This window comes from Flavimobilis marinus (assembly GCF_900113055.1).
In the GTDB taxonomy this organism is placed as follows: Bacteria; Actinomycetota; Actinomycetes; order Actinomycetales; family Cellulomonadaceae; genus Flavimobilis; species Flavimobilis marinus.
On sequence record NZ_FONZ01000006.1, the window covers coordinates 1402 to 57011 of the forward strand.

Sequence of the window (55610 nt, forward strand, 5' to 3'; positions counted from 1 at the left end):
GTCCACCGAAGCTGTCGTCCACCGAAGCTGTCGTCCACCGAAGCTGTCGTCCACCGACGCTGTTCAGCCCACCACTCAGGGAGGGATCCATGCAGACGCCTGCCGCCACCTCGGGCGCGGCCTATCCGGCCCCGCCGTGGTTCCTCACCGGCACCATGACGTTCTCGCTCTTCTCCGTGCCCGCGCGAGCGGTTCCCGAGCTCACCGCACACCCGCCGCGCGGCCACCGCCCGGTCAGCCTCGGCCGCCACGCCCTCGTCGGCCTCGCCGTCGCACGCTACGAGCTCGGCTGCGACCTCTCCTACGACGAGCTGCTGGTCGCCGTGCTCACGCGGAGGGGCCTCGCGCTGCGGGTCACGGTCACGCAGATCTGGGTCGACAGCCCTGCGTCCCAGGCGGGCGGCCGCGCACTGTGGGCGATCCCGAAGGCCCTCGCCACGACCACCCGATCCGCTAGGGCCCACTCGGGCGAGCGAACCGAGTTCCGCACGCTCGACGGCGCCCCCATAGCCCGCCTCGACCGTCGCCCCGGTCGCCGCCTCCCCCCGAGCCGCGTCTCCGTCCCCCTCACCACCGCACAGCGCGAGGATCCGGTCGCCCCCCGGCAGCACTACGCGACCGCCGTCACCGCCCACAACACGGTCACCGCCACGGTCCGCACGGCCAGCGCCCACTGGGAGGTCGCCGTCGACGGCCCGCTCGGCTGGCTCACGGGCCGCCGCCCCCTCGCGACCTTCACGCTCACCGACGCGAACCTCACATTCGGCACCCGCGTCGACCGCTCGACGTGACCGAACCCACCCACGCCACCGGCAACCCGTCGCGGATACTGGAACTCATGCAGTGCTCCTACTTCGACTCAGCGCGGTGCTCCTCCTGCACCCTGCTGCTGCAGCCGTACGAGGAGCAGATCGCCGGCAAGGACCAGCGCTCGCGCGACCTCCTCGCCGCCTACCCCGACCTCGAGTGGCTCCCCCCGGTCACGAGCGCCGAGGCGGGCTTCCGCAACAAGGCCAAGATGGTCGTCTCCGGCACGGCCGCCGAGCCGATCGTCGGCATCCTCGACGAACGTGGCCTCGGCGTCGACCTGCGCAACTGCCCGCTCTACACCCCGGGCCTGCGCGCCGCGTTCCCCGCGCTCGCCGCGTTCATCACGCACGCGAACCTCACCCCCTACGACGTGCCGGGCCGGCGCGGCGAGCTCAAGCACCTCCTGATCACCGAGTCGCCCGACGGCGAGCTCATGGTGCGGTTCGTCCTGCGCAGCCAGGAGCCGGTCTCGCGGATCCGCAAGCACCTGCCCGCCCTGCTCGAGGCGCTCCCCCAGATCCGCGTCGCCTCCGCGAACCTCCTGCCCGAGCACAAGGCCGTCCTCGAGGGCTCCCGAGAGCTGCCGCTGACGGAGCAGACCGCGCTGCCCGTGCGCATGAACGACGTCACCCTGTACCTGCGCGCCCAGAGCTTCTTCCAGACGAACACCCCGGTCGCCGCCACCCTCTACCGCCAGGCGCGCGCCTGGGTCGACGAGGCCGCGCCGCGCTCGATCTGGGACCTGTACTGCGGCGTCGGCGGTTTCGCGCTGCACTGTGCGGACGACGCACGCGACGTCGTCGGCGTCGAGACCAGCGTCGAGGCGACCGCGAGCGCGAACCTGAGCCGCGACGAGCTGGCCCTCACCGAGCCGGGTGCCGCCCGGGTCACCTTCCATGCCGACGACGCGACCGCCTTCGCGCTCGCCGCACCTCACGCCCCCGACCTCGTGATCGTGAACCCGCCCCGCCGGGGCATCGGGCCCACGCTGGCCGGCTGGCTCGAGTCGGCGTCGGCGGTCCGCACGGTGATCTACTCGAGCTGCAACGCCGAGTCGCTCGCGCGCGACCTCGCCGCGATGCCGTCGTTCGCGCCCCGGCGCGCGCAGGTCCTGGACATGTTCCCGCAGACCGGACACTTCGAGGTGCTCGTGCTCCTCGAGCGCGCCTGATCCGACCCCGGCGCGCGCCGACCCTTGCCGGATATATCTGTCAGATACACCATGGGGGGATGGCACGCTCATCCACCACTCGCTACGCCGTCCTCGGCATGCTCACGCTCGGCCCCATGACCGGCTACGCGCTGCGCGAGACCATCGCGGGCACCATCGGTCACTTCTGGCACGAGTCCTTCGGACAGCTCTACCCGACGCTGGCGGCCCTCGAACGGGACGGTCTCGTCGCGAGCCGAGCCGCGCGGACCGGACGGGGACGTGAACACACGTTGACGCCGGCCGGGTACGACGCGTTGCGCACCTGGCTCGCGCAAGCCCCGGCCACGTCCTCCTCGCACCGCAGCGAGCTCCTCCTCAAGGTCTTCTTCGGGCGCCACGCCGAGCCTGGCACTGTCGAGCGCCATCTCGAGATGCACCGGGGCGCACTCACGGAGTCTCGGGCCTACCTCGCGGACCTCGAGGCTCAGGTCGCCGACGATCCTGCGCCCGACCAGGCGTACTGGCTGGCCACGGTGCGACACGGGATCCACCTGACCGACGCCAGCCTCGCGTGGACCTCGGAGACCCTCGCCTCGCTCACCCCGGAGACAGCACCATGACCCGCCGCCAACCCGCCGCGCCGCTGCCCGCCGCCGCCCGCCACGAACCCACGGCACGTCAGCGGTGGCTCGGCTGGAGCGGCGCGGTCATCGCCACAGGGATGACCACGGTCTGGTCCCTCGTCATCCCCGAACGAGCCGCAACGGCGACCGGCCTGCAGGAAGCAGCGATCCGCTACGGCCATCCCGTCTGCTGGGCCCTGCTCGCCATCGTCGGTGTCCTCACTGCGATCGGTGCCCCTCGCCGAGCCCGCGATGCGTTCGCCTTCGCGGCCGGCGCCTCCTACGTTGCGTTCCTCGCGGGGCTCACCCTCTGACGCGGCCGCGGCGCGGGCACGTGCAGGTCGATGGGTCGCCGCCCTACGGATCGCCCACCTCACGCAGCGGCACGAACCGGTACGCCCCGAGCGTGCGCATCTCGAAGGTGTCACCGTCGCGTCGCACCACCCCCATCGTTCCGCGCACCGGGATGACCATGCGGCCCTCCGGAGTCAGCTGCGCGACGAGCGACGCGGGCACCTCCTGCGCCTCGGCCGAGACGAGGATCCGATCGAAGGGGGCGCCTTCGGGCCACCCCACCCGACCTGGGACCGCCTGCTCGATCCGCGCGTCCACGCCAGCGCGCGCCAGGTTCTCCCGGCCCATCTCGACGAGAGCGGGCTCCAGCTCGACGCCGACCACGACCCCGCTGGGCCCGACGACCCGGGCGAGCAGCGCAGTCGTCCACCCGGAACCCGAGCCGACGTCGAGCACCCGGTCTCCCGGCTGAGGGTCGAGGAGCGTCAGCATCTCGGCGACCGTGGACGGCTGAGAGCAGGTCGCGCCGTACCCGATGGCGAGCGGGACGTCGTCGTCGCCTCGCGCGGACACCTCGGGCGGCAGATATGCGGCGCGCGGGCGGGCCACCATGGCCTCCCGGACCTCAGCGACTCCCATCACGCACCTCCCCCCTCAGGGTTCGGAGCCCTGGTCCCATCCTTGCGCGCCGGAACTCCTGATGCACGTGGTGCTGCTGAACTGCGATCAACGCACCCCGTCGAGGAACGCGTCCACGGCGGCGTGGAACGCCTCCGGCTGGTCCCGGCGCACGCAGTGACCGGTCCCGGGGATCACGACGGTGCGCAGCTGCGGGTTGTCGACCTGAGTCAGGTCTGGGGCCATCGGCGCCTCGGGCGGGAGCACGAGCAGGCCCGGCACGGCCAGCGAACGAAACTGCTCCTCCCAGTCGTGATCCCCCAGGAACAGCCCGTCGTGGATGTAGGCGCGGTCGACGTCTCCCTTGCACGCAGCCCAGGCCTCGATCTCCTCCATGCTCCACGGCGTCTCGCGTCGCATCCGCGCGATCTCCGCGTCGGTATCCGCCATCGCGTCCAGGAATCCCTCGTTCATCGCCACGAACGCGGGATCAGGCACGCTGCCGGCCGGCTTCGCCGGGTCCTCGAGCACGACGGCGCGCACGAGTTCCGGCCGGGCGAGCGCCGCGCGCAGCGTGAGGAACCCGCCCAGCGAGTGCCCGACGACGATGACCGGCTCCGGCTGCGCCTCGAGCACCGCGAGGACGTCCGCGACAAGCACCTCGGGGGACCGCGAGATCTCGTCCGGGGTGAACCGCGGCGACGAACCGTGCCCCCGCAGGTCCAGGGCGAGCAGATGCCAGCGGTCCTGCCACCGCGCCACGAGATCGGGCCACGACGTGCCCGCCTCGGTCACGCCGTGCACCAACAGGATGGTCGGCGCGGAGGGGTCGCCGTACTCGTGGATCGTCAGGTCTGTGGTCACGTCTCGCACTCTAGAGACACCCGCCGACACGGAGACGTCTGCCTCGCGGGCCCCACTCGACATGCCGACGTGGCGCGCCTTCGGCATGCTGGCACGGTGACGACGCCCGCGACCGACGCCCACGGGCCCGACGCGGCCGCCGTCGACGTGCCTGCGCTCCTGTGCGCGGCGGGAGTCTCGGCGTCGGCCGTCCTGCTGTTCGGCGTGCACGCCCGCCCGGCGGGCTACGTCGTCCTGCTCGTCAGCCTCGTCGCCGCCGCCGTCGTCCGCCGCGCCCTCGGCAAGGATCTCCTGCTGATCGCCCTCGGGATCCTGATCATCAGCACCACCTCCATGGAGGCGGACGTCTCCTGGCCCCGCTTCTTCGCCATCGGCACCGCCCTCACCCTCGCCGTCGCCGTCCCGTTCGCCGTCGACCGGCTCGTGTACCGGCGTAGGGCCATCCGGTTCCCGTGGCGGACGGGGCAGCCCTGGCCGCGGTCGGAGAAGGCCTACCTCGTGGCCGTCCCCCTGCTCGGTTGGGCGATCCTGCCGTTCTACTTCGTCACCTCGGGCGCCTACGAGAACTGGCCGTCCCTCGAGGACGACGGCGCCCTGGCCAGGTTCTTCGTCGGCGTCAACGGCGTCGGGACCTGGGACGAGCTGTTCTTCATCTGCACGTGCTTCACGCTGCTGCTGCGACACTTCCCGGCGTGGCAGGCCAACCTGCTGCAGGCCGCGATCTTCGTGTCGTTCCTGTGGGAGCTGGGCTACCGCGAGTGGGGCCCGTTCCTGACCATCCCCTTCGCGCTGCTGCAGGGACTCATCTTCACGCGCACCCGGTCGCTGACCCTCGTGCTGATGGTGCACCTGCTGTTCGACGCGATCGTGTTCATGGCGATCGTGCACGCCCACGACCCGTCCCGGTTCGCCATCTTCGTGTACTGACCAGGGCCGATGCCCGCGTGGCCACGAGCGCCGACGTACGCGGTGTCGGTGACTCGTGCTGAGATGTCCTGGTGACTGAGAACCCCGGCGACACCTCCGCATCCCCCGAGACCCCGTTCCACGACCTCGACGCCTACGTCGCCCTGCCGCGACTGGGCTCCCTGACGATCTCCCCCGACGGACGTCGCCTCGTCACCGGTGTGGGCACGCTGAACGACGACGGCACCGGCTACGTCACCGCCCTGTGGGAGGTCGACGCCACGGGCGAGCGCCCCGCGCGCCGACTCACGCGCGGCGCCAAGGGCGAGTCTCAGGCACGCTTCACCCCCGCGGGTGACCTCCTGTTCGTCGCCAAGCGCCCGGGCGGGGACGACGACGAGGTGCCCGCCCTGTGGACCATCCCGGCCGACGGCGGAGAAGCCCGCATCCTCGCGACGCACCCCGGCGGCATCGAGGCCGCCCGCGCGGCCGAGTCCGGCGAGGTCCTCCTCGTGCAGGCCTCCGCGCTGCCGAGCTCCGCTGACCTCGCCTCCGAGAAGGAGCTGCGCGCCGCCCGCAAGGACGCCAAGGTCGCCGCGATCCTGCACACCGGCTACCCCGTGCGCTACTGGGACCACGACCTCGGACCCGCCGCACCCCGTCTCTATGCTGCGGCCCTCGCTCCGGGCGGTACGATCCCCACGGGCGACGCCGCCGCGGCCGACGACGAGCCACTCGAGCTCCGGGACCTCACGCCTGACGCCGGCACGAGCCTGATCAACGCCGCCTACGACCTCGCAGCGGACGGGTCCTTCCTGGTGACCACCTGGCGCACGCCCGAGGGGCACGGTCGGCTCCGCAGCGACCTCGTCCGCGTCGACGTCGCCACCGGCGAGCGCACACCGCTGCTCACGGGCGACGCCGAGGTCGAGTTCGCCGCGCCGCGCCTGAGCCCGGACGGCGCCAGCCTGGCGTACGTCCGCGAGGACCGCGGCACCGCCGAGTCGGCCGTCGTCGTCTCGCTCTGGGTGCTCGACCTCGCCTCCGGCGAGCAGCGGCGCCTCGCCCAGGAGCGGGACTCCTGGCCCGGCCAGTTCCACTGGCTGCCCGACGGCTCCGGCCTCCTGATGACCTCGGACGAGGACGGACGCGCCCCGGTCTTCCACGTCGACGCCGAGTCCGGAGCGATCGCCCGCCTCACCGGTGACGGCGCGTTCAGCGACCTCGTGGTCGCCCCCGACGGCACCGCTGCTTACGCCCTGCGCGCCTCGTACGAGCACCCGGCAGAGGTCGTCCGCGTCGACCTCCCGAGCGCCGCGACCGGGGCCTCGGTCACTGCCCTGCGCGGCCCCGTCCCGCGCCCCGAGCTGCCGGGCCGCCTCACCGAGGTGGAGACGACGGCCGACGACGGCACGCGCGTGCGCTCCTGGCTCGCCCTGCCGCACGGCGCGAGCGCCGAGACCCCCGCCCCGCTGCTGCTGTGGATCCATGGCGGTCCGCTGAGCTCCTGGAACTCGTGGAGCTGGCGTTGGAACCCGTGGCTGATGGTGGCCCAGGGCTACGCCGTCCTGCTGCCGGACCCCGCGCTGTCCACCGGCTACGGGCAGCACATGATCCAGCGCGGCTGGGGCCGCTGGGGCGCGGAGCCCTACACGGACCTCATGTCTGCGACCGACGCGGCCGAGGCCCTGCCGGAGATCGACGAGACCCGCACCGCAGCGATGGGCGGCTCGTTCGGCGGTTACATGGCGAACTGGGTCGCCGGCCACACCGACCGGTTCCGCGCGATCGTCACCCACGCGAGCCTGTGGGCCCTCGACGGGTTCGGGCCGACGACGGACGCGGCGTACGCCTGGGAGCGCCAGTTCATGGCGCTCGAGAAGGGCCACTCGCCGCACGAGCACGTCGGCAACATCCGCTCCCCGATGCTCGTCGTCCACGGCGACAAGGACTACCGCGTGCCGATCGGCGAGGGCCTGCGCCTCTGGTACGAGCTGCTCGCGAAGTCCGCGCTGCCGCAGGCCGAGGACGGCTCGACGGTGCACCGGTTCCTGTACTTCCCGGACGAGAACCACTGGATCCTCAAGCCGCAGCACGCGAAGGTCTGGTACCAGGTGGTGCTGGGCTTCCTGGGCGAGCACGTGCGGGGCGAGGACCCCGCCGACCTCCCGGAGCTGCTGGGCTGAGGTCAGCCGAGCGAGCCGCCCTGGAACAGCACCTCGCGGATCAGGTCGAGCACCTCGAGCTCGCCGACGGTGCGGGCAGTGCGTCGCGCCTGCATCCAGACAGCCGGGTTCCGAATGTCACCCTCGGCGCGCTCGATCAGGTACGCACCGGGGAGACCGTCCTCCGCCAGCGTGGTGACGTGCCAGGTGACCGGGAAGCCAGTCTGCGCGTCGACGCCGTGCACCGAGACGTGTGCGGCGTCGGCGCGAGGCGCGGCAGAGGGAGCAGCCGCGGGGTAGGCAGTGAACGCCTCGCGCGTCAGGGTGTCGGACATGTCGTGCTCCTCGGTCTCACGGCGGGATCTTCCGCTCGCCCCTCCCATCGGCGGGGTTCCGCGGTTCGTGAGGCCCCCAACGGGTGATCCGGAGCGCACACGACGCCCACCCGCACAGGCACCCCTAGACTCGCCGGATGGGACGGCGGCTGGATGTGCGGAGGCTTGCCCGACGTGTCGGCGGAGGCGCACCGAACCTCCAGACCGGCCTGCGATCGCGACCCGAGGGCCTCGACTCGGCAGCCGTGCGCGGCGTGCTCGAGCTCGGCCTGCGGATCGGCGAGTCGATGCTCGCCCTCGGCGCCTCCGCAGTCGACGTCACCCAGGCGATCCGCACCGTCATCCGCGCGTTCGGGCTGCACGGCACCCAGATCGACCTGACCTTCACCGCGATCACGGTCTCCTACGACCGCGGCGGCGACGAGCTGCCGGTCACGATGATGCGCATCGTCCGTGACCGCATCCCGGACTACGGCCGGCTGCAACGCGTCGTCGAGCTCGCGCAGGACGTCGCCGACGCGCCCGTGCCTCCCGAGCAGGCGATGGAGCGGCTCGAGGACGCCCACACCCGCCTCGACCGGATCGTCACGGCACCGCAGACGTACCAGCGGTGGGTCATCACCGTCGCGCTCTCCGCCATGGCCGGCGCGATCGCGGTCCTCCTTGGCGGCACCCTCCCCGTCATGCTCGTCGCCGCGGCCACCACCGCCGCGATCGACCGCGTCGTGTGGGCGCTCGGGCGCCGGGGACTGCCGCCGTTCTTCCTCCAGGCCGCTGGCGCCGGCGTCGCCGCGCTGGTCGCCGTCGCGCTGTATCTCGCCGTCCCCCATCTGCCGATCGACCCGTCGTTGCTCCCCCCGTCGCTCGTCGTCGCCTCCGGCATCGTCGTCCTCCTCGCCGGCCTGTCGCTCGTCGGCGCCGCCGAGGACGCGATCTCGGGCTTTCCCATCACGGCCGCCGCCCGCTCGTTCGAGGTCGTCGTGCTCACCCTCGGGATCGTCGTCGGCATCACGGGCGTGCTGGACCTCGCCCGCCGGCTCGGCGTTCCGCTGGTGCTCTTCGACCCCCCGACGGCCACGTCGCACGCCGTGGTCCGCACCGCAGCGGCCGCCGTCGTCGCGCTCGGCTGGGCCGTCGCGTCCTACGCCCGCCCCCGCGCCGCCTTCGTCGCCGCCGGCATCGGCGCCGTCTCCTGGACCGTCCTGACCACCGTCTCCGGGCTCGGTGCAGGGCCCGCGGTCGCCTCCGCGGCGGCCGCGCTCGTCGTCGGCTTCCTGTCCGAGTGGGCCTCGCCCCGGCTGAAGGTGCAGTCGATCGTCACGTCCGTGTGCGGCATCGTGCCGCTCCTGCCCGGGCTCGCGATCTACCGCGGTCTGTTCGACATCGTGTCCAACACCTCGACCGGGATCCTGCCCGGGTTCGCGGAGCTGTTCGGCGCGATGATGATCGGCCTCGGGATCGCCGGCGGCGTCACCCTCGGGGAGTTCCTCGGGGCGCCGCTCCGCCTGGGCACCAAGGGCGGAGGCCGCAGCCGGAGCACCGCGATGCGCGGCGTCACGCAGAAGAACCTGCGCCAGCTGCGCCGCCGACGCGCCGTCCCGACCACCGAGCGCATCGGCCAGCCGCCGAGCTCCTGACGCGTGGCTCTTGTCCCGCAAAGTCCGGAGTGTGACGCTTGTCACATGTCTACGGGATCATGTATGACGCGGCGTAGAGCCGCAGCACTTGTTCTCGCCGCTGCCCTCGCACTCGCGCCCGCAACGAGCATCCCGGCCACCGCCACCGGCGCGGTCACCGACACCTCTACCTCGATCGCCAACGCCGTCACGACCGCGTCCATCAGCGGGAGGCTCGTCGACGCGGCGGGCCACGCCCTGCCCGGACTGGTGGTCGGCATGGACCTCCCGCGCGCGACGGGCGCGTACTTCACCGAGCAGCTCAAGCGCACGACCATCACGGACGCCGACGGCTACTTCACGCTCAAGCAACCGGCCAGCGGCAAGCGCTTCCTGCTGCGGGTCCACGACCCCGTCAGCACGGACGACCCTCGCGCGTTCCAGAACGACGGTCGCGTGCTCCCGACGTGGATCGGGTCGCGCGCCGTGCAGAGCCACAGCCGGGTGGCCGTCCCCACCGGGTACCGAGCCCGGACCAGCGCCATCGCGAGTGGAACCCACCGGCTCGCCGCACCCGCGGGGTTCGACGTCGCCGTCGAGGGCGCGTCCCCGTCGACCACGCCGACGCTCAGCGTCCTCCGGCGCGACGGCACGACCGTCGCCATCGCAGGCGTCGACGACCTCACCCGAGGCTTCATCCCGGGGCGGTACACGATCCAGGCCTCAGCGCCCGGGTACTTCACCGACTCGCAGCGGGTCACGCTGGACGCCGGCGAGCTCGACACCACGACCCTCAGCCTGAGCCGCGCCCCGGTCATCACCGGCGTGGCCACGGTCGACGGCATCCCGTCCCGGGGCGCGGTGACCCTGCACGGCCCTGATGGTCGGCTCCTCGACACGGACCGGCCCGACGCCGCCGGGCGGTACGACCTCCGGGGGGTGCACGAGCGCGGTCGCCACACGATCACCTCGACCAAGAAGAGCGTCCTCACCGGGAAGAGCCAGACGATCGACATCAGCGCGAGCAGCGAGCGCGTCGACATCGACCTGCAGATGCGCCGGACGAGCCGGACCGGCGTGGTGGCGGGCACCGTCCGCGGGGCGCCCGGGAAGGGCGGGACGCTCGTCACCCTGATCCCCGTCGCTGCACCGATCAACGGGCGCGGCGACACGGCCGCGCATGCCTCGACGATCGTCCAGAACGGAGAGAAGTTCCGGCTCCGAGCGCTGCCCGGCACCTACCGTCTCGTGCTCCGCTCACGCTTGGTGCAGCCCGAGCGCTGGCTGGTCACGACGGTCCGCGTCAAGGCCCGCAGCTCGACGGCCGTCGGCACGGTCACGCCCAAGCGCCGGGCCGACGCGGCGCTGGCGGCGACGCTGGTCCACGCGGACTCAGGCAAGCCGGTGCACGACGAGGCCCTCCTCCTCGCGGCCGCCACCAGCAAGTCGCGGCCGACGATCAGCGAGCGCGACGAGAACTACCCAGGAGCGACCGCCCGCCTGCGCCTCGGGGAGCTCATGGGAGGGCGGTATTCGCTCCGCATCTGGGGGCCCCCGGTCAACAGCGATGTCGAGACACCCATGTACGCCTACAAGTCCCCGTACTACTGGACTGCGAGCGACAAGGTGCGCGTGCGTTCCGGCCAGACGACGCGGATGGGCACCCTTCCCGTCACCCTGCACGGCGGCTTCCTGCCCTAGGTCCGCGCGCCCCTCCCGGGGCCGTCAGTCCGCGGGATGATGCGGCCCTCCACCGCCGGGTGGAGGGCCGCATCGCACGTCGAGCCGGCCGGTGGATGTGGCATCGATCCGGTCTCGACAGAGTTGAGGCATGACCACGACACACGCCCCCGCCCCCCGCCGCCACGTCGACGCTCCCCCCTCGTTCCCGCCGCAGCAGGCCGTGGCACGCCCGTTCCTCACCGACGACGACGACCACGACTCGTGGCGCACCTCCACCGCCCCCGCGGCCGTCTCGATGGCACTCCTCACGGGCCTCGGCGTCGGCGTGATCCTCGGTCTGCGCGGCCTCGTCGACCTCGTCGGCTCGTTCCTCGTCGCCGGCTGACCGAGTGTCACGTAGCGTCGGACCATGAGCGCAGACACCACCCCGGACGCCACCGACGCCCGCTCCATGAGGGAGCGCATGGACGCCGGTGACCTGTACATCGCCGACGACCCCGAGATCGGCGCGGCCAACGCCCGTGCCCTCGACCTCATGGACGCCTACAACGCGACGACGGTCCGCCAGGGACCGCTCCGGCGCGAGCTCCTCGAGTCGCTGCTCGGCGCTGTGGGAGCGGACACCGAGATCCGCCCGCCCTTCTACGTCGACTACGGCAGCAAGATCCGGATCGGCGCCCGCACCTTCGCCAACTTCGGCCTCACGGCCCTCGACGTCGCGCCCATCACCATCGGTGACGACGTGCAGATCGGCCCGCACGTCCAGCTGCTCACCCCGACGCACCCCGTCGACGCCGACCTGCGCCGCGCGAAGTGGGAGGCGGCCCAGCCCATCACGATCGGCGACAACGTGTGGCTCGGCGGCGGCGTCGTCGTCTGCCCGGGCGTGACGATCGGCGCCAACACCGTGGTCGGCGCGGGAGCCGTGGTCACCAAGGACCTGCCCGCGAACGTGGTCGCGGTGGGCAACCCGGCGCGGGTCATCCGTTCGGTGGACTGACCCGCGCCGGGCGTGCACGCCGGCGCGACCGCCTCAGACGAAGCGCTCGGAGCGCTCCACGACCCGGCCGCGGTGGGCGGCGTCGTCCCACGCATAGACGAGGGCGCCGTCGATGTAGACCTGCTCGGCCCGCGAGGGCACGTCGAGCGGGTCGCCGGACCAGACGACGACGTCGGCGTCCAGCCCCGGAGCGAGCGCACCGACGCGGCCGTCGAGACCGAGGAACGACGCCGGGTTGATCGTCAGCGCCTCGAGCGCCGTCTGGCGCGGCAGGCCGTCGCGGACGGCGAGCGCGGCCTGCAGCACGAGCAGGTTGATCGGGACCACCGGGTGGTCGGTCGTGATCGCCACGCGCACGCCGGCGGCGGCCAGCTTCACGATGTTCTCGATCGCCCGGTCGCGCAGCTCGACCTTGGTGCGGCTGGTCAGCATGGGTCCGAAGATCACCGGGATGTCGCGCTCGGCAAGCACGTCGGCGAGCTTGTGCCCCTCCGTGCCGTGGTTGACCACCAGGCGGTAGCCGAACTCGTCGGCCAGACGCAGCGCCGTCGCGAGGTCGTCGTGGCGGTGCACGTGCTGGTCCCAGGCAAGCTCGCCGTCGAGCACCCGCGCGAGGGTCTCGAGCTCGAGGTCGCGCGCGAACGGCTCGCCCTTCGTCTCCGCCGCGACGCGCTGGGCGGCGTAGTGCTGCGCCTTGAGGAATGCCTCGCGGATGACGAACGCGACTCCGAGGCGGGTCGAGGGGAGCTGCTTCTTGCCGCCGTACACGCGCTTGGGGTTCTCGCCGAGCGCTGACTTCACGCTGACGGACTCCGCGATGACCTGCTCGTCGACGGTGCGCCCGCCCCACGTCTTGATCGCGACGCTCTGGCCGCCGATCACGTTGCCCGAGCCGGGCTTGATGACCGCAGACGTCACGCCGCCGGCGAGCGCGTCGCGGAACCCCTCGTCGGCGATGTTGATGCCGTCGATCGCGCGGACCCCGGCGGTGTTGGGCTTCGTCATCTCGTTGACGTCGTCGCCCATGGGCCCGTTGGCCTCCTCGTCGATGCCGATGTGCCCGTGGGCCTCGACGAACCCGGGGAGCACCCACTTGCCGGAGACGTCGACGACGCGCGCGCCGTCGGGCACCGGGACGTCCGCACCGATCGCCTGGATCTTGCCGCCGGACATCAGGACGGTGCCGCCCTCGATCGGGTCGCCGACGACGGGGACGACCCGGCCGCCGACGAGCGCGACGACGTCGGCTCCGTCGGAACGTGCCGGGCTGGAGGCGGGCAGGGGCGCGGTCGTGGGTTCAGTCATGCCGCCACGATAAGCACCGCCGCGAAGGGCGCGCGCCGGCTCAGCGCCCGTCGTGGACCACGCGACCGGCGACGAGGGTGACCGCGACGGACATGCCCCGCAGGTGCTCGGAGGTTTCAGCGGTCGAGCCGAACGGCTGCAGCGGGTCGGCGTCGACGAGCACGATGTCCCCCGGACCGCCCGGCGCGAGGCCGGTGCGCCCATCGGTGCTGGCCGCGAGCGCCTCGGCGACGGTGAGGTGCTGCTCGGGGTGCCAGGCGGGACGGTCGTCGGCGCTGCGGTGCACGGCGGCGGCCATCGCGAGCCACGGGTCTAGCGGCGCGACGGGCGCGTCGGACCCGAGCGCGAGGACGACCCCGGCGTCGGACAGCTCGCGCAGCGGGAAGCTGCGGGCCGACCGCCCAGGCCAGATCGCCTCGGTGACGTCGCGGTCGTCGAGCAGGTGGGCGGGCTGGACCGAGGCGACGACGCCGAGGCGCGCCATCCGCTCAGCCTGACCGGGCGCGACGAGCTGCGCGTGCTCGACCGACCCGCGGGTCCCGGTCACCTCGAACGCGTCGAGGGCGATGTCGACGGCGGCGTCGCCGAGCGCGTGCACCGCGGCCTGGAGCCCGCCGGCGTGGGCGCGGGCCAGCAGCTCGGTGAGCTCGTCGGGCGACACCGCCTGCACGCCGTGCGGCTGGTCCGGCTCGCCGGGGTTCGGGTACGGGTCGCGGCAGTGCGCGGTGCGGGTGCCGAGCGAGCCGTCGGTGATGATCTTCAGCGGGCCCTGGGTGAGCAGGCCGCCGCCGCCCGGGATCTCCTGGCCGGTCGCGTAGCCGAGCGCGAGGACGTCGTCGAGCCCCGGCGTGTACACAGCCGCCCGCACCCGGAGGGTGGTCAGCCCGGACAGGAAGCGGTCCGGCCAGTAGCGGGTGCTGTCGTGGAACTCCATGTCGGTGACGCCCACGACCCCGCGGGCCGCGCACGTGGCGAGCACCTCCCGGTAGCCGGTCATCTCCTGACCGGGCGCCGCGACGTCGTCGACGATCCTGTTGAAGCGGGTGAGGGCGTCGAACCAGACGGTCTCGCGGACGAGGCCGTCGTCGTCAGGCGGGTCGAGCGGGAGGTCCAGCAGGCGGCGAGCGACGGTGTTGACCCAGCCCGCGTGCACGTCGTTCGAGGCGAGCACCACGGGGACGTCGCCGACGACGGCGTCGAGCCCGGAGAGCGTCGGGCGGTCCGTCCACAGGGGCGCCTTGAACCCGAAGCCCTCGACCGCGGGCTCCCGGGGCCGCGACTCGAGGCGCTCGCGCAGCAGTTCGAGGGCGTGCGCGGCGCTCGTCGCCGTCGTGAGGTCCAGCCGGTTGAACGACTTCGCGACCTGCCCGAGGTGCACGTGCTTGTCCCACAGGCCCGGGATCGCCCAGCGCCCCTCGGCGTCGAGGAACGCCTCGCCCTCCTCGCGCTCCAGGCGAGGGCCGACGGCGGTGATCACCCCGTCGCGGACGCGCACGTCGAGCGGGGCACCGGAGCCGGGCACGCGGGCGCCGCGCAGCAGGAGGGAGCCGACGAGGCGAGGGCCGACGGCGGGAGGGGTGCGGGTCATGCGGACACCTTAGGCCGGGCGCACGGGCCGGGCAGCCTCAGCGTCCGCTCAGGTCGGCGCTCGGTCACGAGCGCCGGAGGCCAGCGGCAAAGTCGTCCAGGACGCTGACGACACCGGGGTGCTGCCACACACGGTTGCGTCGCATCCCGGTGCGTTCGACCAGCACCCCCGCCCGCGCGAGCTGGTCGAGCGAGCGCTGCGCAGCGACGGGGTTCATCCCGAGGCGATCCTGCAGGTACCGACCGTTGACCACGGGCTGGGCGATCAACGCGGGCAGCACCTTCCAGGCCCCGGCCTGTGAGCGCAGACCCAGCTCGTCCAAGGCAGCACGCCCGGCGTCGATCTGCGCGACCAGCGCGTCGACGAGCCTCGACCCGGAGACTGCGGCGAACCGCGAGGCGCCGGCGAACTGCTCCACGATCGGGCGTGCATCCCCGCGGCGGTAGGCCGTCAGCGCACTCGTGTAGGCATCGGTGTCGACCAGCAACCCGGCGGAGATCGGCGCCGTCGTGCTGGTGACCAGACCCTTGGCCCGCATGAGCGCGTGCACGAGGGCGCGCCCGGTGCGCCCGTTGCCGTCCGTGAACGGATGAATCGTCTCGAACTGGGCGTGCGCGATCGCGGCTTGGGCCACAACAGGGAGATCGAGCCGCGCCATGAACGTCACCAGATCGTCGATCGCCGCGGGCACCCGGGCGTGATGGGGCGCGATGTGCGCGGCTCCGCGTGGCGATGCCGCGCTCGCACCCACCCACACCAGCTGCTCGCGGTAGCGCCCGGCGTGCGGCTTGTCGCCGCGCTGGCCGCTCAGGAGGACCCGGTGCATCTCGAGGAGCGCCGCGGAATCCAGGTGGTCGGCGAGACGCAGCGCCGCCTCCATGGTGCGCACGTTGGCGACCACGACGTTGGCGTTCCCTGCCGTCGACTCGTCGATCTGGGCGAGCGCCAGCTGGCGGGCGGACACGGTGAGGTTCTCGATCTGGGACGACGACGCCGACTCGGTCCGCAGCAAGATCGAGTTCATCGGCCCGAGCGTCGGGTTGTCGTGGCCGAGGCGCGTGCGGGCGTACTGGTCGAAGCTCGACAACGCCGCCGCGGCCTCCTCCATGTCTGCCACAAGGTCGGCAGGGAACTGCAGCGAGAGCTCGGCGATCGTCGGCGTGATCGTTCGCTCGTACGGACCCGACGCGTCGGCCATCGCACGGCGCGAGAGCATGCCGGTGTTGTCGGCCACCCAGTAGTCGGGCTCATGGTCCACGGCGGGCACGAGCAGCGGGCTGTCTGTACCCATGGACGTACGTTACCAACAGATCCAGAGAAAATGTTATTAAGGCTACGTCTTCTTTACGCTTCATCACCGACACGGCCAGCCACGCTGCGCCAGAGCTTCTCGAGCGCGCGAGCCAGACGAGCGGCGTCGGGCTGGAGCTCTTCGTCACGACTCGAGCGCAGCGCTGCACGCAACGCTTCGACCGCCGCATCGACGCTTCCACCCCGCGCCAGGACACTCGCCGCTGCGTCTGCGAGGTCGTCGACCTCGCCCGCAGGCCACTCTTGGCCGTCGTGCGGGAAGAAAGCGACGTGGAAGCCGCTGCGGAAGGCTCGCACCTGGTCCCGGTCGAGCCGCCGCACCTCGCTGTGCTCCGTGCGCCCCGGCAACCGCACCGCGACCGCGCGGTACGCATATCCGTGCTGGTCGGCAGCCTCCACGTCGACCTCGACCTCGTCGTCCGCCGCGAGCGCCCGATACCCGTCCATCTCGATCGCCGAGAAGTGCGCCCAGCACCCACCGGGAGTCGCCGGAGAGTCGATGACGCCCCAGCCCTCCTCGTCGTGCCACTCCCGTACCCGCCCCCGCGATCCCATGCCGGAAGTATGCCCGTCCGGGGTTTGGGACGAGCGTCCAGCATGTGGCAGCGGCTGGTGGAATGGGCCCACGGCACACGCAGCCGCCAGCCGCAGCACCACCGACGCCCCGGAGCCCGCCATGCAGAACAGCGCCGACCGCATCCTGACCTCCCACGCCGGGAGCCTGCCCCGCACGCCCGAGCTGATCGCCGCCAACGAGGCGCGGGAGAACGGCACCGCCGACGACGCCGCGTTCGGCAGTCTGCTGACGAGCGCCGTTGTCGACCTGGTGCAGCGCCAGAAGGACCTCGGTGTCGCGGTCCCCGGCGACGGCGAGTACGGCAAGTCCATGAGCTCGGCCGTCGACTACGGCGCATGGTGGTCCTACTCGTTCGGCCGCACGAGCGGGCTCGAGCTCGACACCACCGCCCGCTGGATCACCGACGACGTCCAGTCCGAGCCCGGCAACATCCGTCTCACGGGCTTCGGCAACCGCCGCGACCAGCAGCGCTTCCGCGGCGCCTACACCGACCCCGAGTCCGGGATCTTCGGTGGCGCCCCCAAGCCGTTCCCCAAGACCACCGGTCCCCTCGCCTACACCGGCCAGGCTGCGATCGCGTCCGACGTCGCGAATCTCAAGACTGGCCTCGAGGCCGCGGGCTACGCCGAGGGCTTCCTCACCGCGATCGCCCCGGGCAGCGCCGCCCGCATCGCGAACGAGCACTACGCCACCGACGAGGAGCACGTCTGGGCGTGGGCCGACGTCCTGCGCGAGGAGTACCAGGCGATCATCGACGGCGGGCTGATCCTGCAGATCGACGACCCGTCGCTCGCCGAGAGCTGGGACCAGATCACCCCCGAGCCGAGCGTCGAGGACTACCTCGCGTTCAGCCAGGTCCGCATCGAGGCCCTCAACCACGCGCTGCGCGGCCTGCCGGCCGACCGCATCCGCTACCACCTGTGCTGGGGCTCCTGGCACGGCCCGCACACGACCGACCTGCCCATGAAGGACATCGTGTCGACGATGCTCCAGGTCAACGCCGGCGCGTACACGTTCGAGGCCGGCAACGTCCGCCACGAGCACGAGTACCGCGTCTGGGACGACGTCACGCTCCCCGAGGGCAAGGTCATCCTGCCGGGCGTCGTCTCCCACGCGACCAACGTCGTCGAGCACCCCGAGCTCGTCGCCGAGCGCATCGAGCGGTTCGCGACCCGCGTCGGCCGGGAGAACGTCATCGCCTCGACCGACTGCGGCCTCGGCGGGCGCCTGCACCCGGAGATCGCCGTCGCCAAGCTGGAGACGCTGGTCGCCGGTGCGGACATCGCGACGCAGCGCCTCTGGCGCTGATCGCGCTCGCACAGGGCGGGCACCGGGAGATGGTGGAATAGCCCCCATGGCCAAGCTCTACTTCCGCTACGGCGCGATGAACTCCGGCAAGTCGACGTCCCTGCTGCAGGCGGCGTACAACTACGAGGAGCGCGGCCACCAGGTCCTGCTCGCGAAGCCCGGCGTCGACACCAAGGCGGGACGCAAGATCCACTCCCGGCTCGGCGTCGACCGCTCGGTCGACTACGTGATCGGGGCCGACGACGACGCGTACGGCCTCCTGCAGACCAACCGCGAGCGCGTGCAGCGCGAGACGGGCCGCGACGTCAGCTGCCTGCTGGTCGACGAGGCGCAGTTCCTCTCGGCCCGGCAGGTGAACGACCTGCTGCGCGTCGCCGTCCTCGATGGCATCCCGGTGATCTGCTACGGCATCCGCACCGACTTCCGCACGGCCGCGTTCCCCGGGTCGCAGCGTCTGCTGGAGATCGCGCACAGCCTCGAGGAGCTCAAGACGATCTGCCGCTGCGGCCGCAAGGCGGTCTTCAACGCCCGCCTGGCCGACGGAAAGTTCGTGTTCGACGGCGACCAGGTGGCGATCGACGGCACCGAGGTCACGTACGAGTCGATGTGCGCGGCCTGCTACCTGCGCGAGTCCGGCGGGCTCCTCACGGCATGAGCGATCCCGCCGGGACCGGCACCCTCGACTCCCCGGGGCTGCGCGCGCTCGTCGCGCGCGGCGACCATGCCTCGCTCCTCGACGCCCGCGACCTCGCCCTGACCATGTCGGTGTCCGCCGTGCGCGGCGAGCTCGACTACGACCTGCTGGACGAGCACGCCGAGAGCGCCTCGCGATTCTTCCGCCTGTGGCTCGACCACCTCGCCTGGGGCGGCTCGGGGTTCGAGCAGATGGCCGTCGCCGACTGGGTCGGGGCTGAGCACGGGCTCAGCATGGTGCACGTCGACCGCGCGTACGGGATCGGCGCAGCGGTGACCGTCGACGCGCTCGCCCGCGTGACCGCACAGCTCGCCGACACCCTCACGGCGTTCCGGTTCTTCACCGACGGGCCCGACGCCGAGGTCGACGCGGCCGTCGCCGACCGGTTAGACCGGCTCGCGGGGACGCTGGCCGCGGTGCACGCCGAGATCGCCGAGGAGGCCGCGCGGCTCCCGGCTGAGCTCACCGAGCCGCCGGTCGTCCGTTCGGAGTGAGGGCGTCCCGGCTCACCTCCCCCTGACCGCCTTGGTCCTGGCGGAGCTCGACGTCACCGCGGCATATCCCGGCTTCTTGACGGTCACCTTCACCGAGATCTTGTCGCCCCTGTCACGCGAGGAGATCTTGTACTTCTTCTTCGTCGCGCCCTTGATCTTCTTGCCGTCCCGCAACCACTGGTAGGAGTACTTCGCGCGCGTCACGCCCACCTTCGGCACCACCGCTGTGAGCTTCTTACCGACGCGCGGCGCACCCTTCACCTTTGCCCGCTGGCGCACGGCGATCTTTCCGGCCTTGATCTTCGGCGTCGCGGACGATCTCGAGGTCACCGACGCGAACCCCGGCTTCCTGACCGTCACCGCGACCGCGATCTTCTTGCTCTTGTCGGCCGCCTTGAGCGTGTACGTCTTCTTCGTCGCGCCCGTGATCTTCTTGCCGTTGCGCAGCCACTGGTACGCCGTCGTCACGCCGGGCGTCACGACCTTCGGGGACACGGCCGTCAGCTTCCTGCCCACCCGGGCGGCACCGCTGATCCGTGCGGACGAGCTCGTGACGATCACCCCCGCCCGCACCGGGGCAGTCACACCGGAGACGGCGACGGCGGAGGCGCCGTTCGCATGGGAACCGGTGACTCGCACGCTGATCCGCCGCGCGACGTCCTGGGGGACGATCGTGTATCGCACTGCTGTGGCACCGCGGATGACCGTGCCGTCACGCAACCATTGGTACGCGAACGTGACACCCGGCGGGTCCCAGCCTCCTGGCGTGACCGTGAGCGTGCTCCCCACCTGCGCGTCCCCCACGACCCGAGGGACGGCAGCCGTGAGCCCGGGAGCCTGGACGACGGCGGTCGACACCGAGTCGAAAGCCATCCCTATCCCGGAGGCCTCGGTCCGGAGTGCGAGGCGCGCGCCGACGTCCGCCTGCGTCACCAGGTACGTGGCTGACGTCGCACCGGGGATCGGCACGCCGTCCCGGAGCCACTGATGGGCGTGGGGCGCGTCGTAGGGGTGCCACCACCAGCTGTCCGCCGTGAGCGTCTGCCCGACGAGCGGAGTGCCCGAGATCGTCGGGAGGTCGGAGCCGCCCTCCGCCTCGTAGGTCATGAAGGTCGAGTAGTCCCACCACCATCGATCATGGTCTTGGCTGTCACCGGGGTAGTGCGTGATGGCCGTCCAGATGCCACCGCGGGCGACGTCGCCCGCGGTGGTCGTGTACGTCAAGGAGCACTCGAGCATCCCGCCCGGTTCGAAGGTTGTCGGAAGAGGAGCAGTGCTCTGAAACGTGTAGGAGTCGGGTGACAGGCCCATCTCCACGCAGTCGCCCCCGACTGCGAAGCCAAATCCATCGCCGCGAGGCCCTTCCCGGTCGGGTGAGAAGTGGATCTCTACCGCTTCGTTCGGCGCCGCCTGGATCGCGAAGTCGTTGTTGTTCGTCGCCGTGTAGGTGAACGTGACCTCGTCACCGGCCCGGAACGATCTCTCGATGTTCTTGCTGATGTCCAGCGTCAGCAGCCGCTCCGGCACGGCTTCAGCGGCGAGCGCGGGTGGCGCGACGACGCCCGTCGTCGCCACCAGACCCAGCAGGGCAGCTGCGGCGGAGGCCATCACGCGGGCGCGGACACCTGGCTGAGCACTAAACATGCCGATCTCCAAGCCGTCGAGGCATTGGGCGTGACCGCGCGCCCCGGGTGAGCGCAAACTATCGGGCCTCGACCCACGGGTCAACGACCTTCGCGAATCCGACAATGCGCACGATCCGATTGCCGGCGGCACGGGGGTCGAGGACGACCGCTCCGCCGCCGAGGATCACTCAGCGAACCCGTCCCCGTACGCCCGCGCCATGTCCGGGTAGGCCTCCTGCCAGGTGCGGCCCTCGAGGCGCTCGAGGATGGAGGCGACTGCGGCCGGGGCGGCCTCCGCGTAGGTGTGGACCGCCTCGTAGCCGACGCTCGCCGCAGCACTGAGGTCGAGGGCCATCGACCGCGGTATCGACCACGGGGTCGCGCCCGGCGGGGCGGCGAAGTCCGGCGACTCCGGATCAGGGTCCCCCAGGGGCACGATCTCGGCAGCCGACCCCAGCGCGTCGAGGAGCGCCTGGACGATGCCCGTCACGCTCAGGGCATCGGGGTCGGCCGAGTTGAACGCCCGGAATCCCGGCGCAGTCCCGTGCAGGGCGTCCTCGGCGCTGCGCCGGGCGAGCCGGGCGAGGTTGGTCGTGGCCGTCGTCGGGAGGGCATGACCGCCGGCCATCGGGAGCGGGATCGATTCCAGGCCCGCGAGCGCCCGCAGCACGACCCACAGCTCGCGCGGCGTGCGGGACCCGGGTCCGTGGATCCCGCCGGGGCGCAGCGCCGTCACCGGGACGCGGGCGCCGTCGCGCAGTGTCTGCTCGAGCGCGACCTTGTCGCTGCCGTACGTCCCGCGGTCCTGGGCCCACGTCGGGTTGTCCTCGCGGATCGGCACCGCGAAGCGGGGGAAGTTCTCGACGCCGTCGCGCCCGTCCTCGAGCCCGCGTCCGGCGTCGTCGACGTACACGTCCAGGGTCGAGACGACAACGAGGCCCCCGACGTCCTCCTGCGCCGCGAGCAGCTGGCGACCGTCGGCGGCGTCGAACGCGACGACGTCGACCACCGCGTCCGCCCCCGTGGCGAGCACCGCCTCGAGCTGGCCGGTCTCGCTGCGGTCCGCGACGACGTCGGACACCCCGAGATCGCTCCACGACGGCGGGACGGCCTGCCGCCCGCGGTGCACCGCGGTCACGTCCCACCCGGCGGCCGCGAAGTCCGCGACCACCGCGCGACCAACCTGACCCGTGCTCCCGACGACAATGACCTTGGGCATACGCTCAACGTAGCGGTGAGACGCTGGTCTCACGCCCCGTCGCGTGCGTTCGGCGGGCACGACCGGCGGGGTCCACCATGGGCTCATGGGTTCTTATGTCTCCGTGCTCGACCTGTTCTCCGTGGGGATCGGGCCGTCCAGCTCGCACACCGTCGGGCCCATGCGTGCCGCGACGGCATTCGTGGCGTCGCTCGCCGAGCAGGAGATCCTCGACGACGTCGCGCAGGTGACGGTCAAGCTGTGCGGGTCGCTCGGGGCGACCGGCGTGGGGCACGGGACGCCCGACGCCGTCCTCGCTGGCCTGCGCGGGCAGGCGCCCGAGACGTGCGACCCCGCGGCGATCCCGGGCGGCGTCGCCAAGCTCGGCGACGGACGGACGGTCGAGCTCGACGAGGTGCACGCGGTCTCCGGTGGCCGCGAGATCACCATGACCAGCGACGACGTGATGCTCGCGCCGCTCACCCGCATGCCCGGGCACCCCAACGGCATGCGCTTCACGGCGCTCGGCGGGGCGGTCGGGGAGCACGGCCGCCCGCAGGTACTCGCCGAGCAGGACTACTACTCCGTGGGCGGCGGGTTCGTCGTGACCGCGGAGGATCTCGCGGCCGTCGAGTCGTCGGGCGCCGCGCGCGAGGCCGACCCGACCCACCGCCCGGCCGAGCCTGGTGCGGAGGTGAGCGACGACGTCGTGCACCCCTTCGCGAGCGCCGACGAGCTTCTCGCCCTGTGCGAGTCCACCGGCATGACGATCGCGCAGGTCGCGTGGGAGAACGAGTGCTCCCTACGCCCGGCCGAGGAGGTCACCGCGGGGCTCGACGCGATCTGGCAGGCGATGAGCGAGTGCGTCGACGCCGGCCTCAACCGCATGGGCGTGCTTCCCGGCGCGCTCAACGTCAAGCGTCGGGCGCGGGCTCTGCGGGACCAGCTGACCGACCTCGAGGCGCGTGGGCAGGACACCGCGATCGAGTGGCTGCAGGCGTACGCCATGGCGGTCAACGAGGAGAACGCCGACGGGCGGCGCGTCGTCACCGCGCCCACGAACGGCGCCGCGGGGATCATCCCGGCGGTCGGGCGGCACTTCCTGCGCCAGCGCCCGGACATCGCCGACGACGACGAGGCCCGCCGCGCGACGATGCGCACGTACCTGCTGACCGCCGGGGCGATCGGCGCGCTGTACAAACGCAACGCCTCGATCTCGGGGGCCGAGGCCGGGTGCCAGGGGGAGGTCGGGTCCGCATGCTCGATGGCCGCCGGCGCGCTGACGGCCGTGATGGGCGGGACACCGCGGCAGATCGAGAACGCCGCCGAGATCGCGATGGAACACAACCTGGGGCTCACGTGCGACCCCGTCGGCGGGCTCGTGCAGGTGCCGTGCATCGAGCGCAACGCGATCGCGTCGTGCACCGCGGTCTCCGCGACGCGGCTGGCGCTGCAGGGCGACGGGTCGCACGTCGTCAGCCTCGACACGGTGATCGAGACGATGCGTCAGACCGGGCTCGACATGTCCACGAAGTACAAGGAGACCAGCACGGGCGGGCTCGCCGTGAACGTCATCGAGTGCTGACACGGTCGCGGCGGCTCCGCGCCGGCTGCTGCCCTGGGCCCCGCACCGTCCCGCTCACTGCCCTGGCCCACGCGATGCCCGCGCCGCGCCATCCTTCCGCGAGATCGTGACTTTGGCCGCGACTTCGTGAGTTCAAAGTCGCGAAGTCACGGGGGAAGTCACGAAGTCGCGGCGGGCACGGTTGAGGAGAGGCGCCGGAAGAGGCCCGCCCACAGGAAGTCCTCGCCGAACAGCGGCGACTCCGCGCCGTGCGGCTCCATGCGGCGCAGCTCGATCTCCGCGAGCCAGTCGAACAGCCGCCGCAGGTCGGCGTCGCGGTACGCCACGCCCCCGGAGAGGCGACCCTCCCGGTAGAAGTCCGCGTCCGGCGTCTGCGCTCCCATGGCGTCCCACGCGAAGCACACGAGACCGAAGGCACCGCCCGGCTTCAGTGCGCGCTCGAGCAGCCAGCGGTAGCTGACGCGGCGGTGCGGGGGCAGGTGGTGGAAGCAGCCCGAGTCGTAGACGAGGTCGTAGTCCGCGAAATCCGGACCGAGCTCGAAAATGCTGGCCTCGACGAACCGGACGTCGACACCGGCCACCTCCGCGCGCTCTCGGCCCCAGACCAGCGCCGCCGGTGAGAGGTCCACGGCATCGACCGTGAAGCCGTGCTGGGCGAGCCAGATCGCGTTGCGCCCGGGTCCGCAGCCCAGGTCGAGCGCCCGTCCGCCCGTGGGCAGCAGCCCTGCCCCGTGCCAGGCGATGAGGGACTCGTCGGGGGCGTCGCGGAAGAATGGCACCCCGCGGTCGCGGTCCTCGTAGAACCGGTCCCACCAGCCGGCCCCCTTGGCGGTCCAGCGGTCGGCCTCCTCGGCGAAGAGGTCATCCATGAGGGCGAAGACGTCCTCGATGCTCGACACGTGGCGTTCCATGCGACCTCTTTCCCTGCGGCTGGCGCCGCGAGCAGCCCTCCGGCCCGTGCCCTCCAGTTTATTTGCCTGACCTGCAGTTTTGTGCCTTTTGGACCCTTGCATGGCGGGCTCTGGGCGCACTCACGACAAGCCTGTGGATAGCGTCCGCGCACGTCAGGGGGATACGGCACAGTGGTCGCCATGACGACGACGCAGCGGTGCTTCGGTGACGGCGATCCCCTCTACGAGGCGTACCACGACGACGAGTGGGGCAAGCCCGTGCACGGTGACGCCGCCCTGCTGGAACGGATCGCGCTCGAGGGGTTCCAGTCCGGGCTCTCGTGGCTGACCGTGCTGCGCAAGCGCCCCGCCTTCCGGGAGGTGTTCGCCCAGTTCGAGCCTGAGGCGATCGCGGCGTTCGGGGACGACGACGTCGCGCGCCTCATGGGCGACGCCCGCATCATCCGGAACCGGGCGAAGATCGAGGCCACCATCAACAACGCGCGGGCCACCGTCGCGCTGCACGACGCCGGGGAGAGCCTCGACGAGGTGTTCTGGTCGTTCGCGCCCGAGCCGCGCGACCAGCGGTGGGCGAGCTACGCCGAGATGCCGGCCACGACACCCGAGTCCGTGGCGATGTCGAAAGAGCTCAAGCGTCGGGGCTTCCGGTTCATCGGTCCCACGACCGCCTACGCGGCGATGCAGGCCTGCGGGCTGGTCGACGACCACCTGGCGACGTGCCCGGTGGCGCTGGGGCGGTGAGAGCCGACAAGTTCGATCCCAACGTTGCGCGTCATGCCACCGGGAAGGCGACCGCCAGTGCCCTGTGCACGGCCGCCACGCGTTCTGGCGGGATATCGCCGTCCGCGGTCACGTAGTCGGCAACCTTCTTGGGCCACGCGACCAAGACCTTGTCTATCCAGAAGGCCCCACCGATCAACGGCCAGTCCGCGGCCACGAAACACAGAGCTCCGACCACGGGGATGTCGTCGAAGCCGGCCGACGCGAGCGCGGTCCGGACCAGAGCCGTCTGCTTGTGCACGCCGATGAGCAGCTTCGTCTGGTCGCGCCCCGCCACCACAAGAGACTCCTTCCGTGGACGCAGGATCCCGCCCTCGACGCGAAGCTCTGGCCGCCCTTTGTACTTCTTGGCGTCGATCACGTGCACCCCGGCGGCACTCACGACGATGTGGTCGATGTTCGCCTTCGTGCGTGGGATTCGTCGGTCATGAAGCGCCCGGACACCGTCGAGCTCGTTCAGTCGGCGCCCGAGCGCCTCCTCCCCCGCGGCACCGACCGCCCACGCACGGGTGCTCTGGGGCTCTTCGCTCACGGCCAGCATCAGGCCGCCCAGACGAGGATGCATCGTGCGGATCCGCTCCTCGCGCGCAGTGCGGCGGCGCTCATACTCGCGCTTCGCCGAAGCCCCAGCTGCACCGGTCTCGACGTGGTCCGTGTCCGCTGCCGCCGTGGGGATCTCCGGGTCTGAGAGCGATACGCCGTCGGCGAGCGGGAGCTCGCCTGCGGCTCGTGCTGGGGCTGCTGGGCAATCGAGGCAGCTGACGACCCTCGCCGCGCGGTCGTACACCGCCCGCACGCCTTGACGGATCGCGGTGCCGCAGCGCACGCAGGTGCCCTCGTACCGCAGTCTCATCGTCTTCGTGGACGTGCTTGCTGCGTCGCTGGCATCCATGGTGTGCCATCGGCACACGCACCCCGGGCCTCAAGCTGTCTGGCGTCGAGGAATGTGCGCTTTCTGTCGTGCGGAGCAACGAATAGTGCACATTCCTGGGCCCGGCCGGTGTCAGCCGAGCGCCGGGACCACCCCGCGCGTCGCCGTGAACCACTCGGCCGCGAAGTCGACCAGGGACCGGACGTCCACGAGCACCGCATCGGCGGACCCGACCGGGCCATGCTTCGCGGTAGGGTGCTGCGCCAGGAACGCCGCGCCGACCTCGCGGAAGTCGGCATCCTCCAGCCACAGCTCCTCCCAGGTCTCCCACACGCGGACGCCGTCACGCTGGATCGGGCCGCCGTTGGGCACGTACCGCTTGGGGTAGCTGGCCCGGACCTCCGCGAGATGCAGGGCGGTGCACTTGTCGAAGCCGACGCCGAGCAGCAGCGCCTGGCCGCGCGCGTCGTACAGCGCGCGCATGGGCGAGCGCTCGCCGGACGCGTCGTCAAGGTCGTGGACGGCCGTGAGCGACTCGGCCAAGGGGCCCAGGGCGGCGACCGACCGCTGCGGATGCGCTGACCGGTGCACGCCCGGCCACGTCCGGAACAGCTCCGCGACCGCACCCATCGTTCGCGTCGGCGTGCGCTGCGGGTCGTAGGCCGGCAACCCTTCGCGGATCGCCCCATGCCACTCCGCCGGCACGTCGGGCAGGTCGAGGTACGCGGGATCGCACAGCTGCCACGACTGCGCCGGCATCATGAGCGTCCCCTCGGGCCCGACCGCGCGCAGCAGCGCCTCGACAACAGCCGCCTCGCCGCCGATCACGTACCCCAGTTGGGACAGCGCAGTGTGCGCCATCACGGTCCCGCCGGGCTGAAGCCCGAGGTCACGAAGCTGGGCGGCCAGGTCGGCCTGGCTGAACGGTGGCTGCAGCGTGGTCACAGCAGCAATCTAGCGCTCGGGCTCACTTGGGACACGTCTGCAGGTGGCGGATGCCCTGACGCCACGGACTTCGTCCTAAAGCGCTCCCGCCCTGACCGGCCGCACCGCCACCGGCCCGCGTCGCGTTGAGAACGGACTTCCGGCTAGTCAGATCAACATTTCGGTAGCCACAAGTCCGTTGTCAACGTGCGGTGGGGCGGAGGGCCGTGCGGAGCGCATCCCGCGTGGCCAGGGCAGCGCCGACGACGCCCGCGCGCTGGCCGAGGCCCGCCGGGACGATCTCCGGCACCACCGCCACGCGGGCCGTCGCCTCCAGGCGCTGGCGCAGGGGCACCAGCAGCGCGTCACCGGCCGCGGCGAGACCACCGCCGACGACGACGCGCGTCGGCGCGAGCAGCGTGATCACCCCGAGCAAAACGTGGGCGAGCGCATCGAGGGCGTCGGACCACACCTGGTCCGCGACGGGGTCGGTGCCGAGCCATGCGGCGACGTCCCGCGAGGTCGCCCCCACCCGGCCGGTTGCCTGTGCGTACGCGTCCCCGATCGCCCGCGCCGACGCGTACATCTCAAGGCACCCGCGCTGCCCGCAGCCGCACAGGAGGCCGTCCATGTGGATGGGCACGTGCCCCAGCTCGCCCGCGTGCCCACGACGTTGCCCGACGACGTGCCCGCCGACCGTGAGCGTCGCGGCGACACCGGTCCCCAGGAACACGCACAGCAGGTCCTCGACCCCGACGCCGGCGCCGAGCCGCTGCTCGGCCAGCCCCGCGACGGTCACGTCGTGGTGCAGCAGCACCGGCACGCCGAGCCGCGCACCGAGCAGCTCCGCCACCGGCGTGTCCCGCCAGCCCAGGTTCGCCGCCAGCCGCACCCGTCCGCGCGCGGTGTCCACGACGCCCGGCACGGCCACCCCGACCGCCTCGACCGGCCCGGCACCAGCCGCAGCGACGTCGCCGAGCAGTCCCTCACACAGACCCGCGATCGCGTCGAGCACAGCATCGCCGTCACCCAGCGGCGTCGCGGTCCGCCGCGCGGCCACGGCGACCAGGTCCGCCGTCAGCGCCTCACCCCGGATGTTGGTGCCGCCCACGTCGAGCGCGAGCACGACGCCGGTCACAGCGACTGCCAGGTGGGTTTGTGAGCGAACGCGTGGCGGTAGTAGTCCGCGAGGCGCAGGCGGGAGGCGGCTGCGTCGTCGAGCAGCACGGTGACGTGCGGGTGCAGCTGGAGCACCGACGCCGGGCAGAACGCGCTCACTGGCCCCTCGACCATGCCGGCGACGGCGTCGGCCTTGCCCTCGCCGGTCGCGACGAGCAGCAGGTGCCGGGCCTCGCGGATCGTCCCGAGGCCCTGGGTCAGCACGTGCCACGGGACGTCGTCGAGGGAGTCGAAGAACCGCGCGTTGTCGCGCCGGGTCTGCTCGGTCAGCGTCTTGACGCGCGTGCGCGACGCCAACGACGACCCGGGCTCGTTGAACGCCACGTGCCCGTCCGTCCCGATGCCGAGCAGCTGGACGTCCACCCCACCGGCCGCGGCGATCGCGTCGTCGTACTCGCGGGCGGCCCGCGCGACGTCGGCGGCGGACCCGTCGGGGCCGTGCACGTGCGCGTCCTCGAGGTCGACATGGCTGGTGAGCTCGCGCCGGATCACCTCGCGGTAGGACTCGGGGTGCCCCGCCGGCAGCCCGACGTACTCGTCGAGCAGGAACGCCTCGGCGTGCGCGAAGGACATCCCCTCCTCGCGGTGCCGGCGGATCAGCTCGCCGTACACCGGCAGCGGCGACGACCCCGTCGCCAGCCCCAGCACAGGCCGGTCGCGGCCCGCCAGGACGCGTGCGACGACGTCGGCTCCGTGCCGGGCGATCTCAGCCTCGGACGGCAGGATCACGATCTCCATGTGCGCTTCCCGTTCAACCCTTGACCGCGCCGGCCACGAGGCCGGAGGTCATCTTGTTCTGGACGATGATGAAGAAGACGATGACGGGCAGCGCGACCAGCAGCGCCCCAGCCATCACGCCGGGCCAGTCGATCGCCGCGTTGGACTGCGTCGTCAGGCCGCGCAGCCACAGCGGCACGGTGCGGTTGCCGGGCGCCATGACGACGGTCGCGAGCGTGAACTCGTTCCAGGCCTGCAGGAACGCGTACACCCCGGAGGCGACCAGGCCGGGCGCGAGCAGCGGGAACGTGACGACGAAGAACGCCTTGGTCCGCCCACAGCCGTCGATCATCGCCGCGTGCTCGAGGTCCACGGGGATGCCGTCGACGAACCCGCGCAGCATCCACACGGTGAACGGCAGCACCATGGCGACGTAGAGCAGGCTCAGGCCCGCGATCGAGTTGAGCAGCGACCAGCCCTCGAGCATCCGGTACTGGGAGATGAACAGGCCCTCGGCGGGGATCATCTGCACGATCAGCACGGTCAGCACCATGGCCTTGCGCCCACGGAACCGGAACCGGCTGACTGCGAGCGCCGCCAGGAACGCGAACACCAGCGCGACCAGCACGGTGAGGCCGGTGACGATCAGGCTCAGGCGCATGGAGGCGACGAACGACTCGTCGAACACCCGGCCGAACGCGGACAGGTCACCGCCGAAAGGCACGAAGGTCGGGGTCGCGGAGCGGACCTGGTCCGCGGACAGGAAGGCCGTGTTGACCATCCAGTAGACGGGGAACACCCAGGTCAGACAGACGAGGACGCCGACGACGTTGAGCACGGTGCGGCGCAGCGGACGCTCACGCATCAGTCGACCTCCTTGGCGAGCTTGCGGACGTACCCGACAGTCAGGGCGAGGGTGAGCAGGAGCATGAAGATCGCGACGGCCGAGGCCATGCCGTAGTCGGAGTTGCCGATGCCGAGCCGGTAGATGAACGTGCCGAGCAGGTCGGTCTCGCTGCGCAGCCCGCCCGCACCCTGCAGGTAGTAGATCTGGGCGAACACGCGCAGGTCCCACACGACCTGCAGGAGCCCGACGACGTAGACCACCGGCATGATCGTCGGCAGCGTGATGAAGCGGAACCGCTGCCACCCGCCGGCGCCGTCGAGCTGCGCGGCCTCGAGCACCTCCTCCGAGACCTGCGTGAGGGCGGCGAACACGGAGAACGCGACGAACGGGACGCTCATCCAGGTGACGATCACGGTCGCGACGCCGTAGAAGGACAGCGGCTCGAGCAGCCACGAGTGCCCCGCGAACTGGTCGAACCCGAGCTGGACGAACAGCCAGTTCACCACGCCGTACTGGGTGTCGAACAGCCACTGCCACACGGTCATCGCTGCGATCACGGGCATGGCCCACGCGAGCAGGAGGATGGACTGGAGCGCGATGCGCAGCCAGCCGGCGACCTTGGTCATGAGGACAGCGACGCTCATGCCGACGACCATCGTCAGGCCGGCGTTGACGAGGCAGAACGCGATCGAGCGGAGCACCACGCCCCACACGCCCTCGTCGCCGAGGAGCTCGCGGTAGTTGTCGAGGCCGACCCACTCGGGCGGCTTGGTGCCGATCTGCTGCGCGAGCCCGAACTCCTGGAAGCTCATCACGAGCTGGCGCACCAGCGGGTACCCGAGGGCGAGCACGAACACGACGACGACGGGGGTGAGCAGCACGTAGGGGGCGAGGGCCTTGCCGCGGCGTGCGCCGCGCGACGTCGCCGTCGGCCGAGGGGGTGGGGTCAGGCGCCAGCCCCGCACGGGGGGCTTGGTCAGCAGGTCGCTCATGGTTCTCCTCACGGTGGTGGGGCCGGCCGGGGGGACCGGCCCCACCACCGAGGTCGCGTCAGTTGAGGGCGTCGTTCAGGGCTGCGTCGACGGCAGCAGCCTCGGTGGCGACGTCCCCGCCCTGGGCGATCTTGGCGAAGAACTCCTCCATGATCCTGTCGGTCTCGACGCCCGCCCAGCCGGCCGACGCCGGGGTGAGCTTGGCGTTGGACGCGGCGGCCCGGCCGGCCTCGGCGAACTCGTCGTCACCGATGAGGTCGTTGTAGTCGGAGTTCGACGGGCCGAGGCCGTTCTTCGCGAGCATCGTCTGGTAGTCCTCGGAGGCGATGAGCTTGAGGGCCTCGAGGGCGAGGTCTTGGTCCGGCGAGGCAGCGGAGATCGCGATGTTGGAGCCGCCGGCGAACACGGGGGCCGCGCCGCCGTCGGTGCCGGGCAGGGCCATGGCGCCGACGTTCTCAGTGAGGTCCTCGGAGATGGACCAGCGGGCCCATCCCGGCGCCATGAACATCGCGGCGTCACCGTTGTTGAAGGCCGTCCAGGGCTCGGCGTCCTCGCCGTCCTTGGGCGCCTTGGAGGCGTTGGTGTAGAGGTCCTGCAGCTCGGTCAGCGCCTCGATCGACTCGGGGCTGGAGAGCTGGCCGACCCACTGGTCACCCTCCTGCACGGCGATGTCACCGCCGTGGGCGAACACCCAGGAGATGCCGTTGCGCCAGTCCTGGCCGGGCAGCCAGAAGCCGGACTGCTCGTCCGTGGTGAGCTCCTTCGCGGCGGCGTTGAACTCGTCGAGCGTCGTCGGCACCTCGATGCCGGCGTCCTCGAAGACGTCCGTGCGGTAGAACACGTAACGCGAGCCCCAGTAATACGGGACGGCGTAGACGGAGCCGTCGACGCTGCCGGCCTCGACGAAGCCTTCGGGGCCGAGCTTGTCGCCGCCGAGGTCTGCGAGGTGCGGGGTGAGGTCCGTGAACGCGCCGATCGTGGTGAACGTGGGCGACTGCGTGTTGCCGATCTCCACGACGTCGGGCGTCTGGTCGGGGTTGCCGATCGAGGTCTGCAGGCGCGGGAGGAGCTCGCCCCACTCGACGGTCTCGATGTTCAGGGTGGCGCCCGTCGTGGTGGCGAACTCGTCGGTGAGCCACGTGCGCAGCTCCTCGGGGGTGTCCTCGCCCGCGAGCCACATGGTGATCTCGCGTGCGTCGCCCGTGGCGGTGCCGGTGCCGGAGGTGGCGGACGGGTCGGGCGTCGTGGTGGAGCCTTCGCTCGAGCATGCGGTCAGGGCGAGCGCTGCGACCGCTCCGAGAACCGCTACCTGTCTGATCTTCATCGATCTTCCTTTCGCGTGGCCGTGGCCGGCCGGGGTGGGAACGACTAGGAGAGCCCTAGCTCGCTGTCGAGGACGAGGGCCGCGGCGCCGGCGAGGACGCCGTCGTGCCCGAGGGCGGACATCCGGACGCGGATCGGCTCGTCGCCGAAGGGCCGGGTCAGGGACAGGACGGTCTGCTCGACCGCGGCGCGGAAGGCGCCGTCGAGCAGCTCGTCGGGGCCGGAGAGCACGATGTCCTGCAGGCCGAGGGCCTGGGCGACGGGCGCGACGGTCTGGCCGAGCTGGCGGCCGGCGGCGGCGAGCTCAGCGTCGGCGTCGTCTGGTGCGAGGCCGTCGATACGCGCGCGGAGGCGGGGGGCCGAGGTGTAGGACTCGAGGCAGCCGTGGCGCCCGCACGAGCACTCGGGGCCGTCGGGCACGATGGTGACGTGCCCGATCTCGCCCGCGGTGCCGAAGGGGCCGCGCAGCAGGTGACCGTCGAGCAAGATCCCGGCGCCGACGCCGCGGCCGATCTCGACGAGCAGCAGCCCTGCGCCCGAGCCGTCCCCGAAGGTGTCCTCGGCGAGGGCGGCGGTGTCGGCGTCGTTCGCGACGTGCACCGGCAGGTCGAGCGCGTCGGCGAGGCGGGCGCGCAGGTCGAGCCGCGTCCAGCCGAGGTTCGGGGCGTGGCGGACGACGCCGTCGACGCTCACGACGCCCGGGGAGCCGACGCCGATGCCGAGGACCCGGCCGGGTGCGGCCTCGAGGAGCGTGCGTGCCAGCTCGACGGTGAGCCGCACGGCCTCCTCCCCCTGGGCGGCGTCGATCGCGATCTCGCGGGACACGACGGTCGTCCCGGCGAGGTCGACGACGGAACCGCGCTCTACGTGGTCGCCAGAGAGGTCGAGGCAGACGACGTACGCACCCTCGGCGTGGATGCCGACGAGCGTCGCGGGCTTGCCCATCCGCGTTCCGGGGCGGACGCCGAGGTCCGCGACCAGGCCGTCGGCGAGCAGGTCGGCGACGACGTCGGCGACGGTCGGGCGGGTGAGGCCGGATAGCGAGGCGAGCTCGGAGCGGGTGTGGGGACCGGAGTCGAACAGGTGCTGCAGCACGAGCGAGCGGTGGTGCACCCGGGCGTGCGCGGGCAGGATCTTCCCGGCCGACGGGCTGCCAGCGCGGCGTGCGGCCAGGCGCCCTGCTGGCGACTGTGTGGTCCGTGTCATATAGTAAGGAAACCTTACTTACTAACTCCACGTCAACCCCTGTCCCGACTCCCGTCGAGTCCGATAGTCCGGTCCCAATTCCGACAGGAGGCACTATCGAAGTAGAGACCCGGCTATCGGACTCGGCAGATCCGCACCGCCCCACCGCTCGAAGGAGAGCCACCGTGAGCGACAACCTCGCGATCATCCCCGCGCCGCAGCAGTGCGACCTCGGCGAAGGATCAGCCGCACTCCGACCGGACGCCCTGCTCCGCCTGGCCGCGGACCTCGAGCCCTGGGCGCCGCACGCGGCACGGCTCGCGCGCGAGGTCGCCGACGAGGCCCCCTCCGCGCCCGAGCCCTCCGAGACGACGCCGACCCCGGCGACCATGGCCGCCCACGACCCGTCCCTCCCCGCCGAGGGCTACACCCTCGACCTGTCCCCCGAGCAGTGGCGACTCACTGCCACCGACGCCGCCGGCGCGTACTGGGCGGTGCAGACTCTGCGCCAGGCGGTCGCGGGCGGCCGCGTCCCCACGATGCGCTGCTCCGACGCACCGGCCTACCCGGTCCGTGGCCTCATGCTCGACGTCGCCCGGCACGTCTTCGGTGTCGCGGACATCGAGCGCGCGATCGACCTCGCGAGCCGCTACAAGCTCAACCAGGTCCACCTGCACCTCACGGACGACCAGGGCTGGCGCCTCGAGATCGAGAACCGGCCCCTGCTCACCGAGCGCGCCTCGGCCAACGACGTCGACGGCGGCGCGGGCGGGTTCCTCACCCTGGCCGACTACGCCCGTCTGCAGGACTATGCCGAGGCGCGCCACGTCGTCGTCGTCCCCGAGGTGGACCTGCCCGGGCACACCCACGCGGCCCAGGTCGCGTACCCCGAGATCAGCCCGGACGGTGCCGAGCGCGAGCCGTACGCGGGCATCGAGGTCGGCTTCAGCTCGGTGCACCTGACGTCGCCGACGACGTGGGAGTGGCTCGACGACGTCGTCGGCACCCTGGCCCGGCACACGCGCGGGCAGCGCATCCACCTGGGCGGCGACGAGGTGCACACCCTCGGACGCGAGGAGTACCACGCGTTCCTCGAGCGGCTCGGCGCCCTCGCCTCCACCCACGGCAAGGAGCTGATCCTCTGGCAGGAGGCGGCCGAGGCGACGCTCCCCGCGGGGACCCTGCTGCAGTACTGGACGCACGAGATCGACGCGTCGGCGCTCGGCGAGGTCGCCCGGACGCGCGACGTCGGCTTCATCGCCTCACCGGCGAAGCACGCCTACCTCGACCTGAAGTACGACGACGACTTCCCGCTCGGTCTGACGTGGGCGGGCACGGTCGAGGTGCGGGACGCCTACGACTGGGAGCCGGTGGACGCGCTGCCGGGCATCCCGACGGAGTCGATCCGCGGCGTGGAGGCGTGCCTGTGGAGCGAGACGCTGCGCACGTGGGAGGACGTCGCGACGATGCTGCTGCCGCGCCTGCCGGCGGTCGCGTCAGTCGCCTGGGGCTCACCCCGCGACTGGGACACCTTCCGCACGGCCCTCGCCGCGCACGCGAGCACGTGGCGAGCAGCGAACCTCCCGTACCACCCGTCCCCCCAGATCGACTGGTAAGGACCACCCCACCCCGCCCCCCCCGCTGAGTGCACAGTTTTGGCGGTGTCTGGAGCGGAATGCACCGCCAAAGCTCCGCACTCACGGGGTTCTGGGTGGGTCAGTCCCAGAACGGGGGGAGGTCGTCTTCGTCGACGGAGATGGGGTCGGTCGGGGCGAGGTACGCGTTCACGGTGGTGACTTTCTGTCGGAGCCCTGGTGGGGACACCTGATTGTTCGACCGTGACACGCCTCGCATTCTGGGACTTCCGACCCGACTTCACGGAGCCGTGCCGACAGATTCGCACGGCTAGGTAGTGTCGGGTCTCATGGCGTCCAGCGATCCCCCGCGCGCGAGCGGCTACCTCCCCGTCACCGGCCGCCACGAGATCTGGTGGGAGGAGCACGGCAGCGCCAACGGCATCCCGCTCGTCTACCTCCACGGCGGGCCTGGCGGCTCCCTCGGCGCGGGTGGCTGGAAGAACAAGATGGATCCCGCCCGGTTCCGCACCATCGGTCTCGACCAGCGCGGTTGCGGGCGGTCCCGGCCCAGCGCCGCCTCCGCCGACCACGACCTCGCCTCGAACACCACCGCCGCCCTGATCGAGGACCTCGAGGCGCTCCGCCGTCACCTGGTCGTCGAGCGGTGGGTCCTCAACGGGGTCTCGTGGGGATCCACGCTGGCGCTCGCCTACGCCCAGGCACATCCGGACCGCGTGCTCGGCGTCGTGCTCATGGCCGTCACGACGACGTCGCGCCGGGAGGTCGACTGGATCACCGAGGGCGTCGGGGCGATCTTCCCGGAGGCGTGGGATGCCCTCGCGACGGCGGTCGAGCGTGAGGACCCGACGTACCGGCGGGGTCGGGACAGGATCGTCGAGGCGTGCGCGGCCCTGCTGCGGGGCGCCGACGACGCCGCGCGCCTCCGCGTCGCGCGCGCCTGGGACGCGTGGGAGTCCGCCCACATCTCCCTGGACGCGCCGCGGACGGCGCTCGGACCGACGTCCGGCGCGGCACCGTCGGCCACCGGGCCGGCTGAGGACACCGCGCGACTCCTGGCCTTCGCCACGCTCGTGACGCACTACTGGGCGCACGACGGCTTCCTCGACCCGCCCCTCCTCGACGGCATGGCTGCGCTCGAGGGCATCCCGGCGACCCTCGTCCACGGTCGCCGGGACGTGAGCGGGCCCGTGCAGACCGCGTGGGAGGTGCACCGCGCCTGGCCGGGCAGCGAGCTGATCGTCGTCGAGGACGAGGGGCACGGCGGCCCGTCGATGGTCGAGCACTGGAGCCACGCCAACGACCGACTGGCCGACCGCCTCACGACGGGGACACCGACCTAACCGACGACCACGAGCCCCATCGCCTCGGCGAGGACGACAGCCTGGGCGGGGTCGATCACGGCGCGGGCCAGATGCGCGCTCAGCGGATCGAGGGTGCCGACGTCGGAACCGCGCAGGTCCGCGCCGGTGAGATCCACGCGGGCCAAGGCCGCGCCCGACAGGTCCACGCCCTGCAGCACGGCCTCCTGCATCTGGGCGCCCGTGAGGTCAGCCTCGCGCATGCGCACCCCCGTGATCTGCGCCTTCCGGAGATCCGCGCCGGCCAGGGTCACGAACGACCAGTCACCACCCGCGATCGTCACCAGCCCGTACTCGCACCGCAGGAACGTCGAGCCCACGAGCTTGCACCCGGTGAACGTCGTGTCGAAGAAGTTGCCGCCGCGGAAGGTACAGCCGGTGAACGCGGTGCTCGTGTGCGTCGAGGCGTTGAACCGGCAGTCCACGAACGTGCACCCCGAGAAGAACGCGCCCGACGTCGTCACCTCGCTCAGGTCGCACCGCACGAAGGTCACGTCCTCGTAGCGCACGCCGTCGAGCGCCTGCCCGCCGAAGTCCACGTGGCGGATCTCGCCGTCCTTGTCCGGGAGCGGGTGCGCGTCGTCAACCATGGACCGAGTATCGCGCAGCACCCCCGTCGCTTCAGTCGGTCCGGCGTCGCAGCGTCGCCGCCCCGAGCAGCAGGAGCCCGACGACGAAGCCCGCCAGCACCAGCAGCTCCCCACCGATACCGGGGGCGGCGTCCGTCGTGACCTCGCGCATCGCGTCGACGGCGTAGGACAACGGCAGCACGTCGGAGACCAGCTCGAGCACGCGCGGCATCTGGTCGCGCGGCACGAGCAGGCCGCACAGGAGGAACTGAGGCAGCACCACTGCGGGCATGAACTGCACCGCCTGGAACTCGGTGCGCGCGAACGCGCTCACGAACAGACCGAACGCCATGCCCAGCAGCGCGGACGCCACGGCGACGACGACCAGGTATCCCCAGGGCGCTGCGGTCTCGAGCCCCAGCGGCCCCACGACCACGAGCGCGGCCACCACAGCCTGGAGGACCGCCATGAATCCGAAGGCCAGGGCGTAGCCGCCGATGATCCCGGGCTTGCTGATCGGCATGGTCAGCAGCCGCTCGAGCGTCCCCGAGGAACGTTCGCGCAAGGTCGCGACCGACGTGATCAGGAACATGACGACGACCGGAAACACCCCGAGGAGGGCCGCGCCCACCTGCTGGAAGACGGCGCCGCCCTCGTACACCCACCACAGCAGCGTGAGCAGGACGCAGGGGACGACCATGATCATGGCGAGCGTCCGGGGGTCGTGCCGCAGCTGCTGCAGCACCCGCACCGCTGTCCCGATCACCGCGCGCCGCCCTCAGCGCCGCCCTCGGCGCCGCCCACGAGCGAGAGGAAGGCATGCTCGGCCGACGACGTCCCGGTGCGCGCCAGCAGGTCCGGCAGGCGGTCGTCCGCCAGGATCTGTCCGTCGCGCATCAGCACCAGCCGGTCGCAGCGCTCGGCCTCGTCCATCACATGGCTGGACACGAGCAGCGTCACGCCGTCGGCCGCAAGCGCGCCGAACAGCGTCCACAGCGAGGCACGCAGCACCGGGTCGAGCCCGACCGTCGGTTCGTCGAGGACCAGCAGCTCGGGGTCGCCGAGCAGCGCTGTGGCGAGCGAGACCCGGGAACGTTCACCGCCGGAGAGGTTGCGCGCCAGCCGGCCACGCTCGTCCCCGAGCTCGACGCGCTCCACGGCGGCGTCGACGGCCTCCGTTCTCTTGGACCCGCGCAGCCCGAGCACCCGCGCGAAGTACCGCAGGTTCTCCTCCACGGTGAGGTCGTCGTAGACGCTCGGTGCCTGGGTGACGTAGGCGACCCGCGACCGGAGCGACGGCGACCCCGCTGCCTCCCCCAGCACGGTCACGCGGCCCGACGCGACCACCTGCACCCCGAGGATCGCGCGCATGAGCGTCGTCTTCCCGGAGCCCGACGGACCCAGCAGCCCGGTCACCGCACCTCGACGGACGGTCAGGTCGAGTCCGTCGAGCACGACCCGCCCGCCCCGAGCCACCCGGAGCTCGGCAACCTCGACCGCGGCGACGCCCATCGGGCCAGGGTCCCGCCTGTCCGGGGGCGCGCGCAAGGGGTCGCGCGCACGGGGTTGGCGCACTCTCCCGCGCACCTCGCGGATCTGCAAGGATGCACGCCATGGCGATCTCCCGCACCCTCGGTCCCGACGAGCACGTGGTGCTCGAGATGCGCACGCACGCGAAGGCACTGTTCGGGGCGATGGCGGCGCTCGTCGTCGTGCTCGCCGCGGTCGTCGCGGCCGTCGTGCTGCTGCCGGAGAACGACGCGCGCGGGTGGTTGCTGCTCGTGATCGGCGTCCTCGCGGCCGTGGCGATCGTCGTGTGGGTGTTCGTGCCATTCCTGCGGTGGCGGACGACGACGTACACGTTCACCAACCGGCGCCTGGTGACCCGCACCGGGATCCTCACGCGCACGGGCCGCGACATCCCGCTGTTCCGGATCAACGACCTCACCTACGAGAAGCACCTGAGCGACCGCCTCTTCGGCTGCGGCACGATCATCGTGTCCGACGCCACGGAGAAGGCCGGCGTCAAGCTGCACGACGTCCCGAACGTCGAGCAGGTCCAGCGCCAGCTCTCGGCGCTGATCTTCCAGGCCGACGACGGCACGGACGACGGCGAGCGCCCTCCGGGCGAGCCGCGACGCCGCTGACCCTCCGCTAGCCCTGGTGCGTCGGGACCTGCTCCGCGAGACCCGCGGCGAGGGAGCTCAGCGCACCGGGCACCAGCGAGAAGTAGGCCCAGCGCCCGCGCTGCTCCCGCGCCAGGAGACCGGCATCCACGAGGATCTTCAGGTGGTGGCTGACGGTCGGCTGCGCCAGGCCGAGGGGCTCGGTCAGGTCACAGACGCACGCCTCGGCGCCATCCTGGGCCGCGACGATCGACAGCAGCTGCACGCGAGCCGGGTCCGCGAGCGCCTTGAACGTGCGGGCCAGCGCCGTCGCGGTATCGCGGTCGGCGGCACGCGCGTCGAGCGGTCCGCAGCAGCCTGCGGAGTCGGGCGTGGGGAGCTCGGGCATGGCCTCATCTTGCCACGCATCGACGTTTGTGGATACGTTGCGCCTCAAAAGATCGACGTTCTTCGGTACGAGGAGAGATCATGAGCATCCCCACGCCCGCGCGCTCCGACCTGCCGGTCGTCGTGGTCGGCGCCGGCCCGGTCGGGCTCGCCGCCGCCGCGCACCTGCTCGAGCGCGGCCTCGAGCCGCTGATCCTCGAGTCCGGGGCCGACGCCGGAGCAGCCGTCGCGCGCTGGGGCCACGTCCGGCTCTTCTCGCCCTGGCGCTACGACGTCGACGCCGCCGCCCGCCGTCTGCTGGCCCCCACGGGCTGGCCGGAGCCCGACCCCGACGCCCTGCCCACGGGCGCCGACCTGGTCGAGCACTACCTCGCGCCGCTCGCCGCGACGGACGCGATCGCCCCGCGCCTGCGCACCGGCACGCGAGTGCTCGCCGTCGCCCGGGACGGCGCGGACAAGACCCGCTCGCTCGGCCGCGAGCGCCGCGGCTACCGGGTGCGCACGCTCGGCCCCGACGGCCAGGTGCAGGACGTCCTGGCCCGCGCGGTCATCGACGCCTCCGGCACCTTCTCCACCTCCAACCCCCTCGGTGTCGGTGGCCTGCCCGCCCGCGGCGAGGACGCAGCGGAGCGCTTCGTCACCGGCCCCCTGCCGGACGTCCTCGGCGCGGACCGAAGCACGTTCGCCGGCCGGCACACGCTGGTCGTCGGCATGGGGCACTCGGCCGCGAACACCCTGCTCAGCCTCGTCACGCTCGCCGAGCAGGAGCCCGGGACGACCCTCACCTGGGCCATCCGCGGCGGCTCCGCCCGGCGCCTGTTCGGCGGCGGGGCCGACGACGAGCTCCCCGCCCGCGGCCTGCTCGGACACCGGCTCAAGGACGCCGTCGACGCCGGTCGCCTGACGCTGCGCATCTACGTCTCGATCGAGCAGCTCGTCCCCGGGGCGGACACCGTCCGCGTGCTCGGGCGGTCCAAGGACGCGCCGCTCGACCTCGAGGTGCACGCGATCGTCAACGCCACGGGCTTCCGCCCCGACTTCGACATGCTCCGCGAGATCCGCCTCGACCTCGACCCCGTCGTCGAGGCCCCGGCGGCACTCGCCCCGCTCATCGACCCGAACCACCATTCCTGCGGCACGGTGCCGCCGCACGGGGAGTCGGTCCTCGCCCACCCCGACGACGGCTTCTACCTCGCCGGCATGAAGTCCTACGGCCGCGCGCCGACCTTCCTGCTCGCGACCGGCTACGAGCAGGTCCGCTCGATCGCCGCCGCGCTCGCCGGCGACCGCGCGGGGGCCGACGTCGTCCGGCTGGACCTGCCGGCGACGGGCGTGTGCTCGACCGACCTCGCCGCCGACGACGAGGCCAGCGGCGGGTGCTGCGGCGGCGGTGGGCCCGCCGATGACGAGGCCAGCGGCGGGTGCTGCGGCGGCGGTGGGCCCGCCGAGACCGTGCCCGCGGGCGGACGCACGCTGCTCGGCTTCGCGACGGGCGTCGCGCACGGACGCTCCGGGGACCGCGCGTGACGATCCGCCCCGCCGCCCCCGCAGACATGCCCGGCGTCGCGCGGATCTTCGCGCACTACGTGACGACGTCGACCGCGACCTTCGAGCTCACGCCCCCGACCGCCGAGGCCTGGACCGAGAAGCTTGCGGCGATCGCGGGCGCGGGCTGGCCGTTCCTGGTCGTGACGGACGACGGCGCACCCAGCGACGGTGTGCCCAGCGCCCCGCCCGAGGCCGTCGTCGGCTTCTCCTACGTCAGCGCGTGGCGCCCCCGCCCGGCGTACGACCAGACGGTCGAGGACACGATCTACCTCGCGCCCGACGCCGTCGGGCGGGGCCTGGGCGCGCGACTGCTCGCCCGGCTGCTCGACGACGCCGCCGCGGCGGGTGCCCGGGAGGTCGTCGCCGTGATCGCCGACGCCGACTCGACCGCGTCCCTGGCGCTGCACCGCCGGGCGGGCTTCACCGAGGCGGGCCGGCTGGAGCGCGTCGGGCACAAGTTCGACCGCTGGCTCGGGACGACGCTGCTGCAGCGCAGCGTCAGGTGAGGGTGAGGTCGACCGGCGAGACACCGAGCTCGTCGAGCAGCGCCAGCACCCGCGCGCGGATCGCGTCGCGGATCGGCCGCACCGCCTCGATGCCCTGACCTGCCGGATCGTCCAGCTTCCAGTCCTCGTAGCGCTTGCCCGGGTAGATCGGGCAGACGTCGCCGCAGCCCATCGTGATGACGACGTCGGAGGCCTGAACGGCGTCGGGTGTGAGGACCTTGGGCTGCTCGGCGCGGATGTCGATGCCCTCCTCGAGCATCGCCTCGACGGCGGTGGGGTTGATCTGGTCGGCGGGCGCGGAGCCGGCCGAGCGGACCTCCACGGCGCCGCCCGACAGGGCGCGCAGGTAGCCCGCGGCCATCTGGGAGCGGCCGGCGTTGTGCACGCAGACGAACAGGGCGGACGGGCGGGTCGTAGTCTCGGTCATGGGGATCTCCTGGGGGTCGTTGGCTGAGGTCGGTCGGGTCGGGCGACGCCGGATCAGGCGTCGGGCAGCTCGAGGTCGGGAAGCAGGTCCCTCAGCAGGCCGCGGATGCGCGCGTCGATGTCGGCGCGGATGGCCGCGATACCGGCCGGGGAGGCGAGGGCCGGGTCGCCGACCTGCCAGTCCTCGTAGCGCTTGCCGGGCAGCACGGGGCACACGTCCCCGCAGCCCATGGTGACGACGACGTCGGCCGCGCGGACGGCGTCGTCGGTCAACGGCTTGGGGAAGGCCTCGGTGACGGCAAGGTCGGCGAGGGCGCCCCGGACGCCGTCGTGCACGGTCGCCGCGGGAGCGGACCCGGCGGACCGCACGACGACGCGCTCGCCCGCGTAGTGCTGCAGCAGCGCTGCGGCGAGCTGCGAGCGCCCGGCGTTGGCGACGCAGAGGAACAGCACCTGGGGGCGTCCGTCGGGCTCGCGCGTGAGGTCCGTGAGCCGCTGGTGCGCGAACCGCTGCGCGAGCGGCACCAGGTGCGCGGAGACCTTCGCCGAGCGGGCGAGCGCCGTGTAGGACTCGCGGACGACGCGCTGGACGGCGTCGCGGGCGACGGCGGGGAACTCCCGCGCCAGGTCCTCGGCGACGTGGTCGAGGGTCTCGTCGACGTCGAGGAGGCCGCCGAGGACGGGGGTTCGGTGGGCGGCATCGAGGACGGCCGGGGCGAAGGACTCGAGCAGCGTCGTCGTCGCGGCGCGATAGCCGGGCGTGATGCGGTACCAGACCCACGTGCCGCGTCGCTCGGAGGCGAGCACGCCGACGTCGCGCAGCACCTTGAGGTGGTGGGAGACCGTGGGCTGAGAGACGTCCGTGAGCGCGGCGAGGTCGCACACGCAGGCCTCCGCGGCCGGGGCGGTCGCGATGAACGACAGCATGCGCAGGCGCAGGGGGTCGGCCAGGGCCTTGAGTGCGGTGGCGACCGAGGCAGCGACGTCGGCCCCCAGGGCGTGGGACTCGACGGCCGGGGCGCAGCCCTCGACGGCGGTCATGACCGGACCTCCTCGAGGTCGGCGGCGACGGGCGCCGCGTACGGGTCGACCGCGAACCAGCGCCGGGCCAGCCACAGCGAGACGTAGACGAGCCCGACGAGCACGGGCACCTCGATCAGCGGCCCGACGACGCCCGCGAGCGCCTGGCCCGACGTCGCACCGAACGTGCCGATCGCGACGGCGATCGCGAGCTCGAAGTTGTTGCCGGCGGCGGTGAAGGCGAGCGTGGTCGAGCGGGCGTACCCGAGCGCGAGCGCCTTCCCGACGACGATCCCGATGCCCCACATGACGGCGAAGTAGGCGAGCAGCGGCAGCGCGATGCGGACGACGTCGAGCGGGTTCGAGGTGACGGCGTCGCCCTGGAGCGCGAACAGCAGGACGATGGTGAACAGCAGGCCGTACAGCGCCCACGGGCTGATCACGGGGATGAAGCGCTCCTCGTACCAGGCGCGGCCCTTGGCACGCTCGCCGATCAGGCGGGACGCAAATCCGGCGATCAGCGGGATGCCGAGGAAGATCAGCACGTTGAGCGCGATCTGCCCGATCGAGACGTCGAGGCCGGCGGAGTCCAGGCCGAGCCAGCCGGGCAGGACGGCCAGGTAGAAGTAGCCCAGCAGCGAGAACGCGACGACCTGGAACACCGAGTTGATGGCGACGAGCACGGCGGCGGCCTCGCGGTCCCCGCACGCGAGGTCGTTCCAGATCACGACCATCGCGATGCAGCGGGCGAGACCGACGATGATCAGGCCCGTGCGGTACTCGGGCAGGTCCGGCAGGAACATCCACGCGAGGGCGAACATCAGCGCCGGCCCGACGAGCCAGTTGAGCACGAGCGAGGAGGCGAGCAGCCGCTTGTCACCGGTGACGGCGGCCACCTTGTCGTAGCGAACCTTGGCGAGCACCGGGTACATCATCACGAGCAGGCCGAGGGCGATCGGGATGGAGATGCCGCCGACCTCCATGGCCGCGAGGAGGTCGCCGACGGCGGGGACGAACCGTCCGAGGACGAGGCCGCCGACCATGGCGAGGCCGATCCACAGCGGCAGCCAGCGGTCGAGGGACGACAGGCGCCGGGCCGCGGAGGCGACGGGCGCTGCAGGAGGCGTGGCCACCGGGGTGCGTTGCATCGACATGCGCCTATATTGACATCCCTCGATCCAGAAGCCAAGCGCCCTCGCTCGACTCCCGACGGTCGGCGCGCTCCCCCTAGCCTCCAGTTCCGCGACTTCGCGACTTTGGCCTCGACTTCGCGACTTTGAAGTAGCGATGTCGCGACAAACTCGCGAAGTCGCGGGGCGGAGGGCGGCCAGGGCGGTCGCCGGCGGGGGCGGAAGGCGGCGGTGAGGCAGAAGAGGAGGCGGCTGGTGGCCGGGCGCCGTGAGCCCCCCGACGTCATCTCAGTGCGCGAGACCTTCTGGCTCACCCCTTGTCGCTCGCACCCTGCGCCCCTAGTGTCCGGGTTGACCCATCCAGAGCGGTTGAGAGTCCTGGCTCGATGACACCGCAGCAACCCCCCACTACGGAAGCCTCCTGAGGGTGCGGGTGCTAACGCCAGGTTCGATGGAGCATCACCATGGCGGCTTCCGCTTCTGCATCCCCGACCCCACCCGACCCGACGGCGCAGCGCCCGACGATCTCGTTCGAGCTCATGCCCCCGCGCAACCCCGCGGCGGCACCGAAGTTCTGGGAGACCGCGCGCCGGCTCCTCGAAGCGAAGCCCGACTTCGTGTCCGTCACCTACGGCGCGGCCGGGCAAGACCGCGCGACGTCGACCGCCGTCCTGGAGGCCCTGGTCCGCGACGTCCCGGCCCTGCCGATCGCGCACCTGACCTGCGTCGGGACCACGCGCGAGGAGATGCGCGAGGTCGTGCGCGACTTCCTCTCGCGCGGGGTGCGCAGCTTCCTTGCCCTGCGGGGCGACCCTCCGGCAGACCAGCCGTCCTGGCGTCCCACGCCCGACGGCGTCGCGTCGTCGGTCGAGCTCGTCGCCCTCCTGCGGGAGGTCGAGGCGGAGCGCTGCGAGCAGAACGCCGCCGCCGCCCTGCGCGGAGCCGCACGGCCCCTCACCATCGCGGTCGCCGCCTTCCCCGGCGGGAATCCCGCCGCTCGCACGAGCCCCGAGCAGGAGGTGGCGCGCCTCAAGGACAAGCAGGACGCGGGCGCCAGCTTCGCGATCACCCAGCTGTTCTACGAGCCTGCGACCTACACCGGCTTCGTCGCCGCTGCCCGTGCGGCCGGCGTGACGATCCCGATCCTCGCCGGCCTCCTGCCCGCGACCGACCCCACGCGCCTGGCCCGGGTCGAGGCGCTCACTGGCGTCGCCGCCCCGCGCGACCTCGTCGCGGACCTCGAGCGGCTGACCGACCCGGCCGAGCGCCACGCCCGCGGGGTGCGCGCGTCGGTCGAGCTCGCGTCCGCCGTGCTCGACGCCGGCGCACCCGGCCTGCACATCTACACGTTCAACCAGCACAAAGCAGCACTTGACCTGCTCGAGGGCGTCCACCTCGGCGGTGGCTCCGCGCGTCCGGCTCCGGCCGGCGTGACGGCGCCGGACCTGGCCAGGGGGCCGTGGGTCGTGCCAGCAACCACCCGACCGACCATCCAAGGAGCCCCAGCATGACCGCCACCGGCCAGCCCAGCACCACCCCCGCGTTCCCCGCCGCCACGATCCTCGGCTACCCGCGCATCGGCCCCCGCCGCGAGCTCAAGCGCGCTGTCGAGGCGTTCTGGGCCGGCAAGACCGACGCCGCCACGCTCGAGCAGAGCGCCGCGGACCTGCGCCGGCGGACCCGCGAGCGCCTCGCCGAGCTCGGCCTGGGCCGCGACGACGCTGCGATCCCGTCCGCGCACTCGTTCTACGACCAGGTGCTCGACGCCGCCGTGACGCTCGGCGCGATCCCCGACCGCTTCGCGGACCTCGTCGGGGCCGACGGCGAGATCGACCTCGCCGGCTACTTCACGATCGCCCGCGGCGAGGGCCAGCGTGCGCCGCTCGAGATGACCAAGTGGTTCGACTCCAACTACCACTACCTCGTGCCGGAGATCGGCCCGGACACCCCGATCCGGCTCGCCTCGCGCCGCGCGGTCACCGAGTTCACCGAGGCGCTGGCCGACGGCGTCCTCACGCGCCCGGTCCTCGTCGGTCCGGTGACGTTCCTGCTGCTGAGCAAGCCCGCGTCGGACGCCCCCGCGGGCTTCTCGCCGCTGGACCGCCTGGCCGAGGTCACCTCCGTGTACGCGGAGCTGCTCGCCGAGCTCGCCGCCGCCGGCGCGACCTGGGTGCAGCTCGACGAGCCGGCCCTCGTGGCCGACGGCGACGTCCCCGCCGACGTCGTGCACCGCGCGGTCACCGAGACGTACGCGACGCTCACCGCCGACGGCGCCGCCCGCCCGGCCATCCTGCTCGCCGCTCCGTACGGCGACCTGGGCGCGGCCTGGCCGACGGTCGCCGCCACCGGCGTCGAGGCCGTCGCCATCGACCTCGTCAAGGGTTCGGCTCCCGCGGCCGGGCTCGCCGGGCTCGAGACGAAGACCCTGGTGGCTGGCGTCGTCGACGGCCACAACATCTGGCGTGCGGACCTCGCGGGCAAGCTCGACCAGCTCGAGGCGCTCACCGGCACGGCCGGGGCACTCGCCGTCGCCACCTCGACGTCCCTGTTCCACGTCCCGCACGACGTCGCGGACGAGACCGCCCTGGACCCGCGCCTCGTGTCGTGGCTCGCCTTCGCGGACCAGAAGGTCACCGAGGTCGTCACCCTCGCGACCGGCCTGGGGTCGGGGCGCGACGCCGTCGCCGATGCCCTCGCCACAGCCACCGCGGCGCTGGCCGACCGCGCCCAGGCGCCCGGTGTGGCCGAGCCCGCCGTCCGCGAGCGCACCGCCGGCCTCACCGACCACGACTTCCACCGTGGCTCGCACGAGTCCCGCAAGGCCGCGCAGCAGCAGCGCCTCGGCCTGCCGCTCCTGCCGACGACGACGATCGGCTCGTTCCCGCAGACCAGCGACATCCGCGTGGCCCGCGCCGCGCACGCCCGCGGGGAGCTCAGCACCGAGGCCTACGAGGAGGCGATGCGCGCGGAGATCGCCCGCGTCGTCGCGCTGCAGGAGGAGATCGGGCTCGACGTCCTCGTGCACGGCGAGGCCGAGCGCAACGACATGGTGCAGTACTTCGCCGAGCTTCTCGACGGCTTCGCGGTCACGCAGCACGGCTGGGTCCAGTCCTACGGGTCGCGCTGCACGCGTCCGTCGATCCTGTGGGGCGACGTCTCCCGGCCCGAGCCGATGACCGTGCGCTGGACCACCTACGCGCAGTCGCTCACGCCCAAGCCGGTCAAGGGCATGCTCACCGGGCCGGTCACGATCATGGCGTGGTCGTTCGTCCGCGACGACGTGCCCCTGGGCGAGACCGCCAACCAGATCGGCCTCGCGCTGCGCGACGAGCTCGCCGACCTCGAGGCCGCGGGCGTCGCCGTCATCCAGGTGGACGAGCCCGCGCTGCGCGAGCTGCTGCCCCTGCGCAAGGCGGACCAGCCGGCGTACCTGGACTGGTCGGTGAAGTCGTTCACGCTCGCGACGTCGGGCGTGCGCCCGGACACCCAGGTGCACACGCACCTGTGCTACTCGGAGTTCGGTGAGGTCATCAGCGCGATCGACGCCCTCGACGCCGACGTCACGTCGATCGAGGCGGCACGCTCGCGCATGGAGATCCTGCCCGAGCTCACGCGCGTGGGGTTCTCCCGCGGCGTCGGCCCCGGCGTGTACGACATCCACTCCCCGCGCGTGCCGGACACCGCGGAGATCACCGAGCTGCTCGAGCTCGCCGTCGGCTCCGTCGACCCCGACGTGCTCTGGGTGAACCCGGACTGCGGGCTCAAGACGCGCGGCTACGCCGAGACCACCCCGAGCCTGGAACACCTCGTCGCCGCGGCGCGCGAGGTCCGAGAGCGTGTCGCAGCCACGGCCGCTCTGTAAGAGGCACGACGTCGGGCGGGGTCCTCAGCCTCGCCCGACGTCGGTGTCGCCGCCTCAGAGAGCTCTCAACGGGGCGGCTCGCTCCGCAACCAGTCGAGGACGGGGGGCGCGACGACCGCGGCGAGGTAGGCATACCCCTCCGCGCCGGGGTGGTAGCCGTCCCATTCGCGGATCTGCTGCCGCCAGAGCGCGGACGCATTCGTCGCCGTGAAGGTGTCGACGAACGGCACTCGCAACCGGCCAGCCTCCTCGGCGAGGGCCGCGTTCGTCGTCATGAGGCGTTCGTTCTGTTGCGCGTCGTCGACTGCGGGAGGGCCGACCAGCAGCACGGGGACGTCGGTTGCCGCTCGGATGTCGCGGAGGGCCCCGACGGTCTGCCCGATCGACGCCCGCACCTGACCGTCGCGCTCCACGGTGTCGTTCGCGCCGAACGACACGACCAGCCGGGGATCGTCCGCCGGTGCGAGCCGCGGGGCCGTCTCAACCGGGATCCGTCGCGCGACCTGCGGGCCGGTCTCACCTCGGACGCCGAGGTTGTACGCGGTGACAGGGAGGCCGCTCGCGAACGCCTCGGCAACGACGCGGCCGGGCCATCCGAGCGCGGTCGGGTCCCCCGTGCCAGCGACGTAGGAGTCGCCGACGAAGCACACCCGCAGATCACGCGCCATGATCCCCATCCTCACGCACCACCAGCCGTGCCCGCACCGGACTCGCAAAGCACGACGGCGGGCGAGGATCTCTCCCCCGTCCGCCGTCGTGTCAGACGCGACGCGTCACGCGTCGATGACGATCCCGATGACGAGCGGGGTGCGGCGGTACGCACGCGACAGGTGCGACGTCACCGCGCGGGCGATCGAGGCCTCGACCGCGGCGACGTCGGTGCTCTTCTCCCGCGCCAGCGCCCGCTCGACGGCGGGACGAGCCCGGTCGAGGGTGCCGTCGTGGTCGATGAACCCGCGGGTGAGGAACTCGAGCGGCTCCGCGAGCTGGTTGGTCTTGGGGTCGACGATCGCGAGGACCGTGACGACGCCGGCGTCGCTCAGCTGGCGGCGCTCGGATAGGGTCTCGTCGGTCGCGTGGCCCACGGCGCTGCCGTCGACGTACACGAGGTCCGCCTGCACCTGGCCGGTGATGCGCGCGCGGCCGTCGATCAGGTCGATCACGGAGCCGTCTCGGGCGATGATCACGCGGTCCGGGTCCACGCCGGTGCGCACGGCGAGCTCGCCGTTGGCCCGCAGGTGCTTGGACTCGCCGTGGATCGGCAGCACGTTGGACGGGCGCACGATGTTGTAGCAGTAGATGAGCTCGCCGGCGCTCGCGTGGCCCGAGACGTGCACCTTGGCGTTGCCCTTGTGCACGACGTTCGCGCCCAGATCGATCAGCTTGTTGATGATCCCGTAGATCGCGTTCTCGTTGCCCGGGATCAGCGAGCTGGCGAGCAGCACCGTGTCGCCCTCGCCGACGCGCACCTGGTGGTCACCGTTCGCCATCCGCGACAGGGCCGCGAGCGGCTCACCCTGCGAGCCCGTGCAGATGAGCGCGACCTTGGAGTCCTCCATCGTTACGAGCTTCTTGAAGTCGACCACCAGACCACGGGGGATGTTGAGGTAGCCGAGTTCCTGCGCGATGCGCATGTTGCGGACCATCGAGCGGCCGACGAACGCAACCTTGCGCCCGTGCTCGTGCGCGGAGTCGAGCACCTGTTGGATGCGGTGCACGTGGCTCGCGAAGCTCGACACGATCACCCGACGCGGCGCGTTCTTGAACACGGAGTCGATCGCGGGCGTGAGCTCGCGCTCCGACGTCGTGAAGCCCTGGACCTCCGCGTTGGTGGAGTCGGTCATGAACAGGTCCACGCCCTCGTCGCCGAGGCGACCGAAGGCCCGCAGGTCCGTGATCCGCCCGTCGAGCGGGAACTGGTCCATCTTGAAGTCGCCGGTGTTGACGACGACGCCCGCGGCGGTGCGGATGACGACCGCCAGGCTGTCCGGGATCGAGTGGTTGACGGCGACGAACTCGAGACCGAAGGGCCCGGCGTCGCGCTTGTCGCCCTCGGCCACCTGCACGGTGACGGGCTTGATCTTGTGCTCCTGGAGCTTCGCGGTGATGAACGCGAGGGTGAGCTCGGACCCGATCAGGGGGATGTCCGCGCGCTCCTTGAGCAGGTACGGCACGCCGCCGATGTGGTCCTCGTGCCCGTGGGTCAGGACGATCGCCTCGATGTCGTCGAGCCGGTCGCGCAGGATGGTGAAGTCCGGCAGGATCACGTCGATGCCCGGCTGGTGCTCCTCGGGGAACAGCACGCCGCAGTCCACGATCAGCAGACGCCCGCCGAACTCGAACACCGTCATGTTGCGGCCGATCTCACCGAGACCGCCGAGCGGGATGACGCGCAGCCCGTTCTTGGGCAGGGCCGGCGGCGGTCCGAGACGGGCGGGGGAAGCTGGCATGTGTGTGGTGCCTCTCGGCTGGGAGATGGAAGGGGACGCACGGCGCGCCCACCATGACCCTAACGTGATAATGCGCCCCACGGGGCCGGACCGACGCTCCAGGCGGCGCGACGACGTTAGGATGGCCGCCGGTTCAAGAAGGGTCGTCATGGAGCTGCAGCAGCCTGCCAACACCGAGCGCGCCCGCACGAGCGACCCCTTCGCCCCCGCGACGGTCCGCCACGAGGCCGCCCGCCGCCGCAGTATCGCGGTCATCTCGCACCCCGACGCCGGCAAGTCGACGATCACCGAGGCGCTCGCCCTGCACGCTCGCGTCATCAACGAGGCCGGCGCCGTGCACGGCAAGGCGGGCCGCTCGGGCGTCATCTCCGACTGGCTCGAGATGGAGCAGACCCGCGGCATCTCGATCACGTCAGCGGCGCTGCAGTTCACCTACGACGACGTCGTGATCAACCTGCTCGACACCCCGGGGCACGCCGACTTCTCCGAGGACACCTACCGCGTGCTCACGGCGGTCGACGCCGCGGTGATGCTGCTCGACTCCGCCAAGGGCCTCGAACCGCAGACACTCAAGCTCTTCGAGGTCTGCCGACGCCGCGGCGTCCCCGTCATCACCTTCATCAACAAGTGGGACCGCCCCGGCCAGGAGGCGCTCGAGCTCTGCGACGAGCTCGAGACCCGGCTCGGCCTGCGTCCCACGCCAGTGACGTGGCCGATCGGCCCCTCGGGCGCCCTAGCCGGCCTGGTCGACGTCGCCTCGCAAGGGATCACGTTCTACGAGCGCGCGCCCGGTGGCGCGACGCTCGCCGTCGCCACGCCCGCCACGATGGACGAGGCCCTCGAGCGCGCCGAGCAGGACGTCACGGCCGCCGTGGAGAGTGCCGGGCTTCTCGACGCAGTGGACATCCCCTCCTTCCTCCGACTCGAGACCACGCCGCTGCTGTTCGGCGCGGCGCTGGCGAACATCGGGGTGCGCGAGCTCCTCGACGCGATCGTCCGTCTGGCCCCGGCGCCGAGCGCCCGGGTGGACCGCGCGGGGAAGCCCCGCGAGCTGGACGCTCCGTTCAGCGGTTTCGTCTTCAAGATCCAGGCCGGCATGGACCCCAACCACCGCGACCACGTGGCCTTCATCCGCGTGTGCTCCGGCGCGTTCGAGCGCGGCGCGCCGGTCGTGCACGCTCAGACCGGCCGCAGCTTCGCGACGAAGTACGCGCTGGCCGTGCTCGGGCGCGCCCGGCACACGGTCGACGTCGCTTACCCAGGCGACGTCGTCGGGCTCGTGAACGCCACGAGCCTCGCCGTGGGCGACACGGTGCACGCGACCGGGCCCGCCGTGAAGTTCCCGCCGATGCCCGCGTTCGAGCCCGAGCACTTCGTCTCGGCGCGCCCCGCGGACCCGTCGCGGTCCAAGCAGTTCCGCAAGGGGATCGCCCAGCTCGAGCAGGAGGGCGTCGTCCAGGTGCTCGTCTCCGAGGCGCGCGGTGACGGCGCGCCGATCCTGGCCGCCGTCGGGCCGCTGCAGTTCGAGGTCGCGAGCTTCCGCATGGAGCACGAGTTCCACGCCGTCGTCGTGACGCACCCGCTCGACCTCTCGGTCGCCCGGCGCCTCGCGCCCGAGGACGCCGTCCAGCTCTCCGGTGTGCCGGGCGTCGAGCTCGCCCACCGCGGCGACGGCACGCTGCTCGCGCTGTTCCGCGACGAGTGGCGCCTGCGGGCCGTGCAGCGCGACCGGCCCGACCTGGTGCTCGCGTCCCTCATCGAGGACGGCGCGCTCACCGCGTAGCCGCGCGCCGGGCCCAGGCTCCGGGGCGTGGGCACCAGGCCCGGCTTCAGCGTGCGCTGCTCAGCTCGGCCCGACTGGCGGCTGCTCTCGCAGGTAGCGCGCGTCGTCGTTCACGTACGCGTAGTACAGGCCGATCAGCAGGCCACCCCCGATGAAGTTCCCGACCAGGGCGATCCCGAGGTTCGCGAGCGCGAGCCCGACCTCGATCCCGTCGCGCAGACCGACGATGAGGAACAGCACCGTGTTGGCGACCGAGTGCTCGAGCCCCAGGAACGCGAACAGGAACACCGCGACGATCATCGCGAGGCTGCGCGTGAGGTCGTCCTTGATGAGACCGTTGTAGACCAGCAGCATCGAGATGTTGATGAGCAGGTTGCACAAGATCGCTCGGACCAGCAGGTCGCCCCAGCCCGCGGCGCCCTCCGTCAGGAACGCGAGCTTGCGGTCGGAAGCCGCGATCATCAGCTCTGTCGGGCGCCCCGCGAGGATCGTCGAGAAGCGCAGGAGCAGGGCGACCAGCAGGCCGCCGAGCGCGTTCCCGAGGTAGCACAGGCCCAGGATGCGCATCGCCTCGCGCCACCGGGTGCGCTTGTAGTACGCCCCGATCGTCACGATCATCATGTTCGAGGTCAGCAGCTCGGACTTGGTGTAGTAGATGAACACCAGGGCCCAGCCGAACGTCAGCGCCCCGGCGACGCGGCCGAGGGTGACGAGCGTGGTGCCGCCGATCGTCACGGCGTCGAACGCAGCGATCATCGCGAAGTTCGCGGCGTACAGGACGCCGATGATGATCCCCGCCATCGCCGCGCGCTGCAGGTAGCGCCGGGCCATCGCCCCGGACATCGTGGTCTTGGTGTCCAGCGCGTCGAGCACCGTGCTGATGAAGAACTTCCCCGGGAACAGGGAACGGGGATCGGCGGCCATGCGCGCCATCGTGCCACGGCCCCGCCGCCCAGGCGCAGGACGATCAGGTACCGCCCTCCGCGGCGATGACCCGCGCGGCCTGGTGCGCGGTCTCGGGATCGAGGTACCGGCCGCTGCGCGGGACCGGCTGGCCGCTCGCGTCCACGTCGTAGACCAGGGGCTGGCCGGTGGGGATGTTCAGCGCGCGGAGCTCGTCTTCGTCCGAACCGTCGAGCAGGCCGACGACGGCGCGCAGCGAGTTGCCGTGCGCCACCACGAGCACGCTCCTTCCGGCGGCGAGCGCCGGCTCGACGACGTCAGTGAGCACCGGCTGCACCCGGACCATGACGTCGCGCAGCGACTCCGTCCGGGGCATCGCGGCGTCCGGCAGCGCGTCGAACGGCGGCGCGGCGCGCAGCCGCTCGAACTGCGCGTCGGACATCGCGGGGGGGCGCGTGCCGAGCGAGCGACGCCACTCGAGGAAGAGCTCCTCGCCGAACTCCGCGAGGACCTCCTCCTTCGCTCGGCCGGTCAGGGCGCCATAGCTGCGCTCGGTCAGGCGCCAGTCCGTCGTCACCTCCTCGTCCTGGCGACCCAGCGCGTCGAGGACGATCCGCGCCGTGTGTGCCGCCCGCGACAGGGGAGACGTGAAGGTCGCGTCCGGCACGAGGCCGGCGGTGCGGATCAGACCGGCAGCGTTCGCGGCCTCCGCACGGCCCCGGGCGGTGAGCTCGGCGTCGAACACGCCGGTGAAGAGCCCGGCGGCGTTGGCCGTGCTCTCGCCGTGCCGGAGCAGCAGCAGCGTCGGCGTCGGCACCTCGTGCCCCCTTCGCGGAACGGACCAGATCAGTCCGGCCAGGCTACGCCGGGACCGGCGTCAGCCGCAGGCTGGGCTCACGGGCCGGTGGCGGGCACCGCGACCTCGAGGCCGCGGCACGTCTCGGGCCGCAGGTCGCACCGGGCGCGCAGCTCCTCGGCTCCTTGCTGCACGGTCGTGACGATCCGCTCGATCTCCTCGGGAGAGACCGTCGCGGGCTCGCGCTCCGGCAGGAGCCACCAGGCCGAGCCGACGACGACGCTCCCCGCGACCAGGACGTGCAGGAGCCGTTCGGTCAGCGTCACCGGCACCCCTCGACGTCACGTCCGGTCGCGCCTGCCGCGACCGGTGGGCACAGGCTAGCGCTCAGCCGCAGGTGCTCGCGGGGGTGCCGGCGACGCGCTGGACCGTCCCGCCTTGTCCTGGGCGAGCAGGAAGGCTCCCCCGCCCAGGATGGCGGTGACGACGGCGGTGGACGTGACGACAACAACGGTGCGCATGAATCCCCTTTGATCCGATGCTTGGCCGCGCCCCCGCGGCGACTTCCCCCGAAATCCCCGGAATGTCGGGGCCGAGCGCACAGTAGCGGCACCGCATCAACGACGTCTAGGGGTTGTCCAGGGTCAGACGTCCCGCATCTGCTGCGCCTCGCAGCGCACACCACCCGCGCCGTCGGGCTCCACGCGGTAGGTGCGCGCGCCGGGGCGCTCGGCCAGGTGCGCCACGACCCGGCCGTCGACCGCGTGGACGGCCGCTCCGTCGTCGGCGGCCCAGCCACCCGGCAGCGCACCCGAGGCGACGACGCCGTGGTGGTGCGGGCGGCGCTGCTCCTCGCCGTCGTAGTGCGGGCAGAAGCTCCCCGCCAGGAACCCCATGCCACCGTGCCAGGCCGCCACCTCGGGGCCGAGCGCGTCGGTCGAGCACGCCTCGAACCAGCAGTTCGCCCCTGCGGAGACGCCCGCGAGCACCAGGTCACGCGTCGCGGTGATCTCCCGCAGCGCCGCGGTGACGCCGTGCAGGTCCCAGAGCGCCATCAGGTTCACGGTGCTGCCGCCGCCGACCATGAGCAGGTCGACGCCGGCGAGCACCTCGCGCACGTCGGACGTGCGGCGACGGAACAGCTCCAGCACGCGCGTCTCGCAGTCGAGCGACGCGTAGGCGGACTCGAACCGGTCCACGTACTCCGCGGCGTCGCCCGACGCGGTCGGCACGAAGCACACGGTGGGCCGCTCGCGCCCGGTGAGCCCGAGGGCGAACCGGTCGAACGCCGTGGCCGCGCCGTCGTCGGACATGGAGAAGCCGCCGCCGCCCATGGCGAGGATGTGGGTCGTCATGCGCCCAACGTATCGGTGGCTGTGACGCAGATCGCGATGGTCCTGGTGCCGCACTAGGGTGCTGGGTATGCCAGCCGCCGACGACGCCCGTCCCCTGGAGACCGCTCCAGCCCCCGGGATCAACGTCACCCTGTCCACGGCGTCGGTGTACCCGCGCAAGGCGCCGTACGCCTTCGAGATGGCCGCTGACCTGGGCTTCGACGGCGTCGAGGTCATGGTCTGGGGGGACAAGGTCACCCAGGACGACGTCGCGCTCTCGCACCTGTCCGCGGACTTCGACATGCCCATCCGCTCGATCCACGCCCCCACGCT

The 55610-nt window shown here is 72.2% G+C and carries 56 protein-coding genes and 1 riboswitch (1 of these 57 running past the window's edge); of the genes, 24 read left to right on the top strand and 32 right to left on the bottom strand.

Translation table 11 applies throughout. The features are described from left to right. Positions 1-89: 89 nt before the first annotated feature. Genes BMZ30_RS12905 through BMZ30_RS12920 form a run of 4 tightly spaced genes read left to right on the top strand, consistent with a single transcriptional unit; the run spans position 90 to position 2900 of the window. Positions 90-791 carry an acetoacetate decarboxylase family protein gene (locus tag BMZ30_RS12905; RefSeq protein ID WP_093379649.1) on the top strand — a complete coding sequence of 234 codons (702 nt, stop codon included), beginning with the start codon at positions 90-92 and terminating at the stop codon, positions 789-791. Between the two features lie 47 nt (positions 792-838). Further along, entirely contained in the window at positions 839-1981 is a 1143-nt protein-coding gene (gene rlmC / locus BMZ30_RS12910) for a 23S rRNA (uracil(747)-C(5))-methyltransferase RlmC (RefSeq protein ID WP_093379652.1), read from the top strand. 59 nt (positions 1982-2040) lie between these two features. Beyond that, entirely contained in the window at positions 2041-2583 is a 543-nt protein-coding gene (locus BMZ30_RS12915) for a PadR family transcriptional regulator (protein WP_093379654.1), read from the top strand. Next, positions 2580-2900 (top strand): hypothetical protein, encoded by a 321-nt coding sequence (locus tag BMZ30_RS12920; protein WP_093379657.1) that lies wholly within the window; start codon positions 2580-2582, stop codon positions 2898-2900. Before BMZ30_RS12915 ends, BMZ30_RS12920 begins: the two co-directional genes overlap by 4 nt. Before the next feature lie 43 nt (positions 2901-2943). Here the strand turns inward: BMZ30_RS12920 and BMZ30_RS12925 are convergent, their stop codons facing one another. After that, positions 2944-3519 carry a protein-L-isoaspartate O-methyltransferase family protein gene (locus BMZ30_RS12925; protein ID WP_093379659.1) on the bottom strand — a complete coding sequence of 192 codons (576 nt, stop codon included), beginning with the start codon at positions 3517-3519 and terminating at the stop codon, positions 2944-2946. Positions 3520-3606: 87 nt separating this feature from the next. After that, the gene (locus BMZ30_RS12930) at positions 3607-4362 is read right to left on the bottom strand and encodes an alpha/beta fold hydrolase (RefSeq protein WP_093379790.1); all 756 of its coding nucleotides are present in this window, start codon (positions 4360-4362) and stop codon (positions 3607-3609) included. Between the two features lie 96 nt (positions 4363-4458). Between BMZ30_RS12930 and BMZ30_RS12935 the strand changes: the two genes are divergently transcribed. Beyond that, on the top strand, positions 4459-5289 hold the full coding sequence (locus tag BMZ30_RS12935; RefSeq protein ID WP_229828387.1) for a CPBP family glutamic-type intramembrane protease: 831 nt from the start codon (positions 4459-4461) through the stop codon (positions 5287-5289). Between the two features lie 71 nt (positions 5290-5360). Continuing rightward, the gene (locus BMZ30_RS12940) at positions 5361-7454 is read left to right on the top strand and encodes a S9 family peptidase (RefSeq protein ID WP_093379662.1); all 2094 of its coding nucleotides are present in this window, start codon (positions 5361-5363) and stop codon (positions 7452-7454) included. Positions 7455-7456: 2 nt separating this feature from the next. Here BMZ30_RS12940 and BMZ30_RS12945 read toward each other — a convergent pair whose 3' ends face one another. After that, the gene (locus tag BMZ30_RS12945; protein WP_093379664.1) at positions 7457-7768 is read right to left on the bottom strand and encodes a hypothetical protein; all 312 of its coding nucleotides are present in this window, start codon (positions 7766-7768) and stop codon (positions 7457-7459) included. Between the two features lie 137 nt (positions 7769-7905). Between BMZ30_RS12945 and BMZ30_RS12950 the strand changes: the two genes are divergently transcribed. The 4 genes from BMZ30_RS12950 (at position 7906) to BMZ30_RS12965 (ending at position 12067) form a co-directional block, all read left to right on the top strand. Further along, a complete protein-coding gene (locus BMZ30_RS12950) occupies positions 7906-9405 on the top strand; it encodes a threonine/serine exporter family protein (RefSeq protein ID WP_093379666.1) in 1500 nt (499 codons plus the stop codon). 63 nt (positions 9406-9468) lie between these two features. Further along, positions 9469-11085 (top strand): peptidase associated/transthyretin-like domain-containing protein, encoded by a 1617-nt coding sequence (locus tag BMZ30_RS12955; protein ID WP_093379668.1) that lies wholly within the window; start codon positions 9469-9471, stop codon positions 11083-11085. A gap of 130 nt (positions 11086-11215) precedes the next feature. After that, positions 11216-11452, top strand: a complete 237-nt coding sequence (locus BMZ30_RS12960) for a hypothetical protein (protein ID WP_093379671.1) — start codon at positions 11216-11218, stop codon at positions 11450-11452. A gap of 24 nt (positions 11453-11476) precedes the next feature. Beyond that, the gene (locus tag BMZ30_RS12965) at positions 11477-12067 is read left to right on the top strand and encodes a sugar O-acetyltransferase (RefSeq protein ID WP_219810230.1); all 591 of its coding nucleotides are present in this window, start codon (positions 11477-11479) and stop codon (positions 12065-12067) included. A 33-nt stretch (positions 12068-12100) separates the two neighbouring features. Here BMZ30_RS12965 and BMZ30_RS12970 read toward each other — a convergent pair whose 3' ends face one another. The 4 genes from BMZ30_RS12970 to BMZ30_RS12985 form a co-directional block, all read right to left on the bottom strand. Continuing rightward, entirely contained in the window at positions 12101-13372 is a 1272-nt protein-coding gene (locus BMZ30_RS12970; protein ID WP_093379673.1) for an amidohydrolase, read from the bottom strand. Between the two features lie 40 nt (positions 13373-13412). Continuing rightward, complete coding sequence (locus tag BMZ30_RS12975) at positions 13413-14960, bottom strand: amidohydrolase (RefSeq protein ID WP_093379676.1); 1548 nt, start codon at positions 14958-14960, stop codon at positions 13413-13415. Positions 14961-15024: 64 nt separating this feature from the next. Then, positions 15025-16251: a Fic family protein gene (locus tag BMZ30_RS12980; protein WP_093379679.1), complete on the bottom strand. Its 1227-nt coding sequence runs from the start codon at positions 16249-16251 to the stop codon at positions 15025-15027. Positions 16252-16304: 53 nt separating this feature from the next. Continuing rightward, on the bottom strand, positions 16305-16826 hold the full coding sequence (locus BMZ30_RS12985; RefSeq protein ID WP_093379681.1) for a cold shock domain-containing protein: 522 nt from the start codon (positions 16824-16826) through the stop codon (positions 16305-16307). A 121-nt stretch (positions 16827-16947) separates the two neighbouring features. On the opposite strand from BMZ30_RS12985, the gene BMZ30_RS12990 reads away from it, so the two are divergent. Genes BMZ30_RS12990 through BMZ30_RS13000 form a run of 3 tightly spaced genes read left to right on the top strand, consistent with a single transcriptional unit; the run spans position 16948 to position 19344 of the window. Continuing rightward, a complete protein-coding gene (locus BMZ30_RS12990) occupies positions 16948-18156 on the top strand; it encodes a cobalamin-independent methionine synthase II family protein (RefSeq protein ID WP_093379684.1) in 1209 nt (402 codons plus the stop codon). A gap of 46 nt (positions 18157-18202) precedes the next feature. Then, a complete protein-coding gene (locus BMZ30_RS12995; RefSeq protein WP_093379687.1) occupies positions 18203-18811 on the top strand; it encodes a thymidine kinase in 609 nt (202 codons plus the stop codon). After that, the gene (locus BMZ30_RS13000) at positions 18808-19344 is read left to right on the top strand and encodes a hypothetical protein (RefSeq protein WP_093379689.1); all 537 of its coding nucleotides are present in this window, start codon (positions 18808-18810) and stop codon (positions 19342-19344) included. Before BMZ30_RS12995 ends, BMZ30_RS13000 begins: the two co-directional genes overlap by 4 nt. Positions 19345-19356: 12 nt before the next feature. Here the strand turns inward: BMZ30_RS13000 and BMZ30_RS13005 are convergent, their stop codons facing one another. Together BMZ30_RS13005 and BMZ30_RS13010 are read right to left on the bottom strand one after the other, a co-directional pair. Continuing rightward, positions 19357-20952: a hypothetical protein gene (locus tag BMZ30_RS13005; protein WP_093379692.1), complete on the bottom strand. Its 1596-nt coding sequence runs from the start codon at positions 20950-20952 to the stop codon at positions 19357-19359. 201 nt (positions 20953-21153) lie between these two features. Continuing rightward, on the bottom strand, positions 21154-22188 hold the full coding sequence (locus tag BMZ30_RS13010; protein WP_177191379.1) for an NAD-dependent epimerase/dehydratase family protein: 1035 nt from the start codon (positions 22186-22188) through the stop codon (positions 21154-21156). A gap of 85 nt (positions 22189-22273) precedes the next feature. On the opposite strand from BMZ30_RS13010, the gene BMZ30_RS13015 reads away from it, so the two are divergent. After that, a complete protein-coding gene (locus tag BMZ30_RS13015) occupies positions 22274-23752 on the top strand; it encodes an L-serine ammonia-lyase (protein ID WP_093379697.1) in 1479 nt (492 codons plus the stop codon). A 158-nt stretch (positions 23753-23910) separates the two neighbouring features. Here the strand turns inward: BMZ30_RS13015 and BMZ30_RS13020 are convergent, their stop codons facing one another. Then, entirely contained in the window at positions 23911-24663 is a 753-nt protein-coding gene (locus tag BMZ30_RS13020; protein ID WP_093379699.1) for a class I SAM-dependent methyltransferase, read from the bottom strand. A 180-nt stretch (positions 24664-24843) separates the two neighbouring features. Between BMZ30_RS13020 and BMZ30_RS13025 the strand changes: the two genes are divergently transcribed. Then, positions 24844-25404 carry a DNA-3-methyladenine glycosylase I gene (locus BMZ30_RS13025; RefSeq protein ID WP_093379798.1) on the top strand — a complete coding sequence of 187 codons (561 nt, stop codon included), beginning with the start codon at positions 24844-24846 and terminating at the stop codon, positions 25402-25404. Between the two features lie 31 nt (positions 25405-25435). Here the strand turns inward: BMZ30_RS13025 and BMZ30_RS13030 are convergent, their stop codons facing one another. From BMZ30_RS13030 to BMZ30_RS13065, 8 genes are all read right to left on the bottom strand, one after another. Further along, on the bottom strand, positions 25436-26335 hold the full coding sequence (locus BMZ30_RS13030; RefSeq protein WP_229828389.1) for a nuclease-related domain-containing protein: 900 nt from the start codon (positions 26333-26335) through the stop codon (positions 25436-25438). A gap of 111 nt (positions 26336-26446) precedes the next feature. After that, a complete protein-coding gene (locus BMZ30_RS13035; RefSeq protein WP_229828391.1) occupies positions 26447-27259 on the bottom strand; it encodes an AAC(3) family N-acetyltransferase in 813 nt (270 codons plus the stop codon). Positions 27260-27440: 181 nt separating this feature from the next. Further along, a complete protein-coding gene (locus BMZ30_RS13040; protein WP_229828394.1) occupies positions 27441-28376 on the bottom strand; it encodes an ROK family protein in 936 nt (311 codons plus the stop codon). After that, entirely contained in the window at positions 28373-29155 is a 783-nt protein-coding gene (gene nagB / locus BMZ30_RS13045; protein ID WP_093379704.1) for a glucosamine-6-phosphate deaminase, read from the bottom strand. The genes BMZ30_RS13040 and nagB overlap by 4 nt, the downstream gene beginning before the upstream one ends. Positions 29156-29168: 13 nt before the next feature. Further along, positions 29169-29999, bottom strand: coding sequence for a carbohydrate ABC transporter permease (locus BMZ30_RS13050; RefSeq protein ID WP_093379707.1), 831 nt, complete (start codon positions 29997-29999; stop codon positions 29169-29171). After that, on the bottom strand, positions 29999-30973 hold the full coding sequence (locus tag BMZ30_RS13055; protein WP_093379710.1) for a carbohydrate ABC transporter permease: 975 nt from the start codon (positions 30971-30973) through the stop codon (positions 29999-30001). Before BMZ30_RS13055 ends, BMZ30_RS13050 begins: the two co-directional genes overlap by 1 nt. A gap of 58 nt (positions 30974-31031) precedes the next feature. Further along, on the bottom strand, positions 31032-32297 hold the full coding sequence (locus BMZ30_RS13060) for an extracellular solute-binding protein (protein WP_093379713.1): 1266 nt from the start codon (positions 32295-32297) through the stop codon (positions 31032-31034). 44 nt (positions 32298-32341) lie between these two features. Beyond that, the gene (locus tag BMZ30_RS13065) at positions 32342-33502 is read right to left on the bottom strand and encodes an ROK family transcriptional regulator (protein WP_093379715.1); all 1161 of its coding nucleotides are present in this window, start codon (positions 33500-33502) and stop codon (positions 32342-32344) included. Positions 33503-33666: 164 nt separating this feature from the next. Here BMZ30_RS13065 and BMZ30_RS13070 point away from each other — a divergent pair, with 164 nt between their 5' ends. Then, positions 33667-35097, top strand: a complete 1431-nt coding sequence (locus tag BMZ30_RS13070) for a family 20 glycosylhydrolase (RefSeq protein WP_177191380.1) — start codon at positions 33667-33669, stop codon at positions 35095-35097. Positions 35098-35405: 308 nt separating this feature from the next. Next, positions 35406-36419: an alpha/beta fold hydrolase gene (locus tag BMZ30_RS13075; protein WP_093379806.1), complete on the top strand. Its 1014-nt coding sequence runs from the start codon at positions 35406-35408 to the stop codon at positions 36417-36419. On the opposite strand, the gene BMZ30_RS13080 is transcribed toward BMZ30_RS13075, so the two are convergent. The 3 genes from BMZ30_RS13080 to BMZ30_RS13090 are packed head-to-tail and all read right to left on the bottom strand — an operon-like array spanning position 36416 to position 38518. After that, positions 36416-37027, bottom strand: coding sequence for a pentapeptide repeat-containing protein (locus BMZ30_RS13080; protein WP_093379720.1), 612 nt, complete (start codon positions 37025-37027; stop codon positions 36416-36418). The genes BMZ30_RS13075 and BMZ30_RS13080 overlap by 4 nt on opposite strands. Positions 37028-37058: 31 nt before the next feature. Next, entirely contained in the window at positions 37059-37772 is a 714-nt protein-coding gene (locus tag BMZ30_RS13085) for an ABC transporter permease (RefSeq protein WP_093379723.1), read from the bottom strand. Continuing rightward, positions 37769-38518 carry an ABC transporter ATP-binding protein gene (locus BMZ30_RS13090; RefSeq protein ID WP_093379725.1) on the bottom strand — a complete coding sequence of 250 codons (750 nt, stop codon included), beginning with the start codon at positions 38516-38518 and terminating at the stop codon, positions 37769-37771. The genes BMZ30_RS13085 and BMZ30_RS13090 overlap by 4 nt, the downstream gene beginning before the upstream one ends. Positions 38519-38619: 101 nt before the next feature. On the opposite strand from BMZ30_RS13090, the gene BMZ30_RS13095 reads away from it, so the two are divergent. Further along, entirely contained in the window at positions 38620-39153 is a 534-nt protein-coding gene (locus BMZ30_RS13095) for a PH domain-containing protein (protein ID WP_093379728.1), read from the top strand. A gap of 7 nt (positions 39154-39160) precedes the next feature. On the opposite strand, the gene BMZ30_RS13100 is transcribed toward BMZ30_RS13095, so the two are convergent. Continuing rightward, entirely contained in the window at positions 39161-39520 is a 360-nt protein-coding gene (locus BMZ30_RS13100; protein WP_093379730.1) for an ArsR/SmtB family transcription factor, read from the bottom strand. Positions 39521-39600: 80 nt separating this feature from the next. Here BMZ30_RS13100 and BMZ30_RS13105 point away from each other — a divergent pair, with 80 nt between their 5' ends. Next, positions 39601-41046, top strand: a complete 1446-nt coding sequence (locus BMZ30_RS13105) for an FAD-dependent oxidoreductase (RefSeq protein WP_093379733.1) — start codon at positions 39601-39603, stop codon at positions 41044-41046. Then, positions 41043-41573 (top strand): GNAT family N-acetyltransferase, encoded by a 531-nt coding sequence (locus tag BMZ30_RS13110; RefSeq protein WP_229828395.1) that lies wholly within the window; start codon positions 41043-41045, stop codon positions 41571-41573. The genes BMZ30_RS13105 and BMZ30_RS13110 overlap by 4 nt, the downstream gene beginning before the upstream one ends. Here BMZ30_RS13110 and BMZ30_RS13115 read toward each other — a convergent pair. From BMZ30_RS13115 to arsB, 3 genes are read right to left on the bottom strand one after another with little or no spacing between them, the layout of a single operon-like run. After that, positions 41566-42000, bottom strand: coding sequence for an arsenate reductase ArsC (locus BMZ30_RS13115; protein ID WP_093379735.1), 435 nt, complete (start codon positions 41998-42000; stop codon positions 41566-41568). The two genes, BMZ30_RS13110 and BMZ30_RS13115, sit on opposite strands and share 8 nt — an antisense overlap. A 53-nt stretch (positions 42001-42053) precedes the next feature. After that, positions 42054-43040, bottom strand: coding sequence for a metalloregulator ArsR/SmtB family transcription factor (locus BMZ30_RS13120; RefSeq protein WP_093379738.1), 987 nt, complete (start codon positions 43038-43040; stop codon positions 42054-42056). Then, a complete protein-coding gene (arsB, locus tag BMZ30_RS13125; protein ID WP_093379811.1) occupies positions 43037-44167 on the bottom strand; it encodes an ACR3 family arsenite efflux transporter in 1131 nt (376 codons plus the stop codon). The genes BMZ30_RS13120 and arsB overlap by 4 nt, the downstream gene beginning before the upstream one ends. Before the next feature lie 335 nt (positions 44168-44502). Beyond that, positions 44503-44607, top strand: a riboswitch (SAM riboswitch). 6 nt (positions 44608-44613) lie between these two features. Between arsB and BMZ30_RS13130 the strand changes: the two genes are divergently transcribed. Together BMZ30_RS13130 and metE are read left to right on the top strand one after the other, a co-directional pair. After that, positions 44614-45660: a methylenetetrahydrofolate reductase gene (locus BMZ30_RS13130; RefSeq protein ID WP_093379740.1), complete on the top strand. Its 1047-nt coding sequence runs from the start codon at positions 44614-44616 to the stop codon at positions 45658-45660. Beyond that, on the top strand, positions 45657-48011 hold the full coding sequence (gene metE / locus BMZ30_RS13135; protein WP_093379743.1) for a 5-methyltetrahydropteroyltriglutamate--homocysteine S-methyltransferase: 2355 nt from the start codon (positions 45657-45659) through the stop codon (positions 48009-48011). The genes BMZ30_RS13130 and metE overlap by 4 nt, the downstream gene beginning before the upstream one ends. 65 nt (positions 48012-48076) lie before the next feature. Here metE and BMZ30_RS13140 read toward each other — a convergent pair whose 3' ends face one another. After that, entirely contained in the window at positions 48077-48679 is a 603-nt protein-coding gene (locus tag BMZ30_RS13140; RefSeq protein ID WP_177191381.1) for a DUF459 domain-containing protein, read from the bottom strand. Positions 48680-48784: 105 nt separating this feature from the next. Next, positions 48785-50461, bottom strand: a complete 1677-nt coding sequence (locus tag BMZ30_RS13145) for a ribonuclease J (RefSeq protein ID WP_093379748.1) — start codon at positions 50459-50461, stop codon at positions 48785-48787. Positions 50462-50609: 148 nt separating this feature from the next. On the opposite strand from BMZ30_RS13145, the gene BMZ30_RS13150 reads away from it, so the two are divergent. Then, entirely contained in the window at positions 50610-52244 is a 1635-nt protein-coding gene (locus BMZ30_RS13150; RefSeq protein ID WP_093379751.1) for a peptide chain release factor 3, read from the top strand. 60 nt (positions 52245-52304) lie between these two features. Here BMZ30_RS13150 and BMZ30_RS13155 read toward each other — a convergent pair whose 3' ends face one another. The 5 genes from BMZ30_RS13155 to BMZ30_RS13170 all read right to left on the bottom strand — a co-directional run bounded on the left by BMZ30_RS13155 (position 52305) and on the right by BMZ30_RS13170 (position 55298). Next, positions 52305-53168 (bottom strand): formate/nitrite transporter family protein, encoded by an 864-nt coding sequence (locus tag BMZ30_RS13155; protein ID WP_093379753.1) that lies wholly within the window; start codon positions 53166-53168, stop codon positions 52305-52307. A gap of 43 nt (positions 53169-53211) precedes the next feature. After that, the gene (locus BMZ30_RS13160; RefSeq protein WP_093379756.1) at positions 53212-53964 is read right to left on the bottom strand and encodes a 2,3-bisphosphoglycerate-dependent phosphoglycerate mutase; all 753 of its coding nucleotides are present in this window, start codon (positions 53962-53964) and stop codon (positions 53212-53214) included. 77 nt (positions 53965-54041) lie between these two features. Next, the gene (locus tag BMZ30_RS13165) at positions 54042-54269 is read right to left on the bottom strand and encodes a hypothetical protein (RefSeq protein ID WP_143073211.1); all 228 of its coding nucleotides are present in this window, start codon (positions 54267-54269) and stop codon (positions 54042-54044) included. Between the two features lie 54 nt (positions 54270-54323). Continuing rightward, positions 54324-54464, bottom strand: coding sequence for a hypothetical protein (locus tag BMZ30_RS13825; protein ID WP_177191382.1), 141 nt, complete (start codon positions 54462-54464; stop codon positions 54324-54326). Between the two features lie 123 nt (positions 54465-54587). After that, a complete protein-coding gene (locus BMZ30_RS13170) occupies positions 54588-55298 on the bottom strand; it encodes a Type 1 glutamine amidotransferase-like domain-containing protein (protein ID WP_219810231.1) in 711 nt (236 codons plus the stop codon). Positions 55299-55365: 67 nt separating this feature from the next. Between BMZ30_RS13170 and BMZ30_RS13175 the strand changes: the two genes are divergently transcribed. Next, positions 55366-55610, top strand: partial view of a sugar phosphate isomerase/epimerase family protein gene (locus tag BMZ30_RS13175; protein ID WP_093379762.1) — the 5' end (the start) only. It continues 661 nt past the right edge of the window; only the first 245 of its 906 coding nucleotides appear in the window; the start codon lies at positions 55366-55368; its stop codon lies beyond the right edge, outside the window.

Bases quoted from the DNA above. Each gene is read 5' to 3' on its own strand.
- BMZ30_RS12975 (WP_093379676.1), bottom strand. From the start codon at position 14,960: ATGACCCGCACCCCTCCCGCCGTCGGCCCTCGCCTCGTCGGCTCCCTC.
- BMZ30_RS13115 (WP_093379735.1), bottom strand. From the start codon at position 42,000: ATGACCGAGACTACGACCCGCCCGTCCGCCCTGTTCGTCTGCGTGCAC.
- BMZ30_RS13825 (WP_177191382.1), bottom strand. From the start codon at position 54,464: ATGCGCACCGTTGTTGTCGTCACGTCCACCGCCGTCGTCACCGCCATC.
- BMZ30_RS13050 (WP_093379707.1), bottom strand. From the start codon at position 29,999: ATGCGTGAGCGTCCGCTGCGCCGCACCGTGCTCAACGTCGTCGGCGTC.
- BMZ30_RS12955 (WP_093379668.1), top strand. From the start codon at position 9,469: ATGACGCGGCGTAGAGCCGCAGCACTTGTTCTCGCCGCTGCCCTCGCA.
- metE (WP_093379743.1), top strand. From the start codon at position 45,657: ATGACCGCCACCGGCCAGCCCAGCACCACCCCCGCGTTCCCCGCCGCC.
- BMZ30_RS12950 (WP_093379666.1), top strand. From the start codon at position 7,906: ATGGGACGGCGGCTGGATGTGCGGAGGCTTGCCCGACGTGTCGGCGGA.
- BMZ30_RS13060 (WP_093379713.1), bottom strand. From the start codon at position 32,297: ATGAAGATCAGACAGGTAGCGGTTCTCGGAGCGGTCGCAGCGCTCGCC.
- arsB (WP_093379811.1), bottom strand. From the start codon at position 44,167: ATGCAACGCACCCCGGTGGCCACGCCTCCTGCAGCGCCCGTCGCCTCC.
- BMZ30_RS13100 (WP_093379730.1), bottom strand. From the start codon at position 39,520: ATGCCCGAGCTCCCCACGCCCGACTCCGCAGGCTGCTGCGGACCGCTC.
- BMZ30_RS12925 (WP_093379659.1), bottom strand. From the start codon at position 3,519: ATGGGAGTCGCTGAGGTCCGGGAGGCCATGGTGGCCCGCCCGCGCGCC.
- BMZ30_RS13010 (WP_177191379.1), bottom strand. From the start codon at position 22,188: ATGCCCAAGGTCATTGTCGTCGGGAGCACGGGTCAGGTTGGTCGCGCG.
- rlmC (WP_093379652.1), top strand. From the start codon at position 839: ATGCAGTGCTCCTACTTCGACTCAGCGCGGTGCTCCTCCTGCACCCTG.
- BMZ30_RS13000 (WP_093379689.1), top strand. From the start codon at position 18,808: ATGAGCGATCCCGCCGGGACCGGCACCCTCGACTCCCCGGGGCTGCGC.
- BMZ30_RS13075 (WP_093379806.1), top strand. From the start codon at position 35,406: ATGGCGTCCAGCGATCCCCCGCGCGCGAGCGGCTACCTCCCCGTCACC.
- BMZ30_RS13030 (WP_229828389.1), bottom strand. From the start codon at position 26,335: ATGGATGCCAGCGACGCAGCAAGCACGTCCACGAAGACGATGAGACTG.
- BMZ30_RS13145 (WP_093379748.1), bottom strand. From the start codon at position 50,461: ATGCCAGCTTCCCCCGCCCGTCTCGGACCGCCGCCGGCCCTGCCCAAG.
- BMZ30_RS12920 (WP_093379657.1), top strand. From the start codon at position 2,580: ATGACCCGCCGCCAACCCGCCGCGCCGCTGCCCGCCGCCGCCCGCCAC.
- BMZ30_RS12990 (WP_093379684.1), top strand. From the start codon at position 16,948: ATGCAGAACAGCGCCGACCGCATCCTGACCTCCCACGCCGGGAGCCTG.
- BMZ30_RS12970 (WP_093379673.1), bottom strand. From the start codon at position 13,372: ATGACTGAACCCACGACCGCGCCCCTGCCCGCCTCCAGCCCGGCACGT.
- BMZ30_RS13065 (WP_093379715.1), bottom strand. From the start codon at position 33,502: ATGACACGGACCACACAGTCGCCAGCAGGGCGCCTGGCCGCACGCCGC.
- BMZ30_RS12995 (WP_093379687.1), top strand. From the start codon at position 18,203: ATGGCCAAGCTCTACTTCCGCTACGGCGCGATGAACTCCGGCAAGTCG.
- BMZ30_RS13170 (WP_219810231.1), bottom strand. From the start codon at position 55,298: ATGACGACCCACATCCTCGCCATGGGCGGCGGCGGCTTCTCCATGTCC.
- BMZ30_RS13150 (WP_093379751.1), top strand. From the start codon at position 50,610: ATGGAGCTGCAGCAGCCTGCCAACACCGAGCGCGCCCGCACGAGCGAC.
- BMZ30_RS13140 (WP_177191381.1), bottom strand. From the start codon at position 48,679: ATGGCGCGTGATCTGCGGGTGTGCTTCGTCGGCGACTCCTACGTCGCT.
- BMZ30_RS12945 (WP_093379664.1), bottom strand. From the start codon at position 7,768: ATGTCCGACACCCTGACGCGCGAGGCGTTCACTGCCTACCCCGCGGCT.
- nagB (WP_093379704.1), bottom strand. From the start codon at position 29,155: ATGGAGATCGTGATCCTGCCGTCCGAGGCTGAGATCGCCCGGCACGGA.
- BMZ30_RS13020 (WP_093379699.1), bottom strand. From the start codon at position 24,663: ATGGAACGCCACGTGTCGAGCATCGAGGACGTCTTCGCCCTCATGGAT.
- BMZ30_RS12980 (WP_093379679.1), bottom strand. From the start codon at position 16,251: ATGGGTACAGACAGCCCGCTGCTCGTGCCCGCCGTGGACCATGAGCCC.
- BMZ30_RS12905 (WP_093379649.1), top strand. From the start codon at position 90: ATGCAGACGCCTGCCGCCACCTCGGGCGCGGCCTATCCGGCCCCGCCG.
- BMZ30_RS13090 (WP_093379725.1), bottom strand. From the start codon at position 38,518: ATGGGCGTCGCCGCGGTCGAGGTTGCCGAGCTCCGGGTGGCTCGGGGC.
- BMZ30_RS13005 (WP_093379692.1), bottom strand. From the start codon at position 20,952: ATGGCCTCCGCCGCAGCTGCCCTGCTGGGTCTGGTGGCGACGACGGGC.
- BMZ30_RS12965 (WP_219810230.1), top strand. From the start codon at position 11,477: ATGAGCGCAGACACCACCCCGGACGCCACCGACGCCCGCTCCATGAGG.
- BMZ30_RS13080 (WP_093379720.1), bottom strand. From the start codon at position 37,027: ATGGTTGACGACGCGCACCCGCTCCCGGACAAGGACGGCGAGATCCGC.
- BMZ30_RS12960 (WP_093379671.1), top strand. From the start codon at position 11,216: ATGACCACGACACACGCCCCCGCCCCCCGCCGCCACGTCGACGCTCCC.
- BMZ30_RS13130 (WP_093379740.1), top strand. From the start codon at position 44,614: ATGGCGGCTTCCGCTTCTGCATCCCCGACCCCACCCGACCCGACGGCG.
- BMZ30_RS12985 (WP_093379681.1), bottom strand. From the start codon at position 16,826: ATGGGATCGCGGGGGCGGGTACGGGAGTGGCACGACGAGGAGGGCTGG.
- BMZ30_RS13055 (WP_093379710.1), bottom strand. From the start codon at position 30,973: ATGAGCGACCTGCTGACCAAGCCCCCCGTGCGGGGCTGGCGCCTGACC.
- BMZ30_RS12915 (WP_093379654.1), top strand. From the start codon at position 2,041: ATGGCACGCTCATCCACCACTCGCTACGCCGTCCTCGGCATGCTCACG.
- BMZ30_RS13120 (WP_093379738.1), bottom strand. From the start codon at position 43,040: ATGACCGCCGTCGAGGGCTGCGCCCCGGCCGTCGAGTCCCACGCCCTG.
- BMZ30_RS13015 (WP_093379697.1), top strand. From the start codon at position 22,274: ATGGGTTCTTATGTCTCCGTGCTCGACCTGTTCTCCGTGGGGATCGGG.
- BMZ30_RS13025 (WP_093379798.1), top strand. From the start codon at position 24,844: ATGACGACGACGCAGCGGTGCTTCGGTGACGGCGATCCCCTCTACGAG.
- BMZ30_RS13095 (WP_093379728.1), top strand. From the start codon at position 38,620: ATGGCGATCTCCCGCACCCTCGGTCCCGACGAGCACGTGGTGCTCGAG.
- BMZ30_RS13155 (WP_093379753.1), bottom strand. From the start codon at position 53,168: ATGGCCGCCGATCCCCGTTCCCTGTTCCCGGGGAAGTTCTTCATCAGC.
- BMZ30_RS13105 (WP_093379733.1), top strand. From the start codon at position 39,601: ATGAGCATCCCCACGCCCGCGCGCTCCGACCTGCCGGTCGTCGTGGTC.